Below are 57,671 nucleotides of genomic sequence, written 5' to 3' on the forward strand. Positions count from 1 at the left end.
GCCCCTATCAGTCATCCCCCACGGGGCCCCTTGCGCAACACCTAAGCTTTACCCCCGCAACATCTTCCAACCAACGCTTTCTCATTTCATCAATAAAATACCACGGAGTTCAAAACCACAATTCTCCCCTCTCCCTTCACCTTGCCCCCCCACCTTATTTTCCCCCTTCCTTGTTCAAAGGAGAAAATGTTTTTTTACCGCTTCAAAAAACTTTCCCATTAAAACAACATATTTTGCTGCATAGCTAACGAATGCGCTTTTTTCTGTAGTTTTCCCCCCGCAATAAAGGAAGAAAAATAATCGTTTTGCTGTTGACAGAATATGAAAAATCGTATTTAATAACAGGTGCGGTAAGGGGTTTTCTGCGCCTATATTTCATCATCAAATGTTCGCATTATTGTAGACTGTTATCAAGCGTTATTATAGGTTGTTATCAAACAGTGTGTTTCGCGACAATCTTTAAAAGTCTTCTGTTTGAAGGTATTTTTCGTCTTTTTCTGACTGTTTTCTTTTGCATCATCCAATTTTCATCACCAACAGCCCTATAATTTTGAGATTTTCAAAATAAGCAGTATTCAATAAGGGCTCTCAATAGAACGCTCTAATAAAATATCCCAATAAAAATGCCTAATGTCATACATCACAGAAATGATGAGCAATATACGAAGAGAAAATATGAAAACGATATGTTTTCATCGCCTCATTTTTCAAGATGCAAAGGCTTTTTTTCAAAACATTGTTTAGCCAGAATTGAAGAAAATAATATCGTCTATCGATGATCAATATAGAAGCTAATATTATGAAGCCACAAGATTCTGCCCCCCCCTCATTCCTCCCAAACACAAGAAGGAGCAAGTGTACCAGAAGGAGCGCATGCAAATGCATCATTAGGCACTCTTGCTACACATTTAGAACGGCTCAACATCGAAAAAATAAAAAACACTCCTTTCAACCGTGCGGAATTAAAAGATATTGTTGCCAGTTTAGAACAGCATAATGCCGATGGAAGTTGGATAAAAAATTATTATGATATTTTAGATCTTTACATGATGCCAGCCTTAGTAGATCAAGCAAATCGTAAATATCCAGAAATGAATCTTAAACTTGCAATGACACCGGACGACTTTGCCCTTGCGCTCAAAGAAACACTCGAAAACGGCATAAAATCTTCTAGGCTGATCGTTAACGCAAAAGATAGGGGAATCCATTTTGCGGTCGTTGATCACCAAACTATAGAAGACAAGACATCTTTGATATTTTTAGAACCTACCTCACTGCGTGACACGCTCCCCGCCTTACTTGCATTAAGAACGCGACAATCCATTGAAGATCACCAATTGCCGAATATTCATTTTGCCATGGCAGAAATGGATATTCAACGCAGTTCCTCTGAATGTGGAATGTTCAGCTTAGGCCTTGCCAAAAAGCTTTATCTCGAAGCTGATAAATTAAAAAGACTGCACAAAGATAATATTAAAGGCATGTTATGTGAACCAGATACGCCTTTACCTGCTGAAAAGTTAGATCCATATCTTCCAGCTCGTTTATACAAACACGTGCAAGGAAGAAGACGTCTTAGGGAATATCTAAAAGCCAATCCAGAAGCGGAACATGAAAAAGTAAACAAAAAGCAAGAAACTCTGAGAGAGAGATTTGAGAGAAGCTTAAGTGCAACAGAGACAAAAACTGTTTCTGTTTCACAACACAGAAAAAGAATTAGTGAATACAAATCTCTAATGATGTAATGGAGACTTTTTTCATACCCATAAAGAATGAAGCTCTGCGGCTTTACGGTTAAGCGTAAATTGCTGTTAGTCAATCTTCTTTTTCGTTTGGAAGAGGGAACGATGCAAAAAGTGAGCAATTACCTCTTCAAACAAAAGGAAAAACAAGAGTATTCTATTAAAAGTAGCCCATTTTAAAGCCCGTATTTTAAGACTTTGAAAAAACATAAAACACGCAAGTTTTGAAAAGGCCTGCCCGCACTTTCTTATAAAGTAGCTGAAAAATGATTTTTTCCTTAATCTTCAAGAGATAAAGGTTCTTTTTCAAAACATTATTTGGTCAAAATATAAGAAAATAATATTACCTTCCGATTATAACCACGGAGGTTCATATTATGAAGCCACAAAATTCAAAAGATACTGCCGCTCATGCCTCACAAATGGCAGAAAGTAACATCGAAAATGAATCCTTAGAAAGCCTTATTGCCCGTTTAGAACAACTCAACGCTCCCCAAAAAGAAGAGAGCACCTTGAGTCAGGAAAAGTTAAAAACTATTATTACAGGCTTAGAAGATGATCTCGTCACCGGCCGTTGGATCAATGCTTATTATGCAGATACAGATCTTAAACTGATGCCGGCTCTCGTGGAACAAGCAAATCGCAAATACCCAGAAATGAATCTCAAATTGGCTCTTACAGAAGAAGAATTTACTTACACGCTCAAAGAAACACTCGAGAGCGGAGCAAAATCTTCCCGATTTGTCGTCAATATGGGCAGCAGAATCCATTTTGCGGTCCTTGATTATCAAAAAGTTGATGACAAAATCTCTTTGATTATGCTTGAACCTACAACATTTCAGAATATCACTGCTTGCAAACTAGGGATAAAAATAAATCAAACCCTTCAATATCTTCAACTACCTCCTTATTCTTTTGCCATGGCAGAAATGGATATTCAACGCAGTTCCTCTGAATGTGGAATGTTTAGCTTAAGCCTTTCCAAAAAGCTTTATCTTGAATCTGATAAATTAGCAAAAATGCACAAGGATAATGTTAAAGGTATATTATGTGAACCGGATATACCTCTATCTGTTGAAAAGGTAGATTCCTATCTTCCAACCACTTTTTATAAACACACACAAGGAAGAAGACGTCTTGGGGAATATCTAAAAGCCAATCCAGAAGCAGCGCATGAAAAAGTAAACAAAAAGCAAGAAACTCTAACCGAGAGGTTTGAGAGAAACTTAAGTTCAGCAGAAGGAAAAACTGTTTCTGTTTCACAACACAGAAAAAGAATTAGTGAATACAAATCTCTGATGATGTAATGGAGACTTTTTTCATACCCATAAAGAATGAAGCTCTGCGGCTTTACGGTTAAGCGTAAATTGCTGTTAGTCAATCTTCTTTTTCGTTTGGAAGAGGGAACGATGCAAAAAGTGAGCAATTACCTCTTCAAACAAAAGGAAAAACAAGAGTATTCTATTAAAAGTAGCCCATTTTAAAGCCCGTATTTTAAGACTTTGAAAAAACATAAAACACGCAAGTTTTGAAAAGGCCTGCCCGCACTTTCTTATAAAGTAGCTGAAAAATGATTTTTTCCTTAATCTTCAAGAGATAAAGGTTCTTTTTCAAAACATTATTTGGTCAAAATATAAGAAAATAATATTACCTTCCGATTATAACCACGGAGGTTCATATTATGAAGCCACAAAATTCAAAAGATACTGCCGCTCATGCATTACAAACACAAGAAGGAACAAGTACACCAGAAGGGGCGCATGCAAGTGCATCATTAGATACTCTTACTGCACATTCAGAACAACAAAGCAGCAAAAAAGAAAGAAATATCCCATTCAATCGTGAGGAATTAAAAAATATCATTGCTCGTTTAGAAGATGACATCGCAACAGGTCGTTGGTTCACAGCTGATTATGCAAGTACAGATCTTACACTGATGCCAGCCTTGGTAGAACAAGCAAATCGTAAATATCCTGAAATGCGTCTTCAATTAGTAGCGTCATCTCACGACTTTGCCCTTGCACTAAAAGAAGCCATCGAAAACGGCGTTCAATCTTCTAGATTTATCATTCATACAAAGGATAGAGGAATTCATTTTTCAGTGATTGATCATCAAACCATCGATGACAAAACGTCCGTGATATTTTTTGAACCTACAACACTTAACAATATGAGATCAGCGGTGCTAGCATTAAGGACACAATTAGCCATTAAAGCGCATGAATTGTCTAACTGTTCTTTTGCCATGGCAGAAATGGATATTCAACGCAGTTCCTCTGAATGTGGAATGTTCAGCTTAAGCCTTGCTAAAAAGCTTTATCTCGAAGCGGATAAATTAAAAAGACTGCACAAAGATAATATTAAGGGTGTGTTATGTGAACCAGATACGCCTTTATCTGCTGAAAAGTTAGATACATATCTTCCAACCACTTTTTATAAACACACACAAGGAAGAAGACGTCTTGGGGAATATCTAAAAGCCAATCCAGATGCTGAACATGAAACAGTAAACAAAAAAGGTGAAACTCTGAGAGAGAGATTTGAAAGAAGCTTAAGTTCAGCAGAAGGAAAAACTGTTTCTGTTTCACAACACAGAAAAAGAGCAACGGAATACAAATCTCTGATGATGTAATGAAGACTTTTTTCATACCCATAAAGAATGAAGCTCTGCGGCTTTACGGTTAAGCATAAATTGCTGTTAGCCAATCTTCTTTTTCCTTTGAAAGAGGGAACGATGCAAAAAGTGAGCAACGTGACCTCTTAAAAGATAAAAAGCTAAACAGGGCTGTTCGATCAAAATCAGCTGATTTTAAAATTTTATTAAAAGTCCAAAGCTCTTCCTAACAATGATCTATATTGGAATAGATAGATAGATAGAAGGCTGAATACATAAAATATTTTATAATTTTGAATATTAAGTAAAGGCACACGCCTCTTTCTGTAGATTTTTTCTAAGAGAGTTCGCTTTTATCTCAAGCGCCTCCCCCTCACAACCACCGCCAAAACAACCGCAATCACCAACACCAATGCTAACACAAATCATTGTGCAACCCTCCAACCCCTGCCGCGCCAACAATGCCTTCTAAGAATTCCATTCACCAACATATATGTCCCCCCTCCAACCTCACCTCTCATGCCACCGCTAACACAACCGTCATGCCGCCGTCATGCCGCCGTAATGCCACCGTAATGCCACCGTAATGCCATTGCGTACATCAACAGCACCAACATCACCAGCACCAAGTCTCAAAACCAACAACATCTCTCAACGGAAAACACCAGCCCAACCATTATCCCACTTGGCCAACCATTATCCCACTTGGCCAACCATGACCTCATTCCCTTAAGATGCTACAACTAACCTTTTGATTTTATTAAAGTTTCACGTCTCTTCTGTTTTTGCAGCGTGAAAAATTTCACTTTTAATGTGTCGACCAGCCTCACTTTAAAGTGAGGCTTTATTTTATGGAGAAGCAAATGAGAAAAATATCATCAGCAGGGCTTGCACTCATTAAACAATGGGAAGGATTGCGTTTGAACGCCCATAAAGATGCCATCGGAGTATGGACAATCGGCTATGGACATACCAGCGCTGCCGGCAAACCGTTCGTTCACAAAGGCATGATCATTACTGAAAAACAAGCAGAAGAAGTTCTTTCTCAAGATTTGAGACAATTTGAAAATACCGTTGAAAAACACGTGACAGTTTCCTTAACAGATGAACAATTCGCCGCGCTCGTATCGTTTTGCTATAATATAGGAACATCAGCTTTTTGTAATTCGACCCTGCTCAAAAAACTCAATAACGGCGAATATGAAGCTGTCCCTGCTGAATTACAAAAGTGGACCAAAGCAGGAGGAAAACGTCTTCACGGTCTAGTGCACCGTCGTGCAGCCGAAGCAGGATTATGGGCAAAAGGTGCTTATGTTTCTCCCAACTACCAAACCGTAGAAACGCAAGCACCCATGGGATTTTTCAAAGCAGAAGCGCTTACACCGATTATTGGTTCTTTTTCTGGACTTGGAGGCTTATTGGCAGGCAATGGCCCCATTCAATGGGCATTGGCAACTATTATGGTTTTAGCCGCCTGTGCAGGCATCTTCTTTGTGGCAAAACGGTTTCGGGAGCAGCGCTTATGATGTGGTGGATGAAAAAAAATCTGATGATAACAGGAGCGGCTCTGACCGCTTTTTTTATTGCTTTAGCAAAAGTTTTTACTCTTGGAAAAAAGATTGAACAACAAAAGCAAATAGAAAAAACGCTAAAGTCATCAATAACACGGCTAGAGGTGGAGAATGAAATTAATCAAAAAAGTGATGCTGATGTACGCGCTGCTCTTACTCACTGGTTGCGCGATAAAAACAATCAATGAGCCTTTTTCTTGCGTTGGTTGGCTGCCCATTTATTTAGACAAAAAAGATCTCAATATCATCAGTTCAAATCTCGCAAGAGATATTTTAAAGCATAACAAACAAGGGGAAGGCTTGTGTGGGTGGAAACATGGCTAGAAAAAAAACAGAAAAACAAACAGAGCTTACAGAAAAGGAAAAAGAAATCCTACAAGAAATCATCACAACTTATAAAAGTGTAAAAATGATGTCACGCTATACGAAGTGGATTATATTCATCATTTTCTTATTAGCGCTTGATTTCTCACGTATCATAGATGCGCTAGCAAGTATTTTTACACAAAAATCGAATATTCAGCTCTAAAATAAATAAAAAACATGAGACGTGTTCAATCTTTTTTTAAATATAAAAAGTCAGTCGTTATTTTTTGAAAACACGAAGCTTTTATTGATGATTTTTCACGTCTCATAGGAAATTTTTACACACTCTTCACAAACGCTTTCATGAAATGAATTAAGGAGCATGAAGAGAGATTTCTAACAAACGTGTGCGTCAACAACTTTGCTAACATAAGAAATGATTATACCAACGCACTATTTCTAAATATCCTATTGATATTCAAAAGATTTTATGCCCTTCACAAATCCCATTGGAAAGATACCATCGCGAAAAAATTGAAAATATTCATGAGAGGCATTTTTATTTTCTTTAAGTATTTTACCCTAACTTCCTCCACTTGTTGGGTATAAGAAAATAATTGAAATGAAAAAATCCCCCGCAATAAAAATCTCTTATTCAACATACAAAACAATGAATGATTATTATAAATAAAAGCATTGCTCCATTAAAAGTTTTGCCATTAAAACCCATTAAAAATATGAAACAACACGACGATTATCATTATTTGCAAGATTTGTAAGAATTCAATGCTCTTGAAAACCGTAAAACCATATCTCATTGATTTATAACTATCATTAAGCACTCTTCAACTTGAATTAAAACTCTGCATATCGTAGGATTTTCTCATTTCCCAACCTATTTCCTTTTGAAATAATCCAAACCATATCGCTTGTACATTACAGTGTAGGGGTCAAAACTCTATAAGCAAGGCATGCCTCACCGTCTCGCGGACCAACGGCTTGTCATAACATTGAGAGCTGGAAAAATGTATGATAACGTTAGCATATTCTTTTATGAAGCGTAAAGGTGATCGTGCCCTATGGTTATGCACTTTATGAGAACTTTACCCTTATCCCATTCATGAATCCATTACGAAATCGTCCATTGTAAAATCGGTGTGACAAACAAGATACCTCTTAAAAAACACGTCAATAGGCAAAAATGTATATTGGAGACAAATATATTTGCTATATTTGCGGCTTTTCTATTTTACATGAGGGATTTCACCCAATGCCACGAAGGTATATGTCATTTTAGTCCCTGCGAGTTGTAGATTGGCTAGGATTTCGTCTGTGGTGTAGCAATTACGCATAACGATGATACAACGCTTATTGGGGTTCTTATTGACCTTTAAACGTCTATCAACCCTATCAATCTTTTTATTTTCCTCACGCTCACTTGAGTGGACGTAGCTATCGTCCATGTGGATTTCACCATTTAGCGGAAACAAAACTTTTTGGGCTTGGAGTGATACACGGATTTTATGAGCGAGGACAAAAGCAGTTTTGTACTTAACATCTAGGTCACGAGATAGCTGTAGGGCTAATATACCTTTCACCCATTGACGTGGATGACACAGACAAAAACAATCGTCTATAATAGCAATTTATGGTGAGCAAAGATAGTGCTTGATATTACACTAAAGCAATGCTTCCATTGCCATTGTTTACGACTGGCAATGGAATAGGCTTTATGTCGGACTTGGCATTTCGGGCAAACCACGATTTCTGTACTACCCCAACGCGATTCACACAGCATAGCATAGCACTTGTCATCACTTAATTGGGCAATGGCTAGTGACGACACACTGCGAGCATGGGCTGTTAGTAAAAAGAGTTTGGTCATAATTTAAGCCTGTTAATCATCATTTATAATGATTATATGTTTTAAATAGTGAAAAAATACGATATGAAACACTCAAAAAGCGATGAATAGCGAAATAAAGCCAAAGGTATTGTTAAAGCGGAAATTTCCCTTAGAAACCTTAGCTATGCTGATGTGGCAGAAAAATTAAAAGACTTAGGTATTGAGGAAACCCCATAGAACCTTAGCAATAAGATTTCTCGAGGAACTTTTAGGGCGGACTTTATGTTACAGGTTTCGGCTGCGATTGGGTGCAATGAAATTCGTTTGATTTAATAACATTTTTTATAAATGATAGTTTTGAATTGGTCTTAGTGAGAGCGTTTTAATATGTTTAATAATGATGCACATCTTGAAAGCAAAAATAGGGGCTTATCTAAAGCCAAAAGTGCCAAAAAGGATGAATTTTACACGCAATACAACGATATTGAAAAGGAAATGCAAGCCTACCTTGACTATGACGCTAACGTTTTTCGAGGTAAAATTGTCTTTTTACCATGTGATGACCCCGATTGGAGTAACTTTACCAAGTATTTCGCTCAAAATTTTGAACGATTTGGCTTAAAAAAACTCATTAGCACCAGTTACGCACATACCAATAAAAATTTACAAGCTGATTATCAACCGTCTTTATTTGAAACTCAAAGCCCAAATTATGACAAAGATAAATCGGTAAAACAGGGTAAAATATTCATCCTTGATAAAGACAGTAACCATGACGGCAAAGTCGATATTAAGGATTTGCAATGGCATTACCTTAATGGCACAGGGGATTTTAAAACAGATGAAATCAAAGCCTTGCGAGATGAAGCGGATATAATTATCACCAATCCACCCTTTTCACTATTTCGTGAGTTTTTGGCATGGATAGTGGAAGCGGATAAACAATTTTCCATTATTGGAAATATGAACGCCATTACCTGTAAAGACATATTTTCACTCATTAAAAATAATGAAGCATGGTTAGGTGCGACCATTAATAGTGGTGATAGAGAGTTTAGAGTGCCTGAAAGCTACCCACTTGAAGCAGCAGGATTTAGAATTGATGACGAGGGGAATAAATATATTCGTGTAAAAGGCGTTCGGTGGTTTACAAATATCGACCATGGCAGACGACATCAACCCTTGCAACTGATGACAATGGCAGAAAATCTTAAATTTAATAAGAAAATTCAAGGAAAAAATGCTTATCAAAAATACGATAATTACAACGCCATTGAGGTACCCGTAACGATCGCCACACCAAGCGATTATAAAGGTGTTATGGGTGTGCCTATTAGCTTTTTAGACAAACACAACCCTAAACAATTTAAAATTATTGGTATGGATTTAGAAGTCAAAAATGGATCATTAAGTGATTTAGCTGTTGCTGATTGGAATGGTAAGTTAGACCGTGCTTATATTAATGGTAATCGAATGTACTCACGAATCCTCATACAAGCAGAATAATGAGAGTTCCTAATATGTATATTGAATATATAGATTATAATGATAAGCAAATGCTATTTGACAATAATCACATGATCCGATGTGATTATTTCAACAATCTACCATTTAGAATACAGCGTATTGTGCTTACACCTGATAATCAAAACACGCAAAATATCATTGAGATTGCAAAAAAGCGTTTAAGCAATATAAATTTTAATTCAGCCAATTCGTCAGGTGATACGAGAAATTTAAGAGAAATTCAGTTAAAAGGCTTGTGTGGTCTTATTATTGAGCAACTATGCTTTACTATGCTTAATCACTACAATACAAGTAAAAATGTTTCTATACAAATAGATAATTCAAACAATCCTATCAATCAAGTTGATATAAAGATTATCAAAAGATGGAAAGACCAATCTGACATTGAACATCAAGCCATAAAAACAGTAGAGATACGCTCCTCTTTTCCATTTAAGCCGATAGCAGAGGCTATAATAAAAGATTTTGATATATTAGGGACTTATACTAACCATGTTAAAACTATAGAAATGGATAAAGATTTCTATTTGCGTTTTCTTTTTAGCCTTGATTACAGTAACGGGCAGTACATTAAAAATAATAAAGTCGGTATAGATTATAGTGCTACTACAGTTAAGTTTTTAAGTGAACAGTATTTCGATGATAATTTATTTTTGAAACGAGATTTGGTTGTCTATTTTGTCGGTGGAGCCACCAAAGAAATGATGCTTGATGATACGATATCATATTATGGCTCTATGCAGTCACATAATTTTAATAAGTCTAGCACCGCAAAATATCGAAAATTAAAAATTAAAAATGCCCTTGATTGTATTTCTATAATTCAACTAATGTTAAATGTTGTCGCTGATGAAGCATCTAACGGGAAATAAGAATAATTTATGAAAACCACGCTTAAAACCTATACCATTGCCGATATCTGTCATGGATTCACCTACAACGAATTTGAAGGCAAAGGCTTATTTGGCTTATCAGGCAAACTTACCATTCAACCTGAATACCAACGCAATTATATCTATGCTGATGGTAAACGTGATGTTGCCGTTATTGAGTCTATCTTAAAAGGCTACCCATTGGGTTTGTTGTATTTTAACCAAACAGGGGATGGTATCTATGAGGTTTTAGACGGACAGCAACGCATTACCAGTATCGGGCGATTTGTTACCAATAAATTTGCCATCATAGATAACAATAAGACCCCGCAATATTTCAACTCACTACCACCTGAACAGCAAGATTTGATTAATAAAACCAACCTTTTAGTATATGTATGTGACGGTGAGGAAATCGAAATTAAAAACTGGTTTAAAACCATCAACATTGCAGGCGTACCACTCAATGAACAAGAATTATTAAATGCTGTCTATTCAGGAAAATTTGTAACCCTAGCGAAAGCCGAATTTAGCAACAGCCAAAACGCCAATATTAACAAATGGGCGAGTTATGTGCGAGGATCAGCTTTACGCCAAGACTTTTTAGCCACCGCCCTTGAATGGATCAGCCGTAACAATGTAGGCGACTACATGAGCCGTCACCGTCATAATGACAACATCAGCGAACTAAAAACCTATTTTAATACCGTAATTGACTGGGTATCAGGGATTTTTACTACTGTCGAGAAAGAAATGCAAGGGTTAGAATGGGGACGACTATATGAAACCTATAAATCCAAGCCTTACAATCCGCAAACCATTAGTGAGCAAGTAAAAACCCTATATGCAGACCCTTATGTCAAAGACCGTAAAGGAATTTTTGAATATGTGCTAGGTGGTATGATGGATAAAAAATTACTTAATGTAAGAGTATTTGATGAAGCTACCAAAAAATCAACCTATGCCAAACAAACTACCAATGCCGAAGTGAATGGTATTTCAAACTGCCCGCTATGTGCAATCAGTGACAATGTCAATAAAAATAAAATTTGGAAACTTGCCGACATGGATGCAGACCATGTGACCGCTTGGAGTAAAGGGGGTGCAACCGACAAGGCTAATTGTGAAATGTTATGCAAAACGCATAATAGAGCTAAGGGTAATAAATAACACAAATCACTCATAAACATTGGTTGTGTGCAAATGCTACATAATGACGGGATTTCACAAAAAAAGACACGCAAGTAACAAAAGAAGGCATCATCTTCATTATTTAATAAAATATTACTATAAATACCTTTAAAAGTCATAAAGCAAAAAGATGTTGGCAAGACGAGTAATTATATGCCTTTACATTCTTCCTCAGTGCAACTGTCTCCCCATTTCAAAATTACCCAAATAGAGATATGCTTGTCCCAGTATACAAAAGCCCTTAAACAAAGCAAACCCTGAATTTTTTCATACAAAACACCGGCATCTTATTCATAAAAAACAAACAAGAGCCAACATGCTCTGTCTAACTTTCTCTCTTCAACTTTCAATGAGTACAAACTCTTGTCGCTGGTTCATAAAAACCATTCGCCCTTCTAAAGCACAAACACAGGATTTTTTTAATGGTGCATGCATAAACTTGAAATGAAAAAATAGAACTATACAAGAAAGAAATGACTATAAATCAAAAAGTGGTATTTTTATCAATACAATATTTTCAAAGAAAACCATGATCCCCGCACAATAAAAACATCTCATAAATGCAAGAGAAAAAGTCATGAATAAAGAGAGAGATCTATTCACAATGGCAATACATCAACCCATGAAAAATGAAAAATAACAAAATGCTATAAGATCACTGTCATAAAAGGAAGAACTGTACGAAAGGTGAAAAGCATAAAAAACGGGCACAGAAGGCCCGTTTCTTTATTACCTCTATGGAATAAGAACTTAGAAATCCATTCCGCCCATTCCTCCCATTCCGCCACCTGGCATTGGAGGCATTGGTGTATCTTTCTTTGGAACTTCAGCAACCATTGCTTCTGTGGTAATCAGAAGGCTCGCAATCGAAGCCGCATTCTGGAGAGCAGAACGCAAAAACTTTCACTGGATCAACAATTCTTGAAAGCAATCAAATCACCAAATTCACCCGTGGCGGTATTCTAACCATAAGTGTCAGCATTATTTTCCAGCACTTTGCCCACAATAATCGCAGCTAAAAAAAACGGGCACAGAAGGCCCGTTTCTTTATTACCTCTACGGAATAAGAGCTTAGAAATCCATTCCGCCCATTCCACCCATTCCGCCAGCAGGCATCGGAGGCATTGGTGTATCTTTCTTTGGAACTTCAGCAACCATTGCTTCTGTTGTGATCAGCAGGCTCGCAATTGAAGCCGCATTCTGAAGAGCAGAACGCACAACTTTCACAGGATCAACAATTCCCAAAGCAATCAAATCACCAAATTCACCCGTGGCGGTATTGTAACCATAAGTGTCAGCATTGTTTTCCAGCACTTTGCCCACAATAATCGCGGCTTCTTCACCAGCATTGCTTGCAATCTGACGCGCTGGTGCTTGTAGAGCACGACGAACGATACTAATACCAGCTTCTTGGTCAGGATTACTTCCCTTAACGGTCAACGCATTTGCTGCACGCAACAATGCGGTACCACCACCAGCAACAATACCTTCTTCAACAGCAGCACGTGTTGCATTCAAAGCATCATCAACACGGTCTTTCTTTTCTTTCACTTCAACTTCTGTTGCACCACCCACACGGATAACAGCAACACCACCAGCGAGTTTAGCAAGTCTTTCTTGCAATTTTTCACGGTCATAGTCAGAAGTTGTTTCTTCGATCTGAGCCTTGATTTGATTGACGCGAGCAGTAATTTCGCTCTTTTGTCCAGCACCATCAATAATGGTGGTGTTTTCTTTAGAAATATTGACTTTCTTTGCACGTCCAAGCATATCCAAAGTGACATTTTCAAGTTTAATGCCCACATCTTCAGAAATAACCTGTCCAGATGTCAAGATTGCGATATCTTCTAACATTGCTTTACGACGATCACCAAACCCTGGTGCTTTTACAGCAGCAATTTTTAAACCACCACGCAACTTGTTGACCACGAGCGTTGCCAAAGCTTCACCTTCCACATCTTCAGCAATAATGAGAAGTGGTTTTCCAGACTGAACAACAGCTTCAAGAACAGGAAGAAGAGATTGCAAATTAGACAATTTCTTTTCATGAATGAGAATGTAAGGATCATCAAGATCAGCGACCATTTTCTCAGCATTTGTGACAAAATAAGGGGAAAGATACCCACGGTCAAATTGCATTCCTTCAACGACTTCTAATTCCGTTTCAGCGGTTTTAGCTTCTTCCACGGTAATGACGCCTTCATTGCCCACTTTTTCCATAGCATCAGCGATCATTTTACCGATTTCAGCAGCACCATTAGCAGAAATGGTTCCCACCTGTGCAATTTCTGCTGAAGTTTGGATTTTTTTTGCTTTTTTGAAGAGGTTTGCTACCACTTCATCCACAGCAGCATCAATCCCGCGTTTAAGATCCATTGGGTTCATGCCCGCAGCAACAGCTTTAACACCTTCTTGCACAATAGCTTGTCCTAAAACAGTTGCTGTTGTTGTTCCATCACCAGCAATATCATTGGTTTTAGAAGCAACTTCGCGCAACATTTGTGCACCCATGTTTTCGAACTTATCTTCAAGTTCAATTTCCTTTGCAACGGATACACCATCTTTTGTGATGCGAGGCGCACCGAATGATTTATCAATCACCACATTGCGACCTTTAGGGCCGAGTGTCACCTTAACAGCATTAGCAAGGATGTCGACACCGCGCAACAAACGCTCACGCGCTTCACGGCCAAATTTGACTTCTTTAGCAGCCATTTAATTTCTCCTTGGAGTTTTCTCAAAATAGTACACAATGAAAAGTTAAGCGCTTCAATTAGCCCATAATTCCCATAATGTCAGATTCTTTCATGATGAGGAGATCTTCCCCATTAATCTTGACTTCAGTCCCAGACCATTTTCCAAAGAGGATACGGTCTCCTGTTTTGACTTCTAAAGGCACACGCTTGCCGTTATCATCGAGAGCGCCATTGCCAACAGCAATTACTTCGCCTTCTTGGGGTTTTTCTTTTGCTGTATCAGGGATGATAATCCCACCAGCCGTTTTATTTTCAGATTCAACCCGACGGACAACGACACGGTCGTGAAGTGGGCGGAATTGTATATTAGCCATGTTTTAAATCCTTAAAACTGAACATAATTGCATTAATCTTAAAAGTTATTGCTAGCACTCTCAAACTATGAGTGCCAACATGACCTAGATATAAAATCGGCATCTCTCAATGTCAAGAATAGCCATAAAAATTATTTCTCTAAATGAAGCTTCAAAGTCTTGCCTCTTATTGCACTTTCGCGTTATCTATCTTTTTTAAGAACCCGTGAACAAAAAAGGATCTTATCATGGTTGAAACACGTCAGGAAACGGATAGCTTTGGAACGATTTCGGTACGTCAAGATCGTTATTGGGGCGCACAAACTGAACGTTCTCTGCATAATTTTAATATTGGCAGTGAAAAGCAGCCTCTTGCCATCATCTATGCCTTAGTCCTTGTCAAAAAAGCAGCAGCTGTTGTCAATATGGACAAAGGAAAGCTACCAGAAAATATTGGAAAAGCAATTATTGCCGCCGCCGATGAAGTGCTTGCCGGCGATTTTGATACGCATTTTCCACTCTCCGTTTGGCAAACAGGTTCTGGCACCCAAAGTAATATGAATGTCAATGAAGTCATTGCTAATCGTGCAAGTAAGATTTTGGGAGGAAAACTTGGAAGCAAAAAACCAGTTCATCCCAATGACCATGTCAACATGAGCCAATCATCGAACGATTCCTTTCCCACAGCGCTTCACATTGCCACCACGTTGCAAACACGCCAACACTTACTACCAATCCTTGAAGCTCTTATTGCTACATTAAAACAAAAAGAGCAAGAATTTGCAGACATCATTAAAATCGGCCGCACCCATACCCAAGATGCAACGCCTTTAACCTTAGGGCAAGAATTTTCAGGCTATCGTGCCGCATTAGAAGCCAATCTTCAGCGCATTGAAAATGCTCTAACCGATGTCCACATGCTTGCTCAAGGTGGCACGGCTGTTGGCACAGGGCTGAATGCACCCAAAGGTTTTGACATTGCTTTTGCGCAAACAGTAAGCGCTCTCACAGGCATAACGTTCCAAACTGCCAGCAATAAATTTGAAGCACTCGCCCATCATGGCGCCCTTGCGCATTTCCACGGGAGCTTGAATGCTCTTGCTGCTGATCTGTTTAAAATTGCCAATGACATTCGGTTTTTAGGCTCTGGTCCACGTTCCGGTTTAGGGGAACTCAGTCTTCCCGAAAATGAACCCGGATCTTCTATTATGCCCGGCAAAGTCAACCCCACACAATGTGAAGCCTTAACCATGGTCGCATGCCAAGTCTTTGGCAATCATACCAGCGTAACCTTTGCCGCAAGCCAAGGACATTTTGAACTCAACGTTTATAAACCTGTTATTGGCTATAACGTTTTACAATCAATTACCCTTCTTGGTGATTGCATGCGTTCCTTTGATATGCATTGCATTCAAGGATTACGGGCCAATCGCGTTCATATTCACTCGCTCATGGAGCGCTCACTCATGTTAGTCACAGCTCTTGCACCGGAAATTGGCTATGAAAAAGCTGCTGAAATTGCCAAAGCAGCGCATAAAAATGATACAACTTTGCGCACCGAAGCATTAAAAGCAGGCGTTTTTGTAGAGGATTATGACCGATTAGTTGATCCCAAAAAGATGATTGCTCCCCAATAAAACCAATAAACAACCCACTAAAAAAGATGCAAATATCTTAAAACCAATCTGTCTGTCAAAAGAATCGGGGTGCAAACACCCCGATGATGACCGATAACAATTACCCACAGCGTTCATTTTAGGCTCTGGTCCGCATTTATGCTATGGATGGTTTTGTTTCTTACGTTGTACTTAAAAGACACAACGGCTTTGGAAAGGAATGGGGCTTTGGAAAGGAGTGGATAGTCATGGCTCAACACCCAATGGCTATACTGGCAGAAAGTGATTTAAATGGATATGATCTTAAAGTGTTTTTTCATTCTAGCTTCGCATCTTGATTTTGAAAATCAATTAGCTATTAACCAAACAGAATGAGCTCAAAAAATCGGTATTAATAGGCATAATTTCAATCGAAGTATAAAGATTAATGAATTCATAGTAGTTACGCTTTACAATGTTATCATTATTGATACATTCTGTAGGTAGCTCTTGTCTCAATGAGATGATGTATTGATTTATAATGATCATCTAGCGTTATCCATATTGAATGAGAATTCTGAATACCGTAAGATTTCCTCCTTTTAAATCTGTCCCATGTTGCATCAATCAAAATCACTGACTTGCACATTATAAGCGGAATGAATGTGTGGATAGAAATTGTAGAAGATAAGGACTAAAAACGCATCTAATGAAATCGCCTCAAGTGCCATGAACTGTCACAACATTGTGGAGAGAGCTGTCTCAACACCCCACGAGCTAGCAAAAATAATGGTACCGACTTGCTCTTTTATGAAGCGTGAATACAGGGGTGCTCAATGGATTTATCATGATACCATTCACAATCGCTGTCGTGAAATGGGTTTGGGAACATTGAAAGACGTCTCCTTATGAAGCGTGAATACAGGGGTGCTCAATAGAGGAACAGCTGCTGGAAAAAAACTCAATGCACCGAAAGGTTTTGGCCTTTGCTGAAACAATCAGCTCTCTGACAGAGATATCCTTGACAGCTCGCAAGAAATTTGAGGCATTTGCCTATCATGGCGCCCTCACCCATTTCCACAAAAACCTGAGTGTACGCACTAATCTCTTTAAAGTTAATCTCTTAAAAATTGCCAACGACATTCATTTTTTAGGCTCTTATCCACGTTCCGACTTTAAGCGAACGGAAAGGAGAGTTTATCGTTTTACATGGTATATGAGAAAGCCCATGAAACATTAGATTCTCACACTTTGTTCCTTCTTATTCTTCGTATTTTATTCAATCAATCAAAACTATTCGCCAAACAAAACTATTAGCTTGGATTGTCATACGAAAAAGTGGCATATAGATACAAAAGAAATAAAGTCGCTCATCCTCTCAAGTACTCAAAAGGCTATCGCAATACAAAGCTACACAATATCAGAAACAAGCAAAGAATATGATAAAAAATATGATGGTGCCAATATGCATTTTACCACTAATTGAATATTAAGCACAACAATATATGTCATAACGGATAATATCTTTAATACTAAATAACAAAGGGTGATTTTAATCTATAAAATAATAGTTTCTTAAATAAATCAAAGGCTTATTTACCATACTTTTTTCCAAAACTATAAAGAACACGCAGGGAACATTGAAAGAGTTTACAAAAAAACCTTAAAAATTAATACCTATGCGGAATAATAACACGAAACCAGGTTTTGAAAACGCTTTAATATGGGTAATTATAGATTTTTTGAGTATTTTAATTTTCATAATGATATTAAATATAGATTTCTTTAACCAATTTATATATAATACACTTTGTATCCGAAATAAATTGGGGACGTTTTTTATGAAAACAAAATGTTTAATTGCACTATCTATTTTCACTTTCATTACCACTTCAACAGCGCAAGCAGCAGATACGGTAATCTTTGAGCAATCAAAACCGAAAGTTTCATTGCAAAATGATTCATCATCACATATCTCACCGGTTACTGTTTCTGCGCCTTTTTCTTGGTCTGGTTTTTATTTTGGGGGACAAATTGGATATTTTTCCAGTAAAAATACTCTAAATTACGCACAAGACGCCAGGGATGGAAAATGGGCTTGGGTTGATAGAGATTTATCACCGAAACCGTCAGGATTGAGAGCAGGTTTGTATGCAGGTTCTAATATTGATCTGGGAGATAACCTTGTTTTCGGTTTTGATACGGACATAGTCTGGTCTGGGAAGAAAAGCACCCAAACAGACAATGGAAAGAAAATTCTATATGAATTAGACTCTATTAACATTGCCTTTAAAGAAGCTGGGATTCCTATCAAAAAACCTGTAGCTCAGGATGAAACGATACCCAACTATGGTGACATTGTTATCAGCAGTGTAACATTGAAAGAAACATGGTCTGGTGCCGCACGTGCGCGTATTGGTTTTGCTTCCCATCGTCTTATGCCTTATATTGCAGGGGGTGTAGCCTATACACAAATGCAATATATCATGTCACTTTTATTAAAATCGCAAGAAGGTCCGACAATTTTTGCTTCTGGCAATGTGTTAGATGAGACAAAAACAATGTTTGGCTACACTGTTGGTGGTGGTTTTGATCTTGCAATGACAGATAATATCATCATGCGTACAGAATATCGTTATTCAGATTTTTTTAAAAAGAAATTTGCAAACGATAACCTTAAAATTTCTTCTCAAACGCATGATGTTCGCTTTGGTATCGCTTATAAATTCTAAGTTTTGTAGAAAAATTAAACGATTAAAAAACCCTGTTAAAAACGGGGTTTTTTAATGCCCCTTTACCCTTAAAAAGACGCAGATTCTAAAAACCAGTACTAAACTAAATAGTCACAAAACAATCCTGCCTCTCTCTCTTTTAAAGCAAGCGCCTATCCTCTCACCCTTTCATGTAATGCATTTGGAATATAAAAGCTTTACCACCACACCACTGGGCACCATCGTAAAATAAATGAGCTCCGTTATGTAAGAGATATTTCTTTAAAAGAAATATGGATATTGTGCATCAATTGCAATTTTATAGGCTGAAGCTGACTTGTCCTCTCCACTCTCGAAGGATAAAGCTTCCAAAAACCATTTTTAAACACCCATTTTTAAACACCATGTCCGTTTGTAAAAACACAACGACTCTTAAGGACACTTTGGGGGATCTTGGGCGAGCTCCTCTTGGCGCCTCCTCATGGAATGCTCTTAAACCTAAAGAAAGACAAACGCACTGAAAAAACACTGTAACGTTTCAAGGAGGTATGCCCTATATGATCACACTTCAAATAATGACGTTTTACGACATAAAAAGAATAACGCAACAACAGCACAAAATAGCAGATTATTTCATATGTTAATTTTTAATCTCCCTCTCAAGAGCAAAAATATCTCCTTCCATTAATCCATAAACAATTCAGTTTTTTCTAAACAGTAACGACCCTAGTCACTTCTCGCGCTTTACTTCATAAGATAACGAATCCACTCTTCGATATTTTATTCAATCCGTTCTATCAAACGTATGTAAATATAATCATTTCTGATTAAATATACTGTTGATTTTCTGCTTCTTCGAGGCGGTTTTCACCAAAGTCACAGGACATTGGCCAGAGCCTTCCTCTCCACAGGCTGACACGGTGGAACTCACCGCCAAGTTTTTTAAATTAATTCGCGGCATTAATGTCTCGATCATGGTGTATACCGCAATGAGAACATCTCCACTCACGTATGTTAAGAGGTAATTGTTCAATCTTACATCCGCAATGATGACAAATCTTACTGCTCGCATACCAACGATCTGCAATAACAATCTGTCGACCATAGCGTGCCGCCTTATATTCCAATTGACGGCAAAATTCGAAAAAACTTTGATCTGCAAGGGCACGCGATAAATGCCGATTTTTCAGAAAACCTTTTACATAAAGATCTTCGAGACAAAATGTACCAAAACGCTGAATTAAATCTGTTGTAACCTTATGCAAATGATCTGTTCTAATATTGCTTATCCGTGCATGAAGCTTAGCGAGTTTTTGTTTCTCCTTATAACGATTGCTCGAGCCTTTTTGCTTACGGCTTAGCCTTCGTGATAAGCGCCGTAAACGATTGAGAAAAGCCTTATAAGGTTTAACGCCTCCTATGGTTTCTCCTATCGAAAGCGTTGCAAGTGCATTGATGCCCAAATCAAGACCAACAATAGCTTGGTTCTCGCTTCATGACTCTTGATTATTGGTTTCAACGCTAAGACTTACAAACCACCTATCCGCTTTACGGCTAATGGTTACTGACAAGATCTTTCCTTGAAATCGCAATTGTTCTCGCAGACGAACCCAACCAAGTTTGAGAATTCTTATCTTGGAACCTTGCAACTGTATTTGATCATTGGTCAAAGTAAAACGATCGTGCACTCCTTTCTTTCTAAAAGTGGGATATCGGCTTCTTCCTGAAAAGAAATTCTTAAAAGTCATACCCAATTGAATAATTGCCATTTGTGGAGCATTTTTAGTGACTTCCATTATCCATGGAAATTGTTCTCGTTTTAGAGAATTGAATTGTCTACGAAGCGTATAGTCATTAGGCTTTGGTAAATTATTATCTTTCTTCCATGCTTCATATTGCTGCTGCCATTCCTTCAGTGCAAAATTATAAGCAAAACGCGCGCAACCACTGGCTCACGCCCATGTAGCTTCGTTATTTATTGTTTAAGTCTAGAGCTATTTTGTGAGCAACAATCATTGCGATGCCTCTACAGCTTGACAAACATTCTCTCATAACCTTTGATTTTTTCTCAAACGACTTCCATAAAAACGAGCACTGAAGACAGTAATAATTTCTAAAACATCTTTGGCTAAATCCTCTTCAAAACTGCTTTCTTCCGCCTGATTGAGAATGACAACCTCAACTTGTTTGGCTTCACAAATGGCGAAGACCAATTCCGCACCAAAGCGCAATAAACGATCTTTATGCGTAATCACCAAACAACCTATTTCATTTTTAATGAGAGCATCCAATAAACGTTTAAGACCTTTTTTACGATAATTCATCCCCGCCCCTAAATCAGAGATGAGTTCATAAGCCCAACCTTGGCTTGCGCAATAAAGCTCGAGAACCTGTTTTTGTCGCTCTAAATTGTCTTTTTGATCATGGCTTGATACACGCACATAAGCAATGGTTTTTCTTTGTGACAGTTCTCTCGAATGAAAAAGATCAGATCTAAGCCTAGATAGGTCATAACGGCGGTGTCCTCCTGCCGTATACTCAGAAATAATTTTTCCTTCACCTTCCCAACGGCGCAAAGTGCTAATCGAAACACCCAAAACCCAAAACTTGAGCGGCCTTACCTATCCCAACAAATCTATCCATAATGCATATGATTACAAAGATATAAATAGATTACAAGTAAGATGTCAAAGCCCATTTTGCGACAGCACCCACAAGAATATAAAAATCTATAAAGCACCATCTTTACGCTTCATAAAAGTGCAAGATAAAAGTGCAAGCTAGCACCAACCATCATACACTTTACCCCCAATGATGCCCTTGAAACGGTTCATTAAGTGGCATTTTTATTCATTTTCTGTAAAATTTCATGCCACAATAGCGTATCTAGCTTGTAATGTACAAGCGACATGATTTTGGTTAATTTACTATAAACAGGCTTAAAATAAGCAGACTTAAAATGAGAGAATCCTAAGATATTCGAGGTTTTTTATTCAACATGCAAAACATTGAACACTGTTTATAAAAACCATGTTTTATAAATCAAAGCGATGCGCCATAACAGAATAAAGAAAAATATTTATGAACTGGTGCGGGTGGTCGGACTCGAACCGACACTCCTCTCGGAACCAGATTTTGAGTCTGGCGCGTCTACCAGTTCCACCACACCCGCACATTGCTATAAAAGACAGGACTATAAAAGACAGACTTGTCGACTATCTCTTTGCACTATATGAAGAAGCACAGATTCGTCAACAGAAGACTTCTTATTTTTTAAGAATTCATATCATTTTCTTATCTGTTTTATGGAATATTTTCTTTATTGGATTTCTCTACCGGATTTATAGCAATCTCATTTGTAAAGTCTTTACCTCTTAAATTTATAAAAAGCCTCATGATATTAAACAAATTAAAGCTTTGGACGATTTCTTTAGCAAATCGGCGTACAGCACCACACTGGCTTGGTTTCATTGCTTTTATTGAAAGTTCTGTTTTTCCAATTCCCATAGATGTTTTATATATTCCGATGCTGCTTATCCATCAAAAGCGCGTTTATCGCTATGCTTTGATTGCGACGATCTGTTCTGTATTAGGAGGCATTACTGGTTGGTTTATCGGACATTTTGCCTATGATACCCTTGCCAAACCAATTTTAGAACTTTATGGCAAGGTTGAAAGTTTTGAATCTCTGAAAAATAGTGCAACCCTGCAATTTCTAATCGTTTTACTGATAACATCAGGTTTTTTTCATCTTCCCCCCATCAAGATTGTCACAATTTTGGCCGGTGTAATGAGTGTACGTCTTGAACTTTTCATTCTTATTTGTATTTTTTCTAGAGGCGCTCGTTTTTATCTTCTCGCGTGGCTGATTAAACATTTTGGACAAAAAGCAATGAATTTTCTAGTACAGCATTTCAAATGGATTGTTCTCATTGGTTGTGTTAGCCTCCTTTTAATTTATGGGATTTTCATAGCTTTTTTAAACAAAAAGCTTTTATAAGGAACAGACTTAATGGCATGCGTTTTGTCTTCTCACCCACTTTTACACAAGCACCTTTATCTTGAACCCAGCAGAAAAGAGCAAAGTTTATGGGCTTTTTTTCTTGCTTTTTGCTTGTCCGCTACAATAGGTCTTGCTCTTGGTTTTGAACATTTTGGAGGGTATCTTCCTTGCGATTTATGTCTCATAGAGCGCTTTCCCTATTATGGTGCTATACCCTTTTTGCTTTTAGCAGGTTTTGGAGCATGTTTTTTTCGCATGACTTCTTGGATACAACTTTTATTTTTATGTGTTTTTATCTTAATGTGCATCAGCCTTGTTTTAGCTGTTTATCATGCGGGTGTTGAATATGGCTTTTGGGCTGCTCCCCTCAGTTGTGGTTTAAGCGCAGTCAGAAAAACCTCAGACATTAACCAGCTTCTTAACCAATTAAACAACATTCATCCCCCTTCTTGTTCTGAAGCATCCGCACGCTTTCTTTTTCTTTCATTTGCCGGTTGGAATGTTGTCTCAAGCCTATTTTATATGCTTATCAGTTTTTATGTTGCCTCAAAAGGGCTCCTTTCAAGCAATAAAAAACTCTAACCATAAAATAGAAACGAAACCGCGTCCACTCGTTCTCTCCAATCGCTTCCCCCTAACCAACGCCCCTCCAATCACCACCCCAAAACCACCCACCGGACAAACCAACCCACCAACACCAACTAGTCACCAACAACTCACCTATCACCAACATCCCTCCTCTCACGTTGTACTCAAAAGACAAAAATAAGCAGATATATCCATTTTATAGTTTCACCTCTCTGTACTTATGAACAACATTTTGATAAAAACTCGTGATAGAAAAGCCGTAAAATAATAAGTGAGGGGACCGATAAATATAAATGGTCTGCTATGGCTGAAGATAAGAACACTGCGCCTTCTACCCTATCACCTATTTCCTTAGATATAACCAAACTTGAAGAACCATGTGTTATGATGGAACATGATCATAATGCATGGCGCGAGCATATAAAAGAAAGAGATTTAAATGCTCCTTACCAAAAACCACCTCATATAAAACCACGAATCAAATCGGCACCACGCATCAGGCAAGTTTTTTGGTGCGATTTTCCTCATGATTCGATACTCCCTGAATTTTGGAAAAAGCGGCCTGTTTTAGTGCTTTCTAAGAATGCAAAATTATATGGAAATGTGACAGTTTTACCTTTTTCAACGAAATCACAACCCAATAATCCCGCTGCGTATCCAATACAATCTCCCATAGAGAATAAAAAAGCATGGATTATCTGCAATTATGTCACAACAGTTTCTGTAAGTCGTTTAAGTTGCTCACGTACCGTTCCAAGATTATCCAGCGAAGATTTTCATAAAGTTGTAGCTCTGATGCTCAAACATTTACCGCATTTACACCATTGACTTTTGAGAAAAATAAGCGTATATATACCATCATACACGGCATCAGTAATGGTGGCCGCTTCCCCGAAAGGGGAGATAGGAACGAAGGAGTGGGCAACCGCTCCTTTCGTCATTTTCGGTATCTTTTTTGAGAACTTTTTAGCCATTTTTTGCAACCTTCCCTAGAACATATCCAACATTCATTCTCCACCGTTGGAGTCAACATTCATTCTCCACCGTTGGAGTTTTGAAATATCTGCGATTTTGGGTAAGCAGAAGACAATATCCACACCTTGGATCCGGTAAAGTTTCCCATGGAGATTACCGAGATGTTGTACATACTTATCATTTCATTGCACAAAAAATCGTGCTGCCGTTTCTTAAACTTTATATGATTTACCGCAATGGGAATATCTTTACAAGATTAAAAAAAGCTTCGCTTTATATGACCACAGCTCAAACAATCGTATTTTACGAGATAACAAGGAAAATTCTCTAATAAACCAGAAATCAACACCCAACCGATTTCTATCTCTTCACCAATAACAATTGTTTATTACCCTAACCACATTATTTCACCAGTCACACGACTTAACATAGCTTTTGCAGATAGACTTTTCTTCCTCTTCTCCGAAAAACGATCTATGTTATTTTGGGATTTACTGCTGAATTTCTTATGCTTGCACTTTGAATGCCTTTTTTCTTACCATATAAAAGGTAGATAAAAAAATAATTCCGTTTATCAGTTTTATTTTAAAACACACCTATTTTTACAGGATGCGTTCTCCCCTCTATCAGCCCTATCGCATTCAATACACTTGTCGTTTCTAAACATGAACAACCAAACATCACAATGGAGTAATAGATATCCATCACTTTCATTGGCACTTGCTTTGACAAGAGATAAACAAGAGTATTGATCATCACACACGGAGCAAAAATCTACAGCAACTACGCCATAGACTTTCGCCACGCACGGGGCATGATTAGAGCATATTTATGACATCCTTTTTGTTGCGCCACAGAACGGGGTTTGCTAACTAGTTTTACTATTGTGCAAATTTTTCAAGAGAAATCTTCACTCGCTCATAAATGACAAGATTTCTTTATGGAGAGAGCCTATGGCGTCCAGTTTTGACCTTTTCCATAACAACAATAAGTTCAAATTTTAACCAACACGATAATACACCTACTCTAAACGATTTACGCACCACCTCATCAGCAACAGGCTGCTCCAATATCGGTGTATTTATCGGTGCACTTACTTGAGAATTTTTTGCACTTCCACGCACCGTAAAAAAAGAGAGGTAAGTTACGAAAACTACAGGGTAAATTTTACTTCCCCAAAATGTCTATTTTCCCCCATCTGAACAGTCATTGGAACACTATAAAAATTATTTTCATTGAAAAACAACTACTTATAATCTATGGAGAAAAGTAAAAATCTCCCCCAGAAAAAGAGATTATCTTCGATAATTAACAAAAAAATTACAGCTTATAATTTAAGTTAAAAACCAAACTTGAAAAGTTGACAGAATCAATCACCTATGGAAATTATCTAACTATAATACGAAACGTGTAATTAGACACTTTGTATTAACAATACATTAGACACATAATGAAATTGCGCATCACGGGGTACCACGATGCTTTTTTGTTTTGTTTAGAGAGTATAATGAAAAAACTTTTTTGATTAAATCTTTTAAATTGGGATCATTATAATGAAAATATTTCAAAAAATCGCGTTATATATTGTTACAATAGCCTTTTTCTTTTCACAGGTTTTGGAAGCTAATGCTTATTATTTGAATAGTCATTCTCAAGGTTCTAGTTTTGCTTCTACAGTGTCAAAAGAAAATAAAGCTGTTAAAGCTATTGATATGATTATGGATTATATTTCAACACAAAGCACTGAACAAGGTGTTAAAAAAGGTATTATAAAGGTAGGAATTTTTATGGGACTTGCACCAGCAGTTTGGGGTCTTATTGCGTATTTTTCATATTTGTTTTCTAAAAAGCCGACCCCCTCTCGTACACCGAGTGAGAAAGCATTCCATGCTTTTGTGGACAGTGCGTGGATGTTCATTTAAACAACATTTCGCTTAAATGCTATTTAAACAGTGAGTTTATTTAATACTTAATAACATAAACTGTAATTCAGATTACAGTTTATGTTTTTTTATATTCAATTAATACTGTTAATTTTTCCCACTCTACATGATAAATAAAATTTGATCAGCTATATTCATAACAATGCAATGCGATAAATTGAACACTGTTTGATATGATAATATCTCTCTCATTTATGCACTCCTACCCTTAAACCTGCCCCTGCAATTACAGCACAAAAGATAATTCGTTACATGCTAAAAAATCCACCTAAATGCAAAAGCTGTAACAACGCTCAACTTCGACTATTTGAATAACAGCAATCATTCAAACTTTAACCAACACGATAATACGCCTATTCTAAACGATTTATGTACCACCTCATCCGCAACACATTGCCAAATATCCGTACATTTCCCCGAAAAATTTTCACACTTTTACGCATAGTAAAAAAAAGATTAACTTTAATCATGTTGCACTCCTTAAATTGATAACGGATTTTAAAAATGCCCAAAAAAATCAAACAAAAATAGAGAGGTAAGTTACGAAAACTACAGGGTAAATTTTACTGCCCAACAACGTCTATTTTCCCCCGTCTGAACAGCCATTGAAACACGACAAAAATTATTTTTATTGAAAAACAATTACTTATAATCTAGGGAAGAAAAGTAAAAATCTCCCCCAGAAAAAGAGATTATCTTCAAAATTATCAAAAAAAGCAGCATAATTTTAGTGATCTTTTTATAATTTTATCGTTTGATAAAATTAATTGGCAGGTGTCTTAGGCGCCCCTCCGGTAGGTTCCCAATTCGCAACAGCCGCTAATTCTTCAATGAGCTTCTCTCTTGGTAAATTATGATCATCCACCAACTTGTACTGAACGGCATTTTCACTAAGCCACTTTATAAGCGTTCCTTTAACAGTTTTACCACCCTCAGCCTCACTCACCGCTTCCCATGCCGCAACAATAGCAGCAAGCTTTGGAGCATAACGTGGATGCGTTGGATCTTGAAACGCATATTTTTGGTTCTTAGTCTCAGCAGCATCATCCTCAGGGAAAAAAAAGGAAGGGCGCAGGCCACGCAATAAAAGCCATTCTTTTAAATCTTCAACGAGAACATATGAGGAATCTGCATCTATAAAATCCAAAAAATTATAGTACGACCATTCTATCTTTAATCGATTGCTTTTTCCTGCTTGAACGATAGCATGATAGGCTGCACGGAAATGAGCAGTTTTCTCTGATGATACGCGACGGTTACTTTCGTAAATATCACCTTTTTCTGGTTCTAATTTGTTGACAAACAAATATTTTCCTGGATTTAATCCAACTACTAAAAGCGCTGCCTGCAGTATTGTGAGTTTTTCAGAAAGTTGCCATAATTTCAAACCATCACTATTTTCCATAGAGTTCCTCTTTTTTCTGCACAACTTAATTCTTTTTTAAAAACATTAAAAACGTTTGTTAACGCGTAGAGATTACGCACCTCTCACATTTCAACTCATCCCATACTTTAAATAAAAACACAGCACCCACACCCCTCCTTGTGATCCACAAGAAAATGATTTGAATTGTTTCAATATAAGAAGTTTTGAAGTGAGAGAATCCTACTGAATTTTGGGCTTTCATGCAAGATATCAGGCAAGTTACAAGGCAATAAATACCCCTTCATAAAGGGTAAATTTTTATGCGTAATCTCAAACAATTTGATATGATGATATCTCTTCTCATTTATGCACTCCCACCCTTAAACCTGCCCCTGCAATTACAGCACAAAAGATAATTCGTTACACGCTAACAAATCTACCTAAATGCAAAAGCTGTAACAACGCTAAATGCGCGTAAATATCATAAGAATACTGTCTTACACCTCCACAAGTGGGATCAAGTGGCGTAAAACTGTACAATAAAATGCCATGCCTATAATAAACCGTGCTAAAGACTGTCACAACACTGAGAGCTAAGGTGTATGATGATGCCGGCTTGCTCTTTTATGAAGTAACAAGCCGGCATCATCATTATACATTATCACACTATTTGCCAGCTCGTGGGTGTTGCGACAGCCCTTGGCGCTTAAGACGATTCATAAGGACCATTTTTACGCCTTTCTTATACAGTGTTTACCCACACGTCAGCCCCGCTTGTGATGTGCAAGCAAGTGATTTTAATTGATTCAACATGGGAGAGATTTGAAATGAAAGAATCCTACGTTATTCGGGGGTCTAATTCAATATGAATAACGCTAGATTATCATTATAAATCAATATCTTGTATGAATCGTAAAGATTAAGAAGACTCAATGGAGTTTATATTATTTCATGGAAATTTTGCCGCTTTACCCTTCTATACTCTTCACGGAGTTCCCTCGCGAAATGGGCTTTTGTCTCTTGAAAAAGGTCTCCTTTAAAGAATCATTTCAAATTCCAAGAGCTGTTATTAGTCTTTTGAACGCATAAAATGAATGATGGTGCTAGCTTATTCCTTTCCCTACATTCTCGAGCATCAATACATTGAAATACTTCATTGGAACGTCCCTTTAGCAAAATAAAGCATATTGTCTCTTAAATTTTTTCACGCAATTATTTCTTTCATGCGCCCCTGTCGACTCCACTTGATAAATCTCCTTTGCTTTCTTGACTTCCCAGCACCTTTTTTCTCAGTGCAACCTTTTTGCAATTTGTCAGTTTTTAACTTTTAGATTGACTTTTGATTTATTTTTCTTATGTTTTAGAATTATTCTAAAGTGCAAAGGAACAGAAAATGTTGAAATTGTTTTTTTCATTTGTACAACGTAAAGCTCTGTCCTTTCGTTCAGCACAAACGATGATACTTCAAGCGCTCAAAATAAAAGAGCAACATGCGGCGCTCTATTTAAAATATGCAAAAGCTCTAGAACCTTATTCCTCTAAGGAAGCCGCGGTTTTTACCGCCATGGGGCTTCAAGAGCTTAAAAATTATAAGCAACTTTTGTGTCTTTCTTGCCATAATCGTGCAAACACTATCGGTTCATTATGTGACAAAACTTCTCTTGTGAAAAGCAAGAGCAGCCATTCATCCCAAAAAACAACAGCGGTAAACCACACCATAAAAAAACCTTCGAAAACACAAAGACAAACACTTTTGACTTGGATTCAACCAGGTCTTGCAGGGTTAATGGATGGCTCTGTCTCTACCCTTGCCCCCATTTTTGCAGCAGCTTTTGCCACGGGAGACACGCACCAAACTTTTTTGATAGGGCTCTCAGCTTCAATTGGTGCCGGACTTTCAATGGGTTTCACAGAAGCAGCCCACGATGACGGCAAATTATCAGGGCGTGGTTCGCCGTTAAAAAGAGGTCTTGCCAGCGGCATTATGACAACATTAGGAGGACTAGGCCATACTCTTCCCTATTTGATCAACTCTTTTTATGTAGCAACAATTATTGCTTTTATCATTGTTTTTTTCGAACTAGGCGCCATCGTCTGGATCCAAAACAAATTCATGTCAACTCCCTTTTGGCGCGCTTCTTTACAGGTCATCATTGGTGGTGCTCTGGTTTTTGCCACGGGTATTCTTATCGGTAGTATCTAAAAAATCTTATCTGTAAACATAATTTAGATCTCAAATAAGCGCATGCCCCTAGGCATAAGCCATCATTGCTGATGCCATTATTGAAAAATGCCATTGATGATGTTAAATGGTGTTGTGGAATATTTTAAGTCAGTAAGAGATGATAACCAAGCTCTGGGGACAACCTATATCCACAAACCTTTATCGACTTGGTTTTATGGATATCTTTTGTTAAAGTGTCATTTTCTTCTAGACCTCATATTTTGGAAATGTCTCGATCATGTCGCACACTGAAACAAACAGCCCTCTCAACAATCATCCCGTCTCTTCGCAATCTTCACATGCCCAGACTTTATTTGTTCAGCGTCTTGCACACGGAGAAGGTTTAGAACTTCCTTGCTACGCGACAGCTGGTTCTGCGGGTCTTGATCTACGGGCAGCTATTGGAGAAGAAGAAACGCTTGTTCTTGCCCCTGGGCAGCGGGCACTTATTCCAACAGGTCTCATTTTCCATTTATCTCTTGGGTTTGAAGCACAAATACGTCCACGCTCTGGCTTAGCCTTAAAACATGGCATCACATGCCTCAACACTCCAGGAACGATTGATAGTGACTACCGTGGTGAAGTTAAAGTCCTTCTTATCAATTTAGGACAAGAAGACTTTTCCATCCAACGGGGAATGCGCATTGCCCAAACAGTCATCGCCCCTGTATCTCAAGTTAATGTTTGCGCCATTGAACCAGAGCAAAATACCCAAAGCCATAACGAGAGCCGTGGAACAGGAGGTTTTGGTTCAACGGGTCACACTTAAGAAGCTCTGAAAAATCGCTACCCTTAAAATATAACACACACGTATTCTAACCACTCTTTCACTTAAAACCCCTTGGGCTTTTAAAGTGCAGAAGGAATGCGCATTTGCTTTCAAAGTTCTTTCACTAAACGCCCCTCTAAATAATCATCCTTACTCTTCTCCTGTCTCTTCTCAATCTTCACATGCCCAGACTTTATTTGTTCAGCGTCTTGCACACGGAGAAGGTTTAGAACTTCCTTGCTACGCGACAGCTGGTTCTGCGGGTCTTGGATTTACAAGCAACAATTGGCAAAGAAGAAACGCTCACCGCTGCCCCTAGGCAGCAGGCACTTATTCCAACAGGTCTCTTTTTTCATTTATCTCTTGGGTTTGAAGCACGCATCCATCCACGCTCTAGCTTAGCCTTAAAACACGGGCATCACATGCCTCAACACTCCAGGAACGATTGAGTGTGACTATCCGTAAGTGAAGTTAAAGTCCTTCTTATCAATTTAGGACAAGAAGACTTTTCCATTTAAACAGGGAATGCGCATTGCCCAAACAGTCATCGCCCCCGTATCCCAAGTCAATGTTTGCGCCATTGAACCAGAGCAAAATACCCAAAGCCATAACGAGAGCCGTGGAACAGGAGGTTTTGGTTCAACGGGTCACACTTAAGAAGCTCTGAAAAATCGCTACCCTTAAAATATAACACACACGTATTCTAACCACTCTTTCACTTAAAACCCCTTGGGCTTTTAAAGTGCAGAAGGAATGCGCATTTGCTTTCAAAGCTCTTTCACTAAACGCCCCTCTAAATAATCATCTCTCAATTACGTTTCTTGCGTTATACAAAACTTCATTATCACCCGATACCCCCCCTTCCCCATAACAAAAACATTGGCATTAACCATTGAAAGCTCACACACCGCTTGTAATATCGACAATCTGTATATCTTATTGATGTATAATAATAATTAATTGTCTTGCAACTTAAATGAGAGATCTCAATACTGTAAGATTGTTTCATTGCAAATCTATTTATATTAAATTAATCAAAAGCATGTCTCTCACGTTCCAAACGTGGCTAGCATGTAGATAAAAACTGGAAAAATGCCTATAATGAATAGCACTGTCACAACATTGGGAAAAAGTATAAATACGATAATGGTGCTCGCTTGCTCTTTTGTTAAGCGTAAAGATAGTGAAGTTCAATAGATTTTTTATTATTTTACGAGGGCTTTACTGTCATACCATTTATGGAGAGTGTGTACTCTTCTGAACACCGTCGCAAAAAGGGCTTTAAGATACCCTAAGACACACAACAATCACCCTTGCTGTTTTTCTTGATCGCACCTCTTGAGGCAAGATTAGTAGAGCTTAATCCTACAAAACCGATTTAATAGATCAATCCCCTGCGTAATATCAAACCCATGCGTATTTGGTTTAATAAACCCACGAGAAAACTCTCATCAATTTCACTCTACGACTTAAGTAATATACTGTGCTTCCTGCAACAAAGGCTGTTTTTTATCACTGGTCAGAGGCATCAGCTGGAATATTAGCGTTTACCGCAGTGCCCGTTGTTACGGCATCCACATGCCCCACAACGTTACCACCCGCGCTACCAGCCACTCCATTGACAGCAGCATCCGCTACCCCTGTTGTTTTATTATTGAGCTCACCTCTTGAGGAAAGAGTGGTAGCGTTTTGCAATCCTACAAGACCGATTTTATTATATCCAGCCATGCGTATTTGATTTAATAAATCGATGACAGTACCATAATCAATTTCGCTATCCGCTTTGATTAAAATTTTTGTCTCTAAATTTTGCATAGTTTCTCTTAACAAAGCGTCTTTTAAAGCGGCTTGTTCTACAAGATGATCACCAATGTAAAGAGAACGATCTTTTTGCAACGTAACATAAAGAGGTTCATCAGACTGAACCACTGAAGGTACTTGAGTTATCGAAGGAAGCTGAACGGGAATGACAGATGTTGCTAAAGGTGCAGCAACCATAAAAACAATAAGCAACACCAATACAACATCGATAAAAGGAGTCACATTGATTTCACTTTGCAACCCACTCTCATCTGTATCCCAATCATTATTAAGGCTTGCGTTCATTTTTTACGACTTTTCTGTTGTCTTTGTCTATCAAGTTCACGGCTCAAGAGCCTTTCAAGAGCCGCAGCGATATCGCCTAAATCATTACGATAGCCACTCAAAGCACGCATAAGGCTATTATACATAACAACGGCAGGAATAGCTACAAAAAGCCCCATAGCCGTTGCGAATAAGGCTTCAGCAATCCCAGGCGCCACCACATCAAGTCGCGTTGTCTGAGACTGAGCAATCCCAATAAAAGAGTTCATAATTCCCCAAACAGTTGCAAAAAGACCAACAAAAGGAGCAATTGCACCAATGGTTGCAAGAACAGCGCTTCCACATGCAACACGGCGTGTAGCAGCCAACAAGCAGCGTGACAAAAGCGAATGAACCCTTTCTTTTAAACCTTCATGAACATCGCGAGCCTTAGCATCGCGAACATCGCGGGAAACATCTTCATATTGATTGCTCTCCTCATAAAAGAGAATATCTTCAATCGTTTGTGCACTTTCCCCTGCACTGGTTTTTTCACCAGAGCTTTCGTTTATCCCTTCAGGAGCAGAAAAATGAACCTGTTGTGCAGAAAGATAAACCTCTTTCAGAACTTCTTTGAGAAAAAACACTCCAGCCCCTTTACTTTCTTTCAAGCTAGCTGCCAAACGCGTAAGAGTCTGAGCATTAAGAACCAATTGAAGTTCATGACGTACTCTTCGTTTTGCTAAAGTGATCTCAACAATTTTCACAAAAGCAATTGTCCAAGACATAAGTGAAGCAAGTAACAAAATAATGATAACGGCTTTCACCACCCAATCAGCAGCCATAAACATAGAAAGAGGAGAAAAATCATGCACTGTCAATACAGAAGACATATTATCTAAAGGGACTGTTTCAGATTCCATTTTTATCTCACATTCTTGTGCTCTTATCTTTTTTATGAGCTGGATCGTCACCCCGCATAGCATCACTGTTCCACAATGCCACTACCCTTTTAACGTCACTTTCGCATTTCTCTTAAGAAAGAAAACTTGATAAATCAAGTATAGTTTTATCCCACAAGCTCTCTCTTATTCTAAAGAAATCACTCAGGAAATTTTTCTCTAACAATTCAACAAGTTTATCTTACCCAATCAATTTATTGCATAAATTAGGCAAAATGATAAACTTACAAGAAATATCGCATATAATATTTTAATTTATAAGAATAATTTATCATCGTTCCTGTTGAATAAATCCCTTATATCGCAAAGCTTCTTTCATTTCAGCTGCTCTTTTAAATCCAACAAAATAATTTCTTTCATGGAATAAGCAGCAAAAATATCATAAAATTCTTAGAGAAAAGGATATGCACTTCTCTAACAACCAGTGCACTAAAATACCTTCTATCCGAAAATAAAAATATACTTTACATTTTTAGCATCTTAAACTGACCAAAAGTATAAAGTATAATGGGAGAGCGCGTGTTGCCCCCAAATACATAGAGAACAAAGAACAGCAATATTATTTTCTTTTTCTTCTGCAAAAGCATAAAAATGACATTACTTCTGCCGCAAAATCACAATAACCATGTTTTTTATCTGTCACAAGCCTAAAAAATAAGCCTCAACACTCTTTAAAAAAACTTTTATAAAAAAACTGCGCCATGAGAAACTGAAGAATGGTGCTAAATTCCTGCAAAAGCATAAGACAATTTTCAACCGATGTGATCCTTTACGAACAGAGCATATTGTATAGGCGAGATTTATTTTATCAAAAACAATTTTAAATTCGACAAAATGAAAGGAACCAAAAAAAACTTTTGGCGTTACTCAAGCAGTGAAAATTTTCACTCCAATGCAAATGATCACTATGAACACACCAATACAAATATAATGAATCAAGAGGGAAAAATATCATGGCCCATAATAAAACAACACAGCACGATAAAACAGCCGTAGAAAAAGACCTACAAGGACAATTAGAAAAGTTACGCACTGAAGTTTCAGGGATTACCTCAACTCTGACAGACCTTGGTGCAAACAAATTTAACGCCGCCAAAGACAAAGCAGAAAAACTATATCACTCAGCGAAAGAAAGTGGTGAAGACATGATGTCTCAAGCAAAAGAAAAAATCAGTGATCTTGAAAAAACCATGAATCAATGCGTTCGCAAAAATCCTGGCAAAAGCGTTTTGTTTGCCGCAGGGGTTGGTTTTATTCTTTCTCAATTACTGCGTCGTTAAGCAATGCATAAGTTTATCGCTCCTCTTTTAAACCATCTTGTCGGTGGAGGGCTTAAAAGCACAGTCAAACAAGTACGCCTTCAAGCAATTTGCTATGGGTTTATTGGCATTTCATTTTTCATGTCTTTGCTTTTTTTATGTACCATCGGTTTTATTGCGTTATGTTCTGTTATGAAGCCTCTTGCCGCCGCTAGTATCATGTTTTTAATTTGTCTTTCTCTTGCAGGATTAGGTCTTATTATCAGTCGGGTTTTCAAGGCTTATCAACGCTATGACCAACAAAAAAAGACAGAAGAACAACGCCACAAACTCATGACAGATGCGACCGTTTCCAGCCTTGCAGCTCTCAGTCAACATCTCCCTTTTGCCAAATTGGGTGTTCCCATTCTCGGACTTGCAACTTATTTTTTGTGGAAAAAAGATAAAAAAGACCGCTTTTCAAAGTAAAATATGTAAAACTGTCACTCTAAATTCCCCCTCAGTGTGCTTTCTTTTATAACAAAAGAAAGCACATTTTTTTCCTCATAGTCTCTTTAGCTTCTTCAAAAGCCTGAAAAGAAATCCCCTTCATTTTGGTTAAAAATTCCATAGAACCGCTACAATCTCTTTCAGATTGCACAACCCATGTTTCATAAACATAGCAACATGAGGCAATGCTTGCATTAAAAGTTCTGGTTTGATTTGAAGCCATTTATTGTTTTTTAAAGATAAGGATAGTTCGTTTTTGCCTTTCCCTATATTTTCATAAGCCATTTTTTCATGACCAAAGGTCACATCATCGATTTGAATTTATTCAGAGTTATCTGAACACTCGTTTTTGTTACAATGACTATTATAGTTAGGGGTTGTATGTTCTTTGTGTATCTTGCCAGCAAGATACGTGTATCTTGTTTTTGATGTTTTTTGCTTTAAAAATCTTTCTAAAATCCACTCAAAAAGACCTATTGCTTTACGCAATTTTTCCACCGAAGCTTTCGCCGGTCGTCCAATAATATGAATGATTTTTTGCATTCTAGAAAAAAGCAATAATGTAAATGGTGTAGATTCAATTGCTGCGTAAGAAGCTTTAATTTGCCGCACCAAGCCCTGAAAACAATGCAAAGCATCCTTTTGTTTGTTCTGAAACTCTAGGACTTCATCAACTTTTTGGGTAAGTTCATGGTATCGAGCAACAAGCATACGTAAATCAATACCGCAAGCTGTTATAATTCCATGACTACGGCTTCGAACTGAATAGCGTTTAAAGTTACCAGAATCCCGCATGACAACAAAACCACAATCATAAAGACTTGAAAGCAATATACTAACGCGTGATTCACTACGGCAAATTTCATTACCAAGACAGTAATTACTTTTAAAAACGATAGGAACTCCACCTTTTTCAAATGAAGATGTCGAAGCTGTATTCAATAAAGCCAAGAGAAGTTTACCTTCTGTCTCTTTAATCAAACCGGCTCTCTCTAATTTTCTAGCCAATCCAATCAATTGACCACGGCTTACAGAACCAATCTCAGCAGTTTCTGCTAATTTTCTAAATTCTATATGATGTGCATTTATCTTTCTTCCAGATGTTTTTTTAACCATAATTTTTAAAACCTCTCTATTGGAGGCAAAAAAAATGTTAAAAATATCCCTTTTCCACAAAATTTCTCTTGCAGAATGCATCACGATAAATTAAATTGGAAATTACTTTATTGTTTTAATTTACCGTATATGTAGTACGGACATTTTAGAAACCCTTCTGTTAACGCAGTTGGGTTTTTATTTTTTTGCCATTATATTTCCCTCTATTTGAAACGACTCATAGCTCGAAAAAAGCGTGTCAAGGTCAAAGCTATATTAAAAAAAATTCAATATGCTAAAGATTTCAAACAACTGTTTTTTGTGGCAATACAACTTATCACAACAGTAAAGCGAAATGACGTATAGGAAACGAAACGCGCTCTCCTATTGCACTGACCAACAGCAAACTTTAAACACAACAATTTTCCATGAAGAGAGTTGTCCACCAAGCCCTATGTGGCTTGTGGTTAACTTTTCCCTGATAAAGCCCGCAGTAGAATATTATCTTGATTTTTAAATAGCGCTTAAGAGGACGCTTTATCAATAATGGTCAATATTAATTATGGTCAATGGGATTATAGCTCCCGTGATCTCTTCGCCAATCTTCTGGTCGTTGAAATTTGCTCGACCACAAGCCATTTTGTGCTTTTTGAGCAGCCGATTGTAGGGTTTTATAGTCTGCTGGTGAGGGAAAGTGATGCTGATCTTTTGTCAACACCATCAACCCTTCAGCAAGCCCCAAACGTGCCAGATCAACCCCATCCACAAAACATTGTGCATAATGAACCTGTTGAATGACACGTGCTTGCCGACAAGTAACCTTTTTATCGATTGTTTTTGAAACAAGCCAAGCAGTAACAAAAGCCCCGCACGGCCACTTAACGCCATTGCGTGAAGCAAATTGCCTCATTTCACAGCTTTCCACACCATATAAGCGGATATCACGGACAATCTTTTTTCTCCATCCATCATCCACGGGTGTGATCATTTTAAAGGTCACACCACTTGTGACCTGTATAGCACCGGAATAAACCGGCACATTTTCTTCATAAAATTGTGATGCGAGTGGTTCTGAATGCAATACCACATTTTGTTGGTTTGCGTCTTGTTGGTTTGCATAATCTATCAATTGTGACTTTGGATTTTGAACGGAATTTTCTATTGTTTTTTCTGATCCTTTTAAAGGAGAAGTTTGAGTAAGTTGTTCATTATTTTTACTTAAATAAAAGTATCCAAAAATAATAATACAAATTAAGACAATATATTTAGGCGCTGCTCTAAGCTGTTTTAAAAGTATCATTTTGAATATTACTATATTTTTTGTTTAATAATTAAGAAAAGATTAAATAGTATTAATTTATCGATAGAAAAAATTATTTTTTTCATTTATATGATTCCCGAATAATATTTTGAATATTAATTTTTAAACAACTTAAACATAAAGCGGGGAAATTTTCATGAAAAACATGAATAATTCGTTCAGTTGTGAACATACCTTACAAAAAACTATTCTATCTAACACCCAAAAGAAATGGTTAACAGCAGCATTGATGCTGTTTATTGCCTTCATGGCACTGAGTGAACCAGCATTTGCAGATGGCGGCTTCGGAAAAATTGAAACTGCTCTTGATAAAATCATTGAAGCTTTAACAGGAAAAATTGCAACATCAATTGCAACCATTGCGGTTGCTGGTATTGGGCTTGCCTGGATTGCTGGTTATGTTGAAATGCGTAAAGCATTTTTTGTTTGTGTTGGCATCGGCATTGTTATGGGTGCATCGCAAATTGTATCAATGTTTTCCCATTAAACGTTGCCTTTCAAAGCCATGAAAGAGCACGACAAGCTAACAGAAGATACGTTATTTCTTGCTTGCACGCGCCCTGCAATGATCGCAGGCGTGACGGTGGAAGCTATGGGATTAAATGGGATAGGAACGATGATATTGTTCATTATGGCAGGCAATATTTTTCTTCTAACCTTTGGTGTGATGCTGCATTTCATATTCAAGGAAATCCTAAAGCATGACCATAACAAATTTCGTATTCTTCTGACATGGCAAAAGACATCTATTTTTGCCAGAAATTCGAGTCTATGGGGTGGGGGAAGTATTTCTCCATTACGATTAATTCGTAATTATGAGGAATTACAATGAATAGAACAGAGCGCAAACGTGAAAAGCAGCCAGAAGCGATCATTCCTTATGTGCGCCATGTCAATAAACACATCATTGCGCTGGATTCACGCGCTCTCATGTCCGTTATTAAACTTGAAGGGATTAACTTTGAGACAGCGGATATTATTGATCTGAACGTTCTTCACGAACAGCTCAATAATCTGTTTAAAAACATCGCGGATGAACGGATAGCGCTTTATAGCCATATTATCAGAAAGCGTGAAACCGTTTATCCGGATGGGACTTTTAGATCGGCATTTGCCAAGCAATTAGATGATAAATATCGTGAACGGATGATTTCACAGGAGCTTTATCGCAATGATCTTTATCTTTCTATTTTGTGGAATCCACACGTTGATCAAACGGATAAATTAGTGGAGTTTTTCAAACGTTTAGGCAAAGCCAAGCAAGAAAAGACAGAAGTTGACGCAGAGTCCATTCGCAAGCTTGAAGATATTACGACAGATCTTATTCAAAATTTAGAGCGTTATGGTGCAAAAAGACTGAGCCTTTATGAACATGAAGGTAATATTTATTCGCAGCAAAGTGAGTTTATCCACCAATTGGTAGGCGGTCGTCGTGAACGCATACCGTTGACATGGGGGACGATAGCGTCGACTGTTTATTCAGACCGTCTCATTTTTGGGAAAGAGATCATAGAAATACGCACCGAGGCGGGACAGCGTTTTGCGGGCATGTTTGGTTGGAAAGAATATCCAGCAAAAACCAGGGTAGGCATGGCGGATGGTTTGCTCACCCTTCCCTTTGAATTTATTTTCACCCAATCTTTTGTTTTCAAGAGCAAAAACATTGCCAAGCAGATTATGGGGCGCAAACAAAACCAAATGGTCAATGCAGGAGACCGTGCGGGCTCACAAATTATGGAACTGGATGATGCGCTTGATGATCTTGAATCCAATCGTTTTGTTTTAGGGGAGCATCATTTATCATTGGCAGTTTTTGCTGATACGCCACAAGAGTTAGCGGATAATCTTGCCAAAGCGCGTTCTCGTCTTACAGATGGTGGGGCTGTGATTGCACGGGAAGATTTAGGGTTAGCGGCGGCTTGGTGGGCACAATTGCCTGGCAATTATGCTTATCGCACCCGCTCTGGGGCGATAACCAGCCGCAATTATGCAGCGCTTTCTCCATTTCATTCTTTTCCGGTTGGAAAAATAGATGGCAATGTGTGGGGACCAGCGGTAGCCTTGATGAAAACCTCTGCTGGTTCACCGTTTTATTTTAACTTTCACTTTGGTGATTTAGGCAATACGTTTGTTTGTGGTCCCTCTGGTTCTGGGAAAACGGTTATTGTCAATTTTCTTTTAGCACAACTTCAAAAGCATGATCCCAATATGGTCTTTTTTGACAAAGATCGGGGTGCAGAACTTTTTGTCAGAGCGGGTGGCGGCACTTATATGCCCTTGAAAAATGGTAGACCGACAGGCATAGCCCCCTTGAAAGGCTTAGACTATAACAATCCAGCAGATAGAGTTTTTTTACGCCAATGGATTATAAAGCTTGTTTCTTCTGAAGATCAAAAGATCAGTGAATCAGAAAGACAAGACATCACGGCGGCTGTTGAGCAGCTTGCCTTGTTGCCCAAAGAACAACGGACGATCTCTGCCTTACAAATGTTTTTTGACACCACGCATAGGGAGGGGATATCGGGTCGTTTAGAAAGATGGTGTAAAGGCAATGCCTTAGGGTGGGTTTTTGACAATCCTGATGACGACATTGGCATTGATGCAAAATTTATTGGTTATGACATGACGGATTTTTTAGACAATAATGAAATTCGTCCTCCGTTAATGATGTATCTTTTTCATAGAATTTTGTCTCTGATTGATGGGCGTCGTATTATCATTGTCATTGATGAGTTTTGGAAAGCCTTAGAGGACGATTCCTTTAAAGCCTTTGCGCAAGACAGGCTGAAGACCATTCGTAAACAAAATGGTTTGATGTTGTTTGCAACACAATCTCCCAAAGATGCGATCAATTCGACCATTGCTCACACCATTATAGAGCAATGCCCCACACAGATTTATTTTCCCAATCAAAAGGGCAATCATGGGGATTATGTAGAAGGTTTTAAATTATCGGACAGAGAATTTAACCTGATACAATCAGAATTAAGCCGTGAGTCACGGCGTTTTCTCATCAAACAAGGGCAAAGTTCTGTTGTAGCAGAACTGAATTTACGGGGCTTTGATGATGAAATAGCCATTTTAAGCGGCACCACCAAGAATATTGAACTCCTAGAGACCATTATGGATGAAGTTGGACAATCTCCAGAAAAATGGCTTCCTATTTTTCAAGAAAGGTCAAAACAATGAAAAAACTTTTATTGGCAACAGCCCTTTGCACAATTTCTTTTGGCTTTCAAACAAATGCCTTTGCTATCGTGGTATTTGATCCCACAGCTGTTGGACAAATAATGAAACAAGTCCAGCAAGGCACACAACAGCTTGGCAAATTGCAAGAACAAATTCAACAAGGCAAACAACAGCTTGAGCAATTAAAGAGTCAACTCGATCAAGCGAAACAATTATATAACTCTTTAAATGTCAAGCCTGACATCTCGGGATTGAAAGAAATGTTTAACAAGCAAGGGAGCAGTGGCGCCCTTCCTTCTGATTTTAACCACTTTCAACAATCGATGGGCAGCGGCGGTGGCGGTGGTGGCGGCGGCGGGAGCAGCAGCAAAAACGCGCAAAAATGGCAAGAAGAACTTAAATACAAAGAGCCCTCAGGCGGAGCAGGCTCAAAAGAGGCAGTTGATGCTTTTTACGCAGAGGAAGTGAAAAAAGCCGAACAGCGCGTAGTAGGACAAGCAGCAAAAGGCCAAGACGTCTACGAAGAAGCCAGTGAAACACAAAAAACCATTAACAAGCTGCTTGACGAACTTGGAAGTACTGAAGATGCGGGTAAAATTCAAGGCATTCAAGCGCAATTAGCAGCGGTACAAGCAAAACTCCAAACACAAGTTCTCCAAATGCAAGCCGCCGCAATGATTCAACAAGCAGAAGAAAAAGCGGCAGAAAGACGTGAAATGGAAGAATTTAAAGCACGTTACAAAGCTTTAGCCCAAAAACTGCGTGGTCAATAAACGAGAAAAAAGAGGGGCTTGAATATGAACAAGATCATCATAACAACATTGCTACTTTGCACAGGGCTGATCACGGCTGGTTGTGAAAAAACCTATAGCGTAGAAGAACTTAAAAAAATAAAAAACTGATGGAAGAAGTATTAGTGAAATGTTTGACGTCAGGGGATTTGAATTCGAAAAATTGTAAAAATGCAGAGCAAGCTGAACTTGAAACCCGCAAAAAATGGGGAGATTTTAGCTCGACAAATGACGATAAACAAGAATCTGAAAAGAAACAGGACAATAAATAATGAATAAAGTTCTCATAACAACATTGCTACTTTGCACAGGCCTCATCACAGCTGGATGTGAAAAAACCTATAGCGTCGCAGAATTTAAAAAAGATAAAAATTTACGCCTAGAGTGGGATGCTAAATGTGGATTTGCAGGGACTTCAAAAAACTGTGAAAACATGCGTTTAGCATTTTTAGAACTTGAAAAAGAATATGAAGCAAAAGCTGAAGAAAGAGCACGTGAAGCGGCAGAAGAGCGTAAGAAAGGTATGGATGCACTTCTGGCGAAACAAAAAGCTGAATATGAAAAATGGAAAGCTGAATTTGAAGCTAAAAAACGAGCTAAAGCCGAACAAGAAGCAAAAGAACGGGCGGCAGAAGAACAACAAAATAACCATTAAGACATAATGAAGAGCGGAGCATCTCAATGGCAGTAGAAAGCAAAGGCATATTCACTAAGATAGACAATATGTTGATGGATCCCATTACAGAGGCAATGGATAGCGCCATTACACATCACTATTGCACTTTAGCTGCTCAACTTAAATAACCTTACAGACTATACAATAGATTTATGGCAACATTATGTCGCTGCCCTAGATTTATCATCACTGGTTATAAAAAACCAGAACATAGCAGAATTTAAAGATTGTGCTCAAACCTTGTAAAACTGAAAGAAAGAAGGGGAAATACTATGAATAAAGTTCTCATAACAACATTGCTACTTTGCACAGGGCTCATCACAGCTGGATGTGAAAAAACCTATAGCGTCGCAGAATTTAAAAAAGATGAAAAATTACGCCTAGAGTGGGATGCTAAATGTGGATTTGCAGGAACTTCAAAAAATTGTGAAAACATGCGGTTAGCATTTTTAGAACTTCAGAAAGAATATGAAGCAAAAGCAGCAGAAAGAAGCCGTAAAGCAGCAGAGGAGTATAGGAAAGGTATAGATGAACTTATGGCTAAACAAAAAGCTGAACATGAAAAATGGAAAGCTGAACAAAAAGCAAAAGAACAAGCCAAGAGAGAAGCAGAAGAGCGCACTAAAACCGAACGAGAAGCGAAAGAAAAAGCTGAACAAAAACAAGATAGTAATTAAATCAGAAATAATCATATTTGTAAAAGTTTGATGAAATGGACGTGCAATGGCATTTGAAAATATAACCATATTTACTGATATGAATAGCTTTGTAACGAAGACTCTTGAAGATATAATGGATAAAACTATTAATCACATTTCGTCGGGGTTAAGTGCCCCACTTAAAGCGTCTTGTACAATCTACGTTATATTTATGGGATACAATATCATCTATGGGCGTTCTTCCACGCCTTTATGGGAGTTTATAGCGACAGCTTTCAAACTCGGCATCATAGTTGCTCTCGCTACAAACACTGCTCTTTATAATGCGTGGGTTAGGGATATATTTTTCAATGATCTGCCGAATGCCATTGCAAATGTCACACAAGGTGCAGCACACTCGGATCAAAATGTATGGGATGATCTGCTAAGACAAGCAGGTGCACACGTTTTTGACGCATCAGGTAAGTACACGGGATGGACTCAAACGGGTAAGTTTCTTGTGACATGGCTTGCTGGTTTTTTCTGTTTAATAAACGCCACGGCAATGGCTATAATTGGTTTTGTCGTCTCAATGTTTGCTAAGCTGGGTTTGTTTCTTGTCCTATCAATAGGACCACTCTTCATAAGCCTCTCTATGTTTTCATCAACCAGAAAATTTACGGAAGCATGGTTAGGACAAATTGTAAATTTCATCATTTTGCAGGTATTAGTCGTGCTGCTTGGTGGTCTGTATGTCCAATTTGCAATAAAAATTTTCTCAGGAACACTTGAAGATATAATGTTTTCCTTAATTAATTTCTCAGCTGTTGGCCTTTGTGGTATTTACCTTTTCACCAAACTCCCTGATGTCGCATCAGCTTTAGCCTCTGGGGCTGTTTCTTTCACAAGTGCAATAACTGGAACGCAACGTGCTGGGAAAGAAGCTTTTCGCGCTGCTAAAGCAACAGCCAACACGATAGCAAAGGGCGTTAAAAAATTAGCATCACTATTAGCAAAGGCCTAAGTTCAAATGCGGAAATTTAAAAAAATTGGGATTATCTTACCATTTCTCTTTCTCAGTGGCTGTATGTCTTCATCACACACACTGAAGTCACTCCCAAAGTGTGATGGATATTCTAAACGTCCACTCAACAGATCAATGTGGAATTGGGAAGGGAAAAAACCCACGCCCACGCCCATTATCATCAGTAACAACACACCTTCACCCGTGAAAGAAGGTAAGCTGGAAACGCTTCTGGCACAAAAATTAACGGATGAAGAAATCAAATCTTACAAAAATTGCGGGCAAAAAGCATGAAAGAAAAAGACATAGAACAATACATTGCTGAAGCACGCTCGTTCGATCAGGATCGCATGCTCGCCTCACGCCGCACCACCCGCGTCTCGCTTGCCATTGCCGGCATAGCCGTTGCGGTTGCAATAATGTCTTCTCTCGCGGTCATCACCCTCACACCCCTTAAAACCGTGGAACCTTTTGTCATCCGTGTGGACAATTCAACCGGCATTGTTGAAGTTGTGGAAGCCCTAAAAGAAGGTCCCACCAATGTCGACGAAGCAATCACACGCTACTTTGCTGCAAAATATGTCCGCTCCCGTGAAGGCTTCACCACAGAAGAAACACAACACAATTTCCAAACCGTCTCTCTCCTCTCCTCTTCTGAAGAACAGGAAAGATTTGCCAGCTGGTATGGAGCAAGAAATCCCCAAAGTCCTCAAATTCTCTATAAACACGCCTCCGTTACAATAACAATAAAATCAATCTCCTTTATCAATGACGATGTTGCCCAAGTGCGTTACTACAGAACCATTCATGACAATGAAACCAACAAAGAATTCATCACCCACTGGGTTGCAACACTTACCTTTGAATATATCAATGCCCCTATCTCTGTCCAAAACCGTTTGATAAATCCTCTAGGGTTTATTGTTAGTGAATATAGAACCGATCCGGAAGTGGTCAACTGATCATGACAAAAAAAATTCTTTTTCTCATTCTTAACATCGCTATTACCCTCTCTCCTATACCGATAAGCCATGCCAGTATTTTTCCCACCCGCGCGCCAAGCGATAGCCGCATTCGCTTTATCAACTATGATGCTTATAATGTCACAAAAATTATTGGCTCCATACGCTCATCGGTACAAATAGAATTTTCTCCCAATGAAGAAATTGCCCATGTGGCAATTGGCAACAGCGTTGCATGGGAAGTCGCTCCCGCTGGCAATATTCTTTTCCTCAAAGCAAGAGAAGTCCAACCCATTACCAATCTCCAAGTCGTCACCACAAAGCTTGATGGCTCAAAGCGCTCCTATCAATTTGAACTCATGGTCAAAGATGGGGAAATTTCCTCTGGACAAGAAACATATTTCCTTGTGAAATTTCGCTACCCACAAGAAGAAGCAGAACAAAGAAGACTCGCAGCCCTTATGCGACAAGAAAAACAACAAGCTCAGCGTATCGATAATGTCTTCAACGCTTATGAAACCTACGGACCACGCAATTGGGCTTACACCGCTCAAGGCTCAAGCGTGCTCGAACCCTCCTCCGTTTATGACAATGGCAAAACCACAACATTTACATTTCCAGACAACCAAGAAATCCCTGCCATTTACATCGTCAACAATGACGGTACAGAATCGCTGGTTCCCAAAACCACAAGAGGCAACATGGTTATTGTCCATGCCATTAGCGCGCACTTCACCCTAAGAAAGGGAAAAAACGTCCTATGCGTCTTTAACGAAGCCTATCAACCAAAAGGCACCAATCCAAATACCGGAACAACCTCACCATCTGTTGAACGTAAAGTTGCATCAGATCTTTAAATAAGCGGGAATTGAAGGGGACAACACATGAGTGATAAACCAATCATCGAAGATCGTGGATCTATTGGGGATGGCAAAAACAATAGCGCCAAAACCGCAGGCAAAAAAATAGTTGTCGCAATTGCCTGTATAGGAATCTGCGGCTATGTGCTCTGGAACATCTTATCCACCCCCACAGAACAAAAAAACACCGCAAAAGCTCATAAAAAACAAGAACAAAGCTTTCACAACACCCTCGCGCCTTTAGAGCTCGCCCCCTCTGACCCGCGTGCCAACATAGCGCCAATAACCTTACCACCCCCACAACCACTCGCACCAGAGCCCAAAAAAGATGACCCACTACTTGATGCCGCAAGACGTGCCCCTGTTCTCGCTTTTGCCAAAGGCTCTAAATCTGAATTAAAAGACATCGTCAACACTGCTCTAAACCCCCTTGACAAATTCCATGCCCTTGAAAATCTCGCGAATGCGCAAAATTCTCCTGCCCTTCAAAACACACAAAATTTTGCAACCCTTTTAAAACCCACCACAACAGAAGAAACAAAAGCAAAACTCATCGGCAATAGAAACTTTATCATCGCCATGGGAACCTCTATCCCCTGTATCTTAGAAACGGCATTAAACAGCGACCAACCAGGCTTTGCAAGCTGCATCATCAACCGTGATATCCTCTCTGACAATGGACGCGTTGTTTTGCTTGATAAAGGAACCCAAGTCATTGGAGAATACCGCGGTGGGATAAAACAAGGTCAATCTCGCCTCTTTGTGCTCTGGACAAGAGCCAAAACCCCAACCGGCGTTATCATTCCCCTTGCCTCACCAGCAACCGACAGTTTAGGCAGAGCCGGTTTTGATGGCAACATCAACACCCATTGGTGGGAACGCTTTGGCTCTTCCCTTTTACTCACCGTTATTGATGGTGTCACAACAAACCTCACCAATAGAATGCAAAAAAAATCCAATAACACAGGTACAAACAACTCTGCGGGTGGTGGTTTTGAAGGCGCCGACAACATTGGAAAAGATACTGCCACTATTGCCCTTGAAAATCAAATCAACATCCCTCCTACTCTAGAAAAATTTCAAGGCGAACTCGTCAACATCTTTGTAGCAAGAGATCTCGATTTTTCATCTGTCTATAAACTAGTCGTAAAAAGCAAAAGAAACCGCTCTACTCCCAGCTATTCCTTTTTTCATTAAGCCAATAAAGTCATATTATGCCATCAGCCAAAAATGCAGAACGAGCCTCTATCGTTTTAACAAAATTAAAAATCTTAGATGACTTCCTCAATAATGAGAATTTATTTGAAATTGTCATCAATCGCCCCGGCGAAGTAATCGTTGAGGGTCCAGATGGTTGGCAAACCCACATCTTAAAAGAACTAACCTACGGCGAACTAGAAGGGATTGCTAAAGTTGTTGCTGCCTATACAACTCAGAAAATCAGTGTAGAAACCCCGGTTCTCTCCGCAACACTGCCAAACAACGAACGCATACAAATTGTTATGCCTCCAGCTGTTGCAGCCAATACCATTAGCATGACCATTCGTAAACCTTCATCACGCACTTTTTCTCTTGAAAGTTTACATGAAAACAATCTGTTTTCTGTCGCCCAAAACACCAGTTTCACCCCCACGCAACAAATGACTGAACGGTTATCGGAACTCTCTGATACAGAAAAAGAGCTAACAGATCTCTTTATCGCTAAAGATTTTTGCACCTTTTTAGAAAGAGCCGTTATTACACAACAAAATATCTTAATATCGGGCAAAACCGGTTCAGGGAAAACAACCCTCTCCAAAGCTTTAATTGCAAAAATCCCTGACTATGAACGAATTCTCACCATTGAAGACACGCCAGAACTTGTCGTTCCGCACGCCAACAAAGTCCAACTCTTTTATTCAAAAGATAACCAAGGCTTAGCAAAAGCAGGCGCAAAAGAACTGCTTGAATCAGGCTTACGCATGCGCCCCGACAGAATCCTTCTACAAGAGCTGCGTGATGGTACAGCCTTTTACTATATCCGTAATGTCAACTCTGGTCACCCCGGCTCCATTACCACCGTCCACGCCTCAACAGCCCTTGCAGCCTTTGAACAAATGACCCTTTTAGTCAAAGAAAGTGACGGTGGTGGTAATTTAGCACGCGATGATATCCGCGGCTTATTAATCTCGATGATAGATGTCATCATCCAATGTAAACGTCTCGAAGGGAAATTTCGTGTAACAGAAATCTATTACGACCCCTTCAAACGCCGTGATGCCTTTTAAAAACTGTCGAAATGACTTAAATAACTCATTCATATCTTTCGCAAAGTATACATCTTATCCTTTTGCATTCTTTTCAAAAGTTTTAAGCGTTTTCGCATTAGAAATAGACATATCAAATGGCAATCCTCTTTCATCAACAACTTTAGCTAAAGAAATTCGTATGAAATCAGACACCGTAAGTCCTAAACTTGCTAATATTTCACCGGCTTCTTTTTTCAACTTCTTATCTATATTTGCTCGAACAACATCTTTTGAATCTACAGCTACGCTCATAGTAAACCTCCTTTATGCTGTTAAAGCCTTTTTAAGAGCACAATTTACAGATTTTGGCTCGTTTTCAATGACAGAAAGCAATATCTTAGAAGATGTATCGATAGAATATCATCCCCATTCCCAATCACGCATGCGCCCCACAAAAAAACCACAACATACCGAAAATAATATCTATAACCTAATATTTTTTCTGATTTTTTTGACATCAACATTTGCAGGAATATGGACCCCAAATTCAGTATCCGCTTCACCTTTAGCTTCAGACAAGAGCCTCACGAACACTTTGTAATATACCAGATCCTGCTTTATTTGTCTTATCCATTATTATTCTTTTCGATATTCATCAAGGCGCAGTATAAAAATTTTCTTCAACGCATTCCTCTCTGATTTTATCAAATTTCCTCAAGATGATTAACTGTAAACATCTTCGATCAACACCGGAATATTTTGACCACCAAAAAAGGGTATAACCCTATATCTCCCTCTTTTACCCCTTATGCTTTAAAACCTAACTTTCCTTGGCTTCCCCTCCCGTACCTTCCATAAAATCACCAGCATCTGGATGAGCAGCAATAAAAGAAACAATATCAAATAATCCTTCAAGCGATATGCCTTCTTCTTTTGCAGAAATTCAATAAGCTGCCGTTTCAATCACGGTTTGCATACATCATTCAATATATACGGAAACACCCATAACGATAATGATGTAAATTAAAAGCTAATTTGAAGTGAATGATCTGAAACATTAAATACCTAAATTACGAAACAAATCATTCATATCTTTCGCAAAATATACATCTTATCCTCTATCACTTTGCTCAAAAGTTTTAAGCGTTTTCGCATTAGGAACATACATATCAAACGGCAATCCTCTTTCATCAACAACTTTAGTTAAAGAAATTCGTATGAAATCAGACACCGTAAGTCCTAAACTTGCTAATATTTCACCGGATTTTTTAACGCCCTATCTATGCGGGCACGTACAACATCTTTTGTCACACCCATATTAAACCTCCTTTGATTACCTCTCTTTTATCATATGACTTAATAGGGCTTATACAGCATAAAGCTTTATCCTTGCCCTCACCGTATCATATCTATTGATCTTGCACGCGCTATTGCGTTGATTTTCTCCTGTTGTCTCTGTTGCAAAAATTTAACAACCATTTGAAGCTCTTTTATGCAATCTTTATCATGAGACTGTTCTTTGGGGATCACTTTTGATAAATCAAAACCATATTTATGAATGGCATCATGTCCAAAACGTTTATCTAAAGCACTTTGTAGCTTTAAAAATTCTTCACTAACCTGCTCTGGTATCTTTGAATAACTATCACGACCAGCTTCAACATTTTTCATAAAAGTCACTGCTTCTTGTGAAAGTGACGGAACCTCTACTTTTAACTGTTCACGCTCCCGTGTAAACCTATCCATATGTGTCTCATAAGAATTCTTATAAAAGGATTGAAGCGATCTCATAGTAGAAACAGCAAGAGGAACATGAGAAAGCGCTTCTTTTCGTTCTTTTCCTGTAGCCTTAAATTTATCGATAAAACGATCTGACCCACGCAGTTCACCCGCTCTATCAGGTGCCCTATCCAAAATATCAGGAAGTTTATCGCCTTTACCTGCTAAAATCGTTTGCTCAATCCTAAGCGCAGCCTCTTGTGGATCTTTATAAATAAATGCTAAACGACTGTTTAACTCCTTAAACATATCAACGTAAGATTTTTTATTTCTAAGAGCGTTTAACACCTTCTGTTCTAGATCAGAGTTATCCGTATAAGCAGCAAGGTATGGCGCTTTTTCTGTTGCTTCTAACGTAGCATTAACATCCCTTTGCGATTGCTCAACTTCAAGTTCTTCTTTTTGAAGTCTGCTAAAAGTTGTCTTTTCTCTATCCCAAAGGGTTTCAATCTTCTCTTTTTGTTGTTCTAAGCACTCTTTATTAAGATCAACGCAAAAAGCAATATTTTTGCCAATACCTTGAGAAACATCATCCCTTTTATTTTCTGTAAACTTGGTAAGATTCTTATAGATGAGTGCAGACAGATATTCTGAATTACCAAAATGTGCTTCAATTGACGCACGTGTCATTTCTTGTCGCTCAATACCCTTCCAGTTGATATGATAACCAGCTTCACAAGCAAGTTGCACCATAAATTCGCGCTGAGTGCGCCCATTCCCCTCTCGAAACGGATGCAACGCATTCAACTCACCCATGTAATATCCAGCCCTTTGACTAAAGTCATAAGTGCCAAGACCACGCAGATACTGTTCTTTTGCAAGCTTTTGTGTAATCTTCGGTGCATAACTTTCAATCTGATTATAACTAGCAAACATACTATTGCCTTTGGCAATATCCACTAAACGAACTTGTCCCGCCCATTCATATATGTCACCAAACAGTCTTCTATGGATCTCTTTCATGTAATTCAGATCAAACTCACCACGAATAGGAGTATGTACAAATTCGAAAGATTTTACATAAGAAATCGTAGATTCTACACGTTGCAGTGTGGCTTCATCTTTAATACCAAGCCGATTATACATCACACCAGTTTCAGGATCAGTATAAGGATCACCGCTCCCCTTATACTTCACCACGTTTTACCCTCTCCATATAATCTTTGAGGATATCACTTGTTTCAAGCTCTCCAATAATAACACGTTCCATTTGCTCAACGACTTTTGGATCTGGCTCTAATCCCTCTAAACGTTGGCTTGCCAATGCATTTTCAGCATAAAAGCGACGCAGCTTAATTTCCTCTTCACTCAACATATAAAACCCTCCTTTGCTTACATTTATTATAGCCAAGCAGACTATAGAAACAAGATTTTATTGCCTTATCTTACCGTGTCACATCTTTTGCCTTTATCCGCGCTATCGCGTTATTTTGCTCTTCCACATGTCTCTGTTGCAAAAATTTAACAACCATTTGAAGCTCTTTTATGCAATCTTTATCATGAGACTATTGTTAAAAAATTGCTTTTGATAAATCATAATTTGTTTGCATAGCAAGCCAAGCACGTGCTGTGCTTACACCAGACATTTCAAGCCTAATAGCAAGATTAGCACTCATAGCAGCTTTTCCATTTAAAACTCTAGAAAGTGCTCCACGAGATATACCAAGCCACTCTGCTGCTTCATTCACGGATAAACCAAGCTCTTTGATCACATCTTCACACAATAACTCACCGAGATGTGAAGGATTCTTCATCATTGTTTAGACCTCCTTTTTGATGATAGTCTAGATAATCGACCATTTTGACATCTATGCTATCAAAGCAAAATATTACGCGACATTTTCCATTTACAGTAACAATTTCCATTTACAGTAATTGACTAATAATCCTTGAAATCACTTTTTAGCAAATGTAATCAAAAGGACGCATAACTTAAATCATTTGGCGATATAGCACCTTCAAGAACACCTAGAATACACTTTAATTTTTGCGCATGGGCGGTTCTAACCCCTTTAGTCGTGCCAGTATTATAAAAAGCTTCAATCCTTTTAGGTTTAAATCCTAAAATCATAAGATACAAAAAACGTTCATTATTTTTATACTACACGGCTTTTTTACTTTATAAACATTAGAACTATCGTGAAAAAATTGCTCATTCTCATCTCTCTCTCATTATTCTACTCATTATTGGAAAAGTATAAGTTCATAATTAGAAGGCGCTAAACGTAATAGGAGCGCATCATATCCCCAATTGGCAGCTGCACTTAGAAACATAACGACGATATAACCAATGACCATTGCTGTTTGATGTTCATAAGGCGCTGCCCCCGCTGTATATCCAGTAAAAAGAATGAATAAGACTAATAAATCCCCCTGCTATAAACTCTGTTAAAATAATAACCGGTTTACGAATAAGCAAAAGAAAAAGGAAAATCAAAAAAAGACATCTTTTTAATATCTTATGAACTAGAGAAAACTATACGCATTATAGTTATTAGAATTGGACTTTTCTCTTTTTTATTTAATTTATTAGCAGATAGAGTATCCATTACCGTTATTACATCACTCACATAGTTAATAATCACACCCTTCATAATTGCCAAAATCCCACATTACAATAAGCCCTTTATCAAAAGATGATCTGATAATTTTCTCAAAAAATTCAAGATTCCTCAAGTGCAGTACCCATGCGTACATCATGATGAATAATAACATCCATCAACTCTGTCACGACTGTGTCCAATACTTCTCGTGCATCGCCTTCAGCCATAAGGCGGATAACCGGCTCAGTTCCAGAAGCGCGGATCACCAGCCGTGCCTCTTTTCCCAACCGCTTTTCTGCTTGATCAATGGCCGCTTTGACGGGATTTTTTTTCAAAACATTTTTATTTTTAATCGTTACATTTTTTAAAATTTGCGGTACAGGTTCAAACCGTTTACACAATTGGCTCATAGGGCTTTGGCTTTCCTTCATACAGGCTAAAATCTGCAATGCAGCCACCAAGCCATCACCCGTTGTACCGAAATCACTGAGCACGATATGCCCAGAAGCCTCACCACCAACATTATATCCCTTTTGGCGCATAGCATCGACAACATAACGATCTCCAACATTTGTCCTTACAAGGTGCAACCCTTTACTGTTCAAGAAACGCTCCAGTCCCAGATTTGACATAATCGTTGTGACAACACCATTGCGCCGTAATCGTCCCATTTTATGCCAATTTTCAGCAATGACAGCAATCAACTGATCTCCATCAACCGTTTGTGCTTTTTCATCAACAATGAGAACACGATCCCCATCTCCATCAAGAGCAATCCCTACATCAGCACGCACTTCATGCACTTTTCGTTTTAAAGATCTTAAATCGGTTGATCCACATTTTTGATTAATATTGGTCCCATTGGGCTCATCATGAATAGCAAAAACCTCAGCCCCCAATTCCCATAAAGCACGGGGAGCCGCTTTATAAGCAGCCCCATTGGCACAATCCACAACAATACGCAAAGCATCTAAGCGAACATCACGCGGCAAAGTTCGTTTAGCATATTCAATATAACGATAAATATCTCCCTCAACCCGTTTTGCATAACCAATTTCAGCAGAACTTGCTAAAGACTTTGAAAGATCTGTATCGATCAATTGTTCAATTTTCGCTTCCATATCATCTGAAAGTTTAAAACCATCAGGACCAAAAAGTTTAATTCCATTATCATAGAACGGATTATGAGAAGCAGAAATCATCACCCCAAGATCCGCTCGCAAAGAGCGGCAAAGCATTGCAACAGCAGGTGTTGGCACTGGACCCAATAAAAAAGCTTCCATCCCCGCAGCAGTCAATCCTGAAACCAAAGCGTTTTCCAACATATAACCAGATAATCGTGTATCCTTACCAATCACCACACGATGAGATTGATGTTGTGAGCGAAATAAAACCCCTACAGCCATCCCTACCTTCATGGCAAAATCAGGTGTCATAGGAAATGAATTGGCTTTCCCCCGAATTCCATCTGTACCAAAATATTTTTGCACCATGCCTCTTTCCTTTAATATATAATTCTTCCCTTAATATATAATTCTTCCCTTGGCTTTTTTTAAAACCCTAACAAGCCCCCTTGGTACAATAATCCCCTCCCCATATAAAATCAGATCATTGATCTAAACCTCCATGCATTTAGACAATCAAAAAACCTATTCACCAACGACACATCTAAACCACTCTCAACCAATTATGTTCACACCCTCGCACATAAAAGCAATATTATCTCCTCAAAATACTTTATACATCCCTTGAACATAATCAACGGATCACCTCATACAGTTGCTAAATCCGTAAAGAAACCCAGCACCAAACCTCAAACCTTACAAAATCCACAAGGAAATCTATCGCCTCACCTCACACACTTGCCAAATCCGTAAAGGAACCCAGCACCAAACCTCAAACCTTATAAAATCCACAAGGAAACCTATCGCCTCACCTCATACAGTTGTCAAATCCGTAAAGAAACCCAGCACGAAACCTCAAACCTTACAAAATCCACAAGGAAACCTATCGCCTCACCTCATACAGTTGTCAAATCCGTAAAGAAATCCAGCACCAAACCCCAAACCTTACAAAATCCACAAGGAAACCTATCGCCTCACCTCATACAGTTGTCAAATCCGTAAGGAAACCCAGCACGAAACCTCAAACCTTACAAAATCCACAAGGAAACCTATCGCCTCACCTCATACAGTTGTCAAATCCGTAAAGAAACCCAGCACCAAACCTCAAACCTTACAAAATCCACAAGGGAACCTATCGCCTCACCTCACACACTTGCCAAATCCGTAAAGGAACCCAGCACCAAACCTCAAACCTTACAAAATCCACAAGGAAACCTATCACCTCACCTCATACAGTTGCCAAATCCGTAAAGGACAATACCACCTCGCCTTGTAGCCTGCTAAAGCTGTTATTATACAACGGCTTTGCTTAATTTTTTGCTTCCATATTTTTGCAAATATTACATTAAAGGCGCAAGCTTTGCTTGCGCCTTTCTCAAAGAGTTTAAAAGTTTTCCTAAAACATCGTTACTCAAGCGTTATTAAACAGTTCTTATTTTTCTTTATCATCTCCCGCAGTATTGGACTTCTTTTCAGCATTACTTTTAGAGCGGTTGACTGATTTTGTAGTACCTTTTGTGCTTTGCGCTTTTTTCTCAGTCTCATCCGATCGGACTTCATTAGACTGAGCCTCCTTAGGCTCAACATCACCGGATTTTGCTGCTTTTTTCCCAACAGCTGCTGCTTCTACTTTGCCTGCCTCGCCTTTATCGGCCTCTACTTTATGAGGCGCTGTTTTAGGGACTGCTTCAGCGTTTTTTTCATCTACCACTGTTGTCTCTGTCTTCATTTTTCCAGTTTTTGGAACAGAAGACCCCCGTAGCGGAGCACCCTCATCTTTCTGAGTGCGTGAAGGGGTCTTTCCTGCGATAACTTCGTTAATTTCAGCGCCTGTTAAAGTCTCATATTCCAACAAACCTTGTGCCAAAGCAAACCATTCTTTTCTTTTTGTTTTTAAAATGTTGGTCGCATTTTTATAGGCATCATCAATCAGCTTACGCACTTCCATATCAATCATGCGCGCTGTTTCTTCAGAGACATTTTGTGTTCGCGCAACAGAGTGACCCAAAAAGACTTCATCTTGGTTATCGCCATAAGCTACATTCCCAAGCAGATCAGAAAATCCCCACCGTGTGATCATTGCGCGTGCTAATTTAGTTGCTTGCTCAATATCAGAAGAAGCACCGGAGGTGATATTTTCCTTTCCAAACTTTAATTCTTCAGCCACACGTCCACCCATCATAATAGCCAAACGAGAAATCATCCACCGATAACTCATGGAATAGCGATCGCCTTCAGGCAATTGCATCACCATTCCCAATGCTCTTCCCCTTGGAACGATTGTTGCTTTGTGGACAGGATCAGCAACCGGCACATTAAGAGCCACAATAGCATGCCCTGCTTCGTGATAAGCAGTGAGTTCTTTTTCCTCTTGTGTCATAGCGGTTGAACGACGTTCAGCCCCCATCATCACCTTATCTTTGGCATCTTCGAATTCTTGCATCGTGACAACTCTTTTATTACGGCTCGCAGCCATAAGAGCAGCTTCATTGACCAGATTCATCAGGTCTGCACCGGAAAATCCTGGTGTTCCCCTTGCCAAAATCTTTAAATCAACGTTAGGCGCTAAAGGCACGTTGCGCACATGCACTTTCAAGATTTGTTCACGGCCAGAAACATCAGGGTTTGGCACAACAACTTGTCGGTCGAAACGCCCTGGTCTTAACAAAGCGGGATCAAGCACATCGGGACGGTTTGTTGCGGCAATGAGAATAATACTTTCATTGGGCTCAAACCCATCCATTTCGACAAGCAACTGATTTAAGGTCTGTTCACGTTCATCGTTTCCACCACCAAGTCCAGCCCCCCGATGACGTCCAACAGCATCGATTTCATCGATAAAGATAATACAAGGTGCATTTTTTTTAGCCTGTTCGAACATATCGCGCACACGGCTCGCCCCAACACCAACAAACATTTCAACAAAATCAGACCCTGAAATGGTAAAGAATGGCACATTGGCTTCACCTGCCACAGAACGTGCTAGCAAAGTTTTACCGGTTCCTGGAGGACCAACAAGCAAAACACCGCGTGGAATACGCCCCCCTAAGCGTTGAAATTTTTGTGGTTCGCGTAAAAATTCAACAATTTCTTGAAGATCTTGCTTTGCTTCTTCAACGCCAGCAACATCTTTAAAGGTAACACGTCCTTGCGCTTCATTAAGCAATTTTGCTTTTGATTTCCCAAATCCCATTGCACCGCGTGATCCATTTTGCATTTGCCGCATAAAAAAGACCCACGCCCCCACGATAATAATAACAGGCAATAAGGAAAAGAGGAGATTGAGGAAAATGCTATTTCCAGAGCTTTCCGGAACAGCTTTAACATTAACGTTTTTGCTTTCCAATTTTTGTATCAAACCTGGATCGCGAGGAGCATAGGTTGAGATAGTTCTATGTTCAACGGTTTGTCCTGTTAATTTTTGACCTTGAATGGTCACAGATTTCAACTCATTATTCTCAACTTTTTGCAAAAATTCAGAATAGGAGACTTCTCCACCACCAGAACGCTGACTATCTCCATTAAAGAGAGAAAACGACACAATCAAAATGAAGGCAATAACTCCCCAAATAAGGAGAGAGCGGTAATTGGAATTCATATTCAGCCCACTTAATCAAATATAGATTTCAAACAGTTCCCCTTAACATATAACCTTGTCAGCCCCTTGCCAAGAGATGAGAAGCTGTTTATTTTCTTTTAGAGTAATTTTCCTTTATCTTTTCACCTTAATATTAAAAAAAGGTTCCACAACATTTACCAAGGCAGCATCTTCTCG

55 protein-coding genes, 1 tRNA gene and 6 pseudogenes (1 of these 62 cut by a window edge) are annotated in these 57,671 nt (G+C 38.6%); 38 read left to right on the forward strand and 24 right to left on the reverse strand.

The genetic code is table 11. The annotated features are described in order from the left end of the window. Positions 1-799: 799 nt before the first annotated feature. From ACFIKU_RS01040 to ACFIKU_RS01050, 3 genes and pseudogenes are all read left to right on the forward strand, one after another. Positions 800-1,745, forward strand: a pseudogene (locus ACFIKU_RS01040) (YopJ/AvrA family T3SS effector serine/threonine acetyltransferase). A 374-nt stretch (positions 1,746-2,119) separates the two neighbouring features. Further along, positions 2,120-3,049, forward strand: a complete 930-nt coding sequence (locus ACFIKU_RS01045) for a YopJ/AvrA family T3SS effector serine/threonine acetyltransferase (protein ID WP_375656428.1) — start codon at positions 2,120-2,122, stop codon at positions 3,047-3,049. Between the two features lie 374 nt (positions 3,050-3,423). Next, a complete protein-coding gene (locus ACFIKU_RS01050) occupies positions 3,424-4,374 on the forward strand; it encodes a YopJ/AvrA family T3SS effector serine/threonine acetyltransferase (RefSeq protein ID WP_375656429.1) in 951 nt (316 codons plus the stop codon). Between the two features lie 282 nt (positions 4,375-4,656). Here ACFIKU_RS01050 and ACFIKU_RS01055 read toward each other — a convergent pair whose 3' ends face one another. Beyond that, positions 4,657-4,785 (reverse strand): hypothetical protein, encoded by a 129-nt coding sequence (locus tag ACFIKU_RS01055; RefSeq protein ID WP_375656430.1) that lies wholly within the window; start codon positions 4,783-4,785, stop codon positions 4,657-4,659. 434 nt (positions 4,786-5,219) lie between these two features. On the opposite strand from ACFIKU_RS01055, the gene ACFIKU_RS01060 reads away from it, so the two are divergent. From ACFIKU_RS01060 to ACFIKU_RS01075, 4 genes are read left to right on the forward strand one after another with little or no spacing between them, the layout of a single operon-like run. Continuing rightward, on the forward strand, positions 5,220-5,882 hold the full coding sequence (locus ACFIKU_RS01060; protein ID WP_375656431.1) for a lysozyme: 663 nt from the start codon (positions 5,220-5,222) through the stop codon (positions 5,880-5,882). Further along, positions 5,879-6,115: a hypothetical protein gene (locus tag ACFIKU_RS01065; RefSeq protein WP_375656432.1), complete on the forward strand. Its 237-nt coding sequence runs from the start codon at positions 5,879-5,881 to the stop codon at positions 6,113-6,115. Before ACFIKU_RS01060 ends, ACFIKU_RS01065 begins: the two co-directional genes overlap by 4 nt. Continuing rightward, entirely contained in the window at positions 6,039-6,251 is a 213-nt protein-coding gene (locus ACFIKU_RS01070; protein ID WP_273723737.1) for a hypothetical protein, read from the forward strand. Before ACFIKU_RS01065 ends, ACFIKU_RS01070 begins: the two co-directional genes overlap by 77 nt. After that, on the forward strand, positions 6,244-6,456 hold the full coding sequence (locus ACFIKU_RS01075; RefSeq protein ID WP_375625312.1) for a hypothetical protein: 213 nt from the start codon (positions 6,244-6,246) through the stop codon (positions 6,454-6,456). The genes ACFIKU_RS01070 and ACFIKU_RS01075 overlap by 8 nt, the downstream gene beginning before the upstream one ends. A gap of 1,021 nt (positions 6,457-7,477) precedes the next feature. Here the strand turns inward: ACFIKU_RS01075 and ACFIKU_RS01080 are convergent. Further along, positions 7,478-7,831, reverse strand: coding sequence for a transposase (locus ACFIKU_RS01080; RefSeq protein WP_375656433.1), 354 nt, complete (start codon positions 7,829-7,831; stop codon positions 7,478-7,480). Positions 7,832-7,866: 35 nt separating this feature from the next. After that, on the reverse strand, positions 7,867-8,118 hold the full coding sequence (locus ACFIKU_RS01085; RefSeq protein WP_375656434.1) for a transposase: 252 nt from the start codon (positions 8,116-8,118) through the stop codon (positions 7,867-7,869). 105 nt (positions 8,119-8,223) lie between these two features. Here ACFIKU_RS01085 and ACFIKU_RS01090 point away from each other — a divergent pair. From ACFIKU_RS01090 to ACFIKU_RS01105, 4 genes and pseudogenes are all read left to right on the forward strand, one after another. Next, positions 8,224-8,412: pseudogene (locus tag ACFIKU_RS01090) on the forward strand (DUF6471 domain-containing protein); the annotation flags it as partial. A gap of 54 nt (positions 8,413-8,466) precedes the next feature. Next, on the forward strand, positions 8,467-9,585 hold the full coding sequence (locus ACFIKU_RS01095) for an adenine-specific methyltransferase EcoRI family protein (protein ID WP_375656435.1): 1,119 nt from the start codon (positions 8,467-8,469) through the stop codon (positions 9,583-9,585). 14 nt (positions 9,586-9,599) lie between these two features. After that, positions 9,600-10,478 carry a hypothetical protein gene (locus ACFIKU_RS01100; RefSeq protein ID WP_375656436.1) on the forward strand — a complete coding sequence of 293 codons (879 nt, stop codon included), beginning with the start codon at positions 9,600-9,602 and terminating at the stop codon, positions 10,476-10,478. A 9-nt stretch (positions 10,479-10,487) separates the two neighbouring features. Continuing rightward, positions 10,488-11,648: an HNH endonuclease family protein gene (locus tag ACFIKU_RS01105; protein ID WP_375656437.1), complete on the forward strand. Its 1,161-nt coding sequence runs from the start codon at positions 10,488-10,490 to the stop codon at positions 11,646-11,648. Between the two features lie 771 nt (positions 11,649-12,419). Here ACFIKU_RS01105 and ACFIKU_RS01110 read toward each other — a convergent pair. The 3 genes and pseudogenes from ACFIKU_RS01110 to groES form a co-directional block, all read right to left on the reverse strand. Then, positions 12,420-12,685 (reverse strand): annotated as a pseudogene (locus ACFIKU_RS01110) (TCP-1/cpn60 chaperonin family protein); the annotation flags it as partial. Positions 12,686-12,740: 55 nt separating this feature from the next. After that, positions 12,741-14,384, reverse strand: coding sequence for a chaperonin GroEL (gene groL / locus ACFIKU_RS01115; RefSeq protein WP_375656438.1), 1,644 nt, complete (start codon positions 14,382-14,384; stop codon positions 12,741-12,743). A gap of 58 nt (positions 14,385-14,442) precedes the next feature. Then, positions 14,443-14,739 carry a co-chaperone GroES gene (groES, locus tag ACFIKU_RS01120; protein ID WP_005774667.1) on the reverse strand — a complete coding sequence of 99 codons (297 nt, stop codon included), beginning with the start codon at positions 14,737-14,739 and terminating at the stop codon, positions 14,443-14,445. 227 nt (positions 14,740-14,966) lie between these two features. Between groES and fumC the strand changes: the two genes are divergently transcribed. The 3 genes and pseudogenes from fumC (at position 14,967) to ACFIKU_RS01135 (ending at position 19,045) form a co-directional block, all read left to right on the forward strand. After that, on the forward strand, positions 14,967-16,355 hold the full coding sequence (fumC, locus tag ACFIKU_RS01125; RefSeq protein ID WP_273790909.1) for a class II fumarate hydratase: 1,389 nt from the start codon (positions 14,967-14,969) through the stop codon (positions 16,353-16,355). A gap of 897 nt (positions 16,356-17,252) precedes the next feature. After that, positions 17,253-17,484, forward strand: a pseudogene (locus ACFIKU_RS01130) (lyase family protein); the annotation flags it as partial. A gap of 670 nt (positions 17,485-18,154) precedes the next feature. Next, on the forward strand, positions 18,155-19,045 hold the full coding sequence (locus ACFIKU_RS01135) for an outer membrane protein (RefSeq protein ID WP_375656439.1): 891 nt from the start codon (positions 18,155-18,157) through the stop codon (positions 19,043-19,045). A 926-nt stretch (positions 19,046-19,971) separates the two neighbouring features. Here the strand turns inward: ACFIKU_RS01135 and ACFIKU_RS01140 are convergent. From ACFIKU_RS01140 to ACFIKU_RS01155, 4 genes are all read right to left on the reverse strand, one after another. After that, entirely contained in the window at positions 19,972-20,487 is a 516-nt protein-coding gene (locus tag ACFIKU_RS01140; RefSeq protein ID WP_375641696.1) for an RNA-guided endonuclease InsQ/TnpB family protein, read from the reverse strand. 30 nt (positions 20,488-20,517) lie between these two features. Further along, a complete protein-coding gene (locus ACFIKU_RS01145; RefSeq protein ID WP_375641695.1) occupies positions 20,518-20,820 on the reverse strand; it encodes a hypothetical protein in 303 nt (100 codons plus the stop codon). 252 nt (positions 20,821-21,072) lie between these two features. Beyond that, positions 21,073-21,621, reverse strand: a complete 549-nt coding sequence (locus ACFIKU_RS01150) for an IS607 family transposase (RefSeq protein WP_375641694.1) — start codon at positions 21,619-21,621, stop codon at positions 21,073-21,075. 490 nt (positions 21,622-22,111) lie between these two features. Then, positions 22,112-22,196 (reverse strand) — tRNA-Leu (locus ACFIKU_RS01155). Between the two features lie 222 nt (positions 22,197-22,418). Here ACFIKU_RS01155 and ACFIKU_RS01160 point away from each other — a divergent pair. The 5 genes from ACFIKU_RS01160 (at position 22,419) to ACFIKU_RS01180 (ending at position 26,512) form a co-directional block, all read left to right on the forward strand. After that, positions 22,419-23,024 (forward strand): YqaA family protein, encoded by a 606-nt coding sequence (locus ACFIKU_RS01160; RefSeq protein ID WP_375656440.1) that lies wholly within the window; start codon positions 22,419-22,421, stop codon positions 23,022-23,024. Positions 23,025-23,036: 12 nt separating this feature from the next. Then, a complete protein-coding gene (locus ACFIKU_RS01165; protein WP_375641692.1) occupies positions 23,037-23,609 on the forward strand; it encodes a disulfide bond formation protein B in 573 nt (190 codons plus the stop codon). A 309-nt stretch (positions 23,610-23,918) separates the two neighbouring features. Next, positions 23,919-24,443, forward strand: a complete 525-nt coding sequence (locus ACFIKU_RS01170) for a type II toxin-antitoxin system PemK/MazF family toxin (protein WP_375641691.1) — start codon at positions 23,919-23,921, stop codon at positions 24,441-24,443. Positions 24,444-25,556: 1,113 nt separating this feature from the next. After that, positions 25,557-25,691 carry a hypothetical protein gene (locus tag ACFIKU_RS01175; RefSeq protein WP_375641690.1) on the forward strand — a complete coding sequence of 45 codons (135 nt, stop codon included), beginning with the start codon at positions 25,557-25,559 and terminating at the stop codon, positions 25,689-25,691. Positions 25,692-26,143: 452 nt separating this feature from the next. Further along, positions 26,144-26,512 (forward strand): hypothetical protein, encoded by a 369-nt coding sequence (locus ACFIKU_RS01180; protein ID WP_375641689.1) that lies wholly within the window; start codon positions 26,144-26,146, stop codon positions 26,510-26,512. A gap of 784 nt (positions 26,513-27,296) precedes the next feature. Here ACFIKU_RS01180 and ACFIKU_RS01185 read toward each other — a convergent pair. Next, positions 27,297-27,938 carry a hypothetical protein gene (locus tag ACFIKU_RS01185; protein ID WP_375641688.1) on the reverse strand — a complete coding sequence of 214 codons (642 nt, stop codon included), beginning with the start codon at positions 27,936-27,938 and terminating at the stop codon, positions 27,297-27,299. A gap of 1,354 nt (positions 27,939-29,292) precedes the next feature. Here ACFIKU_RS01185 and ACFIKU_RS01190 point away from each other — a divergent pair. From ACFIKU_RS01190 to dut (ACFIKU_RS01200), 3 genes and pseudogenes are all read left to right on the forward strand, one after another. Further along, entirely contained in the window at positions 29,293-30,102 is an 810-nt protein-coding gene (locus ACFIKU_RS01190; protein WP_375656441.1) for a VIT1/CCC1 transporter family protein, read from the forward strand. 259 nt (positions 30,103-30,361) lie between these two features. Continuing rightward, positions 30,362-30,892: a dUTP diphosphatase gene (gene dut / locus ACFIKU_RS01195; protein ID WP_375656442.1), complete on the forward strand. Its 531-nt coding sequence runs from the start codon at positions 30,362-30,364 to the stop codon at positions 30,890-30,892. An 85-nt stretch (positions 30,893-30,977) separates the two neighbouring features. Then, positions 30,978-31,549, forward strand: a pseudogene (gene dut / locus ACFIKU_RS01200) (dUTP diphosphatase). A gap of 855 nt (positions 31,550-32,404) precedes the next feature. Here dut (ACFIKU_RS01200) and ACFIKU_RS01205 read toward each other — a convergent pair. Both ACFIKU_RS01205 and ACFIKU_RS01210 read right to left on the reverse strand, forming a co-directional pair. Then, positions 32,405-32,998, reverse strand: a complete 594-nt coding sequence (locus ACFIKU_RS01205; protein ID WP_273790918.1) for a biopolymer transporter ExbD — start codon at positions 32,996-32,998, stop codon at positions 32,405-32,407. Further along, positions 32,995-33,879, reverse strand: coding sequence for a MotA/TolQ/ExbB proton channel family protein (locus ACFIKU_RS01210; RefSeq protein WP_375656443.1), 885 nt, complete (start codon positions 33,877-33,879; stop codon positions 32,995-32,997). The genes ACFIKU_RS01205 and ACFIKU_RS01210 overlap by 4 nt, the downstream gene beginning before the upstream one ends. A gap of 992 nt (positions 33,880-34,871) precedes the next feature. Here ACFIKU_RS01210 and ACFIKU_RS01215 point away from each other — a divergent pair. Continuing rightward, on the forward strand, positions 34,872-35,198 hold the full coding sequence (locus tag ACFIKU_RS01215) for a YqjD family protein (RefSeq protein WP_273723721.1): 327 nt from the start codon (positions 34,872-34,874) through the stop codon (positions 35,196-35,198). A 3-nt stretch (positions 35,199-35,201) separates the two neighbouring features. Next, on the forward strand, positions 35,202-35,645 hold the full coding sequence (locus ACFIKU_RS01220) for a hypothetical protein (protein WP_375656444.1): 444 nt from the start codon (positions 35,202-35,204) through the stop codon (positions 35,643-35,645). 129 nt (positions 35,646-35,774) lie between these two features. Here the strand turns inward: ACFIKU_RS01220 and ACFIKU_RS01225 are convergent, their stop codons facing one another. The 3 genes from ACFIKU_RS01225 to ACFIKU_RS01235 all read right to left on the reverse strand — a co-directional run bounded on the left by ACFIKU_RS01225 (position 35,775) and on the right by ACFIKU_RS01235 (position 38,061). Further along, positions 35,775-35,951, reverse strand: coding sequence for a hypothetical protein (locus ACFIKU_RS01225; protein WP_375641682.1), 177 nt, complete (start codon positions 35,949-35,951; stop codon positions 35,775-35,777). Between the two features lie 36 nt (positions 35,952-35,987). After that, positions 35,988-36,782, reverse strand: coding sequence for a helix-turn-helix domain-containing protein (locus ACFIKU_RS01230; protein WP_375656445.1), 795 nt, complete (start codon positions 36,780-36,782; stop codon positions 35,988-35,990). A gap of 535 nt (positions 36,783-37,317) precedes the next feature. Continuing rightward, the gene (locus tag ACFIKU_RS01235; RefSeq protein WP_375656446.1) at positions 37,318-38,061 is read right to left on the reverse strand and encodes a nuclease; all 744 of its coding nucleotides are present in this window, start codon (positions 38,059-38,061) and stop codon (positions 37,318-37,320) included. A 157-nt stretch (positions 38,062-38,218) separates the two neighbouring features. Here ACFIKU_RS01235 and ACFIKU_RS01240 point away from each other — a divergent pair, with 157 nt between their 5' ends. From ACFIKU_RS01240 to virB11, 14 genes and pseudogenes are all read left to right on the forward strand, one after another. Continuing rightward, on the forward strand, positions 38,219-38,569 hold the full coding sequence (locus tag ACFIKU_RS01240; RefSeq protein WP_273790923.1) for a TrbC/VirB2 family protein: 351 nt from the start codon (positions 38,219-38,221) through the stop codon (positions 38,567-38,569). 18 nt (positions 38,570-38,587) lie between these two features. Then, complete coding sequence (locus ACFIKU_RS01245) at positions 38,588-38,914, forward strand: type IV secretion system protein VirB3 (protein WP_273790924.1); 327 nt, start codon at positions 38,588-38,590, stop codon at positions 38,912-38,914. After that, positions 38,911-41,271, forward strand: a complete 2,361-nt coding sequence (locus ACFIKU_RS01250) for a VirB4 family type IV secretion/conjugal transfer ATPase (protein ID WP_375656447.1) — start codon at positions 38,911-38,913, stop codon at positions 41,269-41,271. Before ACFIKU_RS01245 ends, ACFIKU_RS01250 begins: the two co-directional genes overlap by 4 nt. Further along, complete coding sequence (locus tag ACFIKU_RS01255; protein WP_375656448.1) at positions 41,268-42,044, forward strand: type IV secretion system protein; 777 nt, start codon at positions 41,268-41,270, stop codon at positions 42,042-42,044. Before ACFIKU_RS01250 ends, ACFIKU_RS01255 begins: the two co-directional genes overlap by 4 nt. A gap of 24 nt (positions 42,045-42,068) precedes the next feature. Then, positions 42,069-42,334, forward strand: a pseudogene (locus ACFIKU_RS01260) (EexN family lipoprotein). After that, positions 42,334-42,717 carry an EexN family lipoprotein gene (locus ACFIKU_RS01265; RefSeq protein WP_375656449.1) on the forward strand — a complete coding sequence of 128 codons (384 nt, stop codon included), beginning with the start codon at positions 42,334-42,336 and terminating at the stop codon, positions 42,715-42,717. Before ACFIKU_RS01260 ends, ACFIKU_RS01265 begins: the two are co-directional and overlap by 1 nt. A gap of 26 nt (positions 42,718-42,743) precedes the next feature. Further along, complete coding sequence (locus ACFIKU_RS01270; RefSeq protein WP_375656450.1) at positions 42,744-42,866, forward strand: hypothetical protein; 123 nt, start codon at positions 42,744-42,746, stop codon at positions 42,864-42,866. 144 nt (positions 42,867-43,010) lie between these two features. After that, positions 43,011-43,415 carry an EexN family lipoprotein gene (locus tag ACFIKU_RS01275; protein WP_375656451.1) on the forward strand — a complete coding sequence of 135 codons (405 nt, stop codon included), beginning with the start codon at positions 43,011-43,013 and terminating at the stop codon, positions 43,413-43,415. A 46-nt stretch (positions 43,416-43,461) separates the two neighbouring features. Continuing rightward, entirely contained in the window at positions 43,462-44,400 is a 939-nt protein-coding gene (locus tag ACFIKU_RS01280; RefSeq protein WP_375656452.1) for a type IV secretion system protein, read from the forward strand. A gap of 6 nt (positions 44,401-44,406) precedes the next feature. Further along, positions 44,407-44,694, forward strand: a complete 288-nt coding sequence (locus ACFIKU_RS01285) for a type IV secretion protein VblB7 (protein ID WP_375641809.1) — start codon at positions 44,407-44,409, stop codon at positions 44,692-44,694. After that, the gene (locus tag ACFIKU_RS01290; RefSeq protein WP_375656453.1) at positions 44,691-45,362 is read left to right on the forward strand and encodes a virB8 family protein; all 672 of its coding nucleotides are present in this window, start codon (positions 44,691-44,693) and stop codon (positions 45,360-45,362) included. The genes ACFIKU_RS01285 and ACFIKU_RS01290 overlap by 4 nt, the downstream gene beginning before the upstream one ends. A 2-nt stretch (positions 45,363-45,364) precedes the next feature. After that, positions 45,365-46,219 carry a P-type conjugative transfer protein VirB9 gene (virB9, locus tag ACFIKU_RS01295; protein WP_375656454.1) on the forward strand — a complete coding sequence of 285 codons (855 nt, stop codon included), beginning with the start codon at positions 45,365-45,367 and terminating at the stop codon, positions 46,217-46,219. Between the two features lie 27 nt (positions 46,220-46,246). Beyond that, positions 46,247-47,419 (forward strand): type IV secretion system protein VirB10, encoded by a 1,173-nt coding sequence (virB10, locus tag ACFIKU_RS01300; RefSeq protein ID WP_375656455.1) that lies wholly within the window; start codon positions 46,247-46,249, stop codon positions 47,417-47,419. A 17-nt stretch (positions 47,420-47,436) separates the two neighbouring features. After that, positions 47,437-48,489 (forward strand): P-type DNA transfer ATPase VirB11, encoded by a 1,053-nt coding sequence (gene virB11 / locus ACFIKU_RS01305; protein WP_273790449.1) that lies wholly within the window; start codon positions 47,437-47,439, stop codon positions 48,487-48,489. A gap of 54 nt (positions 48,490-48,543) precedes the next feature. Here virB11 and ACFIKU_RS01310 read toward each other — a convergent pair whose 3' ends face one another. The 8 genes from ACFIKU_RS01310 to tilS all read right to left on the reverse strand — a co-directional run. Beyond that, a complete protein-coding gene (locus tag ACFIKU_RS01310; RefSeq protein ID WP_208439671.1) occupies positions 48,544-48,762 on the reverse strand; it encodes a type II toxin-antitoxin system RelB/DinJ family antitoxin in 219 nt (72 codons plus the stop codon). 799 nt (positions 48,763-49,561) lie between these two features. Next, positions 49,562-49,681, reverse strand: coding sequence for a type II toxin-antitoxin system RelB/DinJ family antitoxin (locus ACFIKU_RS01315; protein WP_375656456.1), 120 nt, complete (start codon positions 49,679-49,681; stop codon positions 49,562-49,564). A gap of 164 nt (positions 49,682-49,845) precedes the next feature. Further along, complete coding sequence (vbhT, locus tag ACFIKU_RS01320; protein WP_375656457.1) at positions 49,846-51,366, reverse strand: type II toxin-antitoxin system protein adenylyltransferase VbhT; 1,521 nt, start codon at positions 51,364-51,366, stop codon at positions 49,846-49,848. Continuing rightward, positions 51,356-51,544 (reverse strand): antitoxin VbhA family protein, encoded by a 189-nt coding sequence (locus ACFIKU_RS01325; RefSeq protein WP_273790453.1) that lies wholly within the window; start codon positions 51,542-51,544, stop codon positions 51,356-51,358. The genes vbhT and ACFIKU_RS01325 overlap by 11 nt, the downstream gene beginning before the upstream one ends. A gap of 196 nt (positions 51,545-51,740) precedes the next feature. After that, positions 51,741-51,986, reverse strand: coding sequence for a HigA family addiction module antitoxin (locus tag ACFIKU_RS01330; RefSeq protein ID WP_273790454.1), 246 nt, complete (start codon positions 51,984-51,986; stop codon positions 51,741-51,743). Positions 51,987-52,891: 905 nt separating this feature from the next. Next, the gene (glmM, locus tag ACFIKU_RS01335) at positions 52,892-54,265 is read right to left on the reverse strand and encodes a phosphoglucosamine mutase (protein WP_375656458.1); all 1,374 of its coding nucleotides are present in this window, start codon (positions 54,263-54,265) and stop codon (positions 52,892-52,894) included. A 1,063-nt stretch (positions 54,266-55,328) separates the two neighbouring features. Next, positions 55,329-57,494, reverse strand: coding sequence for an ATP-dependent zinc metalloprotease FtsH (gene ftsH, locus ACFIKU_RS01340; protein ID WP_375641818.1), 2,166 nt, complete (start codon positions 57,492-57,494; stop codon positions 55,329-55,331). A 114-nt stretch (positions 57,495-57,608) separates the two neighbouring features. Continuing rightward, positions 57,609-57,671: the 3' end of a tRNA lysidine(34) synthetase TilS gene (tilS, locus tag ACFIKU_RS01345; RefSeq protein ID WP_404977419.1), read on the reverse strand. The gene runs 1,623 nt beyond the window's last position; only the last 63 of its 1,686 coding nucleotides appear in the window; the start codon falls outside the window, past its right edge; its stop codon occupies positions 57,609-57,611.

The organism is Bartonella sp. CM120XJJH, assembly GCF_042194715.1.
In the GTDB taxonomy this organism is placed as follows: domain Bacteria; phylum Pseudomonadota; class Alphaproteobacteria; order Rhizobiales; family Rhizobiaceae; genus Bartonella.

Bases quoted from the DNA above. Each gene is read 5' to 3' on its own strand.
- ACFIKU_RS01190 (WP_375656441.1), top strand. From the start codon at position 29,293: ATGTTGAAATTGTTTTTTTCATTTGTACAACGTAAAGCTCTGTCCTTT.
- ACFIKU_RS01070 (WP_273723737.1), top strand. From the start codon at position 6,039: ATGAAATTAATCAAAAAAGTGATGCTGATGTACGCGCTGCTCTTACTC.
- virB11 (WP_273790449.1), top strand. From the start codon at position 47,437: ATGCCATCAGCCAAAAATGCAGAACGAGCCTCTATCGTTTTAACAAAA.
- ACFIKU_RS01045 (WP_375656428.1), top strand. From the start codon at position 2,120: ATGAAGCCACAAAATTCAAAAGATACTGCCGCTCATGCCTCACAAATG.
- ACFIKU_RS01240 (WP_273790923.1), top strand. From the start codon at position 38,219: ATGAAAAACATGAATAATTCGTTCAGTTGTGAACATACCTTACAAAAA.
- ACFIKU_RS01060 (WP_375656431.1), top strand. From the start codon at position 5,220: ATGAGAAAAATATCATCAGCAGGGCTTGCACTCATTAAACAATGGGAA.
- ACFIKU_RS01220 (WP_375656444.1), top strand. From the start codon at position 35,202: ATGCATAAGTTTATCGCTCCTCTTTTAAACCATCTTGTCGGTGGAGGG.
- ftsH (WP_375641818.1), bottom strand. From the start codon at position 57,494: ATGAATTCCAATTACCGCTCTCTCCTTATTTGGGGAGTTATTGCCTTC.
- ACFIKU_RS01205 (WP_273790918.1), bottom strand. From the start codon at position 32,998: ATGAACGCAAGCCTTAATAATGATTGGGATACAGATGAGAGTGGGTTG.
- groES (WP_005774667.1), bottom strand. From the start codon at position 14,739: ATGGCTAATATACAATTCCGCCCACTTCACGACCGTGTCGTTGTCCGT.
- ACFIKU_RS01075 (WP_375625312.1), top strand. From the start codon at position 6,244: ATGGCTAGAAAAAAAACAGAAAAACAAACAGAGCTTACAGAAAAGGAA.
- ACFIKU_RS01280 (WP_375656452.1), top strand. From the start codon at position 43,462: ATGGCATTTGAAAATATAACCATATTTACTGATATGAATAGCTTTGTA.
- ACFIKU_RS01230 (WP_375656445.1), bottom strand. From the start codon at position 36,782: ATGGTTAAAAAAACATCTGGAAGAAAGATAAATGCACATCATATAGAA.
- ACFIKU_RS01330 (WP_273790454.1), bottom strand. From the start codon at position 51,986: ATGATGAAGAATCCTTCACATCTCGGTGAGTTATTGTGTGAAGATGTG.
- ACFIKU_RS01270 (WP_375656450.1), top strand. From the start codon at position 42,744: ATGGCAGTAGAAAGCAAAGGCATATTCACTAAGATAGACAATATGTTG.
- ACFIKU_RS01180 (WP_375641689.1), top strand. From the start codon at position 26,144: ATGAAAATATTTCAAAAAATCGCGTTATATATTGTTACAATAGCCTTT.
- groL (WP_375656438.1), bottom strand. From the start codon at position 14,384: ATGGCTGCTAAAGAAGTCAAATTTGGCCGTGAAGCGCGTGAGCGTTTG.
- ACFIKU_RS01160 (WP_375656440.1), top strand. From the start codon at position 22,419: ATGATATTAAACAAATTAAAGCTTTGGACGATTTCTTTAGCAAATCGG.
- ACFIKU_RS01225 (WP_375641682.1), bottom strand. From the start codon at position 35,951: ATGGCTTATGAAAATATAGGGAAAGGCAAAAACGAACTATCCTTATCT.
- ACFIKU_RS01210 (WP_375656443.1), bottom strand. From the start codon at position 33,879: ATGGAATCTGAAACAGTCCCTTTAGATAATATGTCTTCTGTATTGACA.
- ACFIKU_RS01310 (WP_208439671.1), bottom strand. From the start codon at position 48,762: ATGAGCGTAGCTGTAGATTCAAAAGATGTTGTTCGAGCAAATATAGAT.
- ACFIKU_RS01065 (WP_375656432.1), top strand. From the start codon at position 5,879: ATGATGTGGTGGATGAAAAAAAATCTGATGATAACAGGAGCGGCTCTG.
- ACFIKU_RS01235 (WP_375656446.1), bottom strand. From the start codon at position 38,061: ATGATACTTTTAAAACAGCTTAGAGCAGCGCCTAAATATATTGTCTTA.
- ACFIKU_RS01055 (WP_375656430.1), bottom strand. From the start codon at position 4,785: ATGATTTGTGTTAGCATTGGTGTTGGTGATTGCGGTTGTTTTGGCGGT.
- dut (WP_375656442.1), top strand. From the start codon at position 30,362: ATGTCGCACACTGAAACAAACAGCCCTCTCAACAATCATCCCGTCTCT.
- ACFIKU_RS01095 (WP_375656435.1), top strand. From the start codon at position 8,467: ATGTTTAATAATGATGCACATCTTGAAAGCAAAAATAGGGGCTTATCT.
- ACFIKU_RS01255 (WP_375656448.1), top strand. From the start codon at position 41,268: ATGAAAAAACTTTTATTGGCAACAGCCCTTTGCACAATTTCTTTTGGC.
- ACFIKU_RS01250 (WP_375656447.1), top strand. From the start codon at position 38,911: ATGAATAGAACAGAGCGCAAACGTGAAAAGCAGCCAGAAGCGATCATT.
- fumC (WP_273790909.1), top strand. From the start codon at position 14,967: ATGGTTGAAACACGTCAGGAAACGGATAGCTTTGGAACGATTTCGGTA.
- ACFIKU_RS01215 (WP_273723721.1), top strand. From the start codon at position 34,872: ATGGCCCATAATAAAACAACACAGCACGATAAAACAGCCGTAGAAAAA.
- ACFIKU_RS01100 (WP_375656436.1), top strand. From the start codon at position 9,600: ATGTATATTGAATATATAGATTATAATGATAAGCAAATGCTATTTGAC.
- ACFIKU_RS01145 (WP_375641695.1), bottom strand. From the start codon at position 20,820: ATGGAAGTCACTAAAAATGCTCCACAAATGGCAATTATTCAATTGGGT.
- virB10 (WP_375656455.1), top strand. From the start codon at position 46,247: ATGAGTGATAAACCAATCATCGAAGATCGTGGATCTATTGGGGATGGC.
- ACFIKU_RS01050 (WP_375656429.1), top strand. From the start codon at position 3,424: ATGAAGCCACAAAATTCAAAAGATACTGCCGCTCATGCATTACAAACA.
- ACFIKU_RS01275 (WP_375656451.1), top strand. From the start codon at position 43,011: ATGAATAAAGTTCTCATAACAACATTGCTACTTTGCACAGGGCTCATC.
- ACFIKU_RS01265 (WP_375656449.1), top strand. From the start codon at position 42,334: ATGAATAAAGTTCTCATAACAACATTGCTACTTTGCACAGGCCTCATC.
- ACFIKU_RS01245 (WP_273790924.1), top strand. From the start codon at position 38,588: ATGAAAGAGCACGACAAGCTAACAGAAGATACGTTATTTCTTGCTTGC.
- ACFIKU_RS01165 (WP_375641692.1), top strand. From the start codon at position 23,037: ATGGCATGCGTTTTGTCTTCTCACCCACTTTTACACAAGCACCTTTAT.
- ACFIKU_RS01105 (WP_375656437.1), top strand. From the start codon at position 10,488: ATGAAAACCACGCTTAAAACCTATACCATTGCCGATATCTGTCATGGA.
- ACFIKU_RS01085 (WP_375656434.1), bottom strand. From the start codon at position 8,118: ATGACCAAACTCTTTTTACTAACAGCCCATGCTCGCAGTGTGTCGTCA.
- ACFIKU_RS01325 (WP_273790453.1), bottom strand. From the start codon at position 51,544: ATGTTGAGTGAAGAGGAAATTAAGCTGCGTCGCTTTTATGCTGAAAAT.
- ACFIKU_RS01285 (WP_375641809.1), top strand. From the start codon at position 44,407: ATGCGGAAATTTAAAAAAATTGGGATTATCTTACCATTTCTCTTTCTC.
- ACFIKU_RS01185 (WP_375641688.1), bottom strand. From the start codon at position 27,938: ATGGAAAATAGTGATGGTTTGAAATTATGGCAACTTTCTGAAAAACTC.
- glmM (WP_375656458.1), bottom strand. From the start codon at position 54,265: ATGGTGCAAAAATATTTTGGTACAGATGGAATTCGGGGGAAAGCCAAT.
- ACFIKU_RS01135 (WP_375656439.1), top strand. From the start codon at position 18,155: ATGAAAACAAAATGTTTAATTGCACTATCTATTTTCACTTTCATTACC.
- virB9 (WP_375656454.1), top strand. From the start codon at position 45,365: ATGACAAAAAAAATTCTTTTTCTCATTCTTAACATCGCTATTACCCTC.
- ACFIKU_RS01290 (WP_375656453.1), top strand. From the start codon at position 44,691: ATGAAAGAAAAAGACATAGAACAATACATTGCTGAAGCACGCTCGTTC.
- ACFIKU_RS01170 (WP_375641691.1), top strand. From the start codon at position 23,919: ATGGCTGAAGATAAGAACACTGCGCCTTCTACCCTATCACCTATTTCC.